Source organism: Pseudomonas sp. LB3P93 (genome assembly GCF_054898025.1).
On record NZ_CM142713.1, the window covers coordinates 6,476,776 to 6,532,752 of the forward strand.

The 55,977-nt window shown below is 59.9% G+C and carries 52 protein-coding genes (1 of these 52 only partly in view); 25 read left to right on the plus strand and 27 right to left on the minus strand.

All coding sequences use genetic code 11. From position 1 onward, the window contains the following. The 3 genes from uvrD to ACYZT8_RS29645 all read left to right on the plus strand — a co-directional run. Positions 1-503, plus strand: the end of a protein-coding gene (gene uvrD, locus ACYZT8_RS29635; protein WP_461977995.1) for a DNA helicase II. 1,681 nt of this gene lie to the left of the window's left edge; the window shows 503 of its 2,184 coding nt (coding positions 1,682-2,184); its start codon lies off the left edge, out of view; it ends in the stop codon at positions 501-503. Positions 504-810: 307 nt separating this feature from the next. Then, on the plus strand, positions 811-1,683 hold the full coding sequence (locus ACYZT8_RS29640) for a Tim44 domain-containing protein (RefSeq protein WP_461977997.1): 873 nt from the start codon (positions 811-813) through the stop codon (positions 1,681-1,683). A 136-nt stretch (positions 1,684-1,819) separates the two neighbouring features. Next, positions 1,820-2,227, plus strand: coding sequence for an SMI1/KNR4 family protein (locus tag ACYZT8_RS29645; RefSeq protein WP_007943369.1), 408 nt, complete (start codon positions 1,820-1,822; stop codon positions 2,225-2,227). A gap of 21 nt (positions 2,228-2,248) precedes the next feature. Here the strand turns inward: ACYZT8_RS29645 and ACYZT8_RS29650 are convergent, their stop codons facing one another. Beyond that, complete coding sequence (locus tag ACYZT8_RS29650; RefSeq protein WP_461977999.1) at positions 2,249-4,012, minus strand: cation:proton antiporter; 1,764 nt, start codon at positions 4,010-4,012, stop codon at positions 2,249-2,251. 204 nt (positions 4,013-4,216) lie between these two features. Here ACYZT8_RS29650 and ACYZT8_RS29655 point away from each other — a divergent pair, with 204 nt between their 5' ends. After that, a complete protein-coding gene (locus ACYZT8_RS29655; RefSeq protein WP_438659653.1) occupies positions 4,217-4,699 on the plus strand; it encodes an acyl-CoA thioesterase in 483 nt (160 codons plus the stop codon). Positions 4,700-4,814: 115 nt separating this feature from the next. Here the strand turns inward: ACYZT8_RS29655 and pdxY are convergent, their stop codons facing one another. Beyond that, positions 4,815-5,687, minus strand: a complete 873-nt coding sequence (pdxY, locus tag ACYZT8_RS29660) for a pyridoxal kinase PdxY (RefSeq protein ID WP_461956386.1) — start codon at positions 5,685-5,687, stop codon at positions 4,815-4,817. A 120-nt stretch (positions 5,688-5,807) separates the two neighbouring features. On the opposite strand from pdxY, the gene ACYZT8_RS29665 reads away from it, so the two are divergent. Next, on the plus strand, positions 5,808-6,221 hold the full coding sequence (locus ACYZT8_RS29665) for a DUF3301 domain-containing protein (protein WP_461956387.1): 414 nt from the start codon (positions 5,808-5,810) through the stop codon (positions 6,219-6,221). Here the strand turns inward: ACYZT8_RS29665 and ACYZT8_RS29670 are convergent. Further along, positions 6,218-7,183, minus strand: coding sequence for a CobW family GTP-binding protein (locus tag ACYZT8_RS29670; protein ID WP_461978001.1), 966 nt, complete (start codon positions 7,181-7,183; stop codon positions 6,218-6,220). The two genes, ACYZT8_RS29665 and ACYZT8_RS29670, sit on opposite strands and share 4 nt — an antisense overlap. A gap of 27 nt (positions 7,184-7,210) precedes the next feature. Between ACYZT8_RS29670 and ACYZT8_RS29675 the strand changes: the two genes are divergently transcribed. Further along, positions 7,211-7,567 carry an NADH:ubiquinone oxidoreductase gene (locus tag ACYZT8_RS29675; protein WP_461978003.1) on the plus strand — a complete coding sequence of 119 codons (357 nt, stop codon included), beginning with the start codon at positions 7,211-7,213 and terminating at the stop codon, positions 7,565-7,567. On the opposite strand, the gene ACYZT8_RS29680 is transcribed toward ACYZT8_RS29675, so the two are convergent. Continuing rightward, positions 7,564-8,214 carry a DUF1826 domain-containing protein gene (locus ACYZT8_RS29680; RefSeq protein ID WP_461978005.1) on the minus strand — a complete coding sequence of 217 codons (651 nt, stop codon included), beginning with the start codon at positions 8,212-8,214 and terminating at the stop codon, positions 7,564-7,566. The genes ACYZT8_RS29675 and ACYZT8_RS29680 overlap by 4 nt on opposite strands. Continuing rightward, positions 8,214-9,422, minus strand: a complete 1,209-nt coding sequence (gene zigA / locus ACYZT8_RS29685; RefSeq protein ID WP_461978007.1) for a zinc metallochaperone GTPase ZigA — start codon at positions 9,420-9,422, stop codon at positions 8,214-8,216. The genes ACYZT8_RS29680 and zigA overlap by 1 nt, the downstream gene beginning before the upstream one ends. A gap of 143 nt (positions 9,423-9,565) precedes the next feature. Here zigA and ACYZT8_RS29690 point away from each other — a divergent pair, with 143 nt between their 5' ends. Continuing rightward, positions 9,566-9,943, plus strand: coding sequence for a glutamine synthetase (locus ACYZT8_RS29690; RefSeq protein ID WP_461978009.1), 378 nt, complete (start codon positions 9,566-9,568; stop codon positions 9,941-9,943). Here ACYZT8_RS29690 and ACYZT8_RS29695 read toward each other — a convergent pair. Beyond that, positions 9,940-11,136, minus strand: coding sequence for an N-acetylmuramoyl-L-alanine amidase (locus tag ACYZT8_RS29695; RefSeq protein ID WP_461978011.1), 1,197 nt, complete (start codon positions 11,134-11,136; stop codon positions 9,940-9,942). The genes ACYZT8_RS29690 and ACYZT8_RS29695 overlap by 4 nt on opposite strands. Before the next feature lie 85 nt (positions 11,137-11,221). Here ACYZT8_RS29695 and folE2 point away from each other — a divergent pair, with 85 nt between their 5' ends. Genes folE2 through ACYZT8_RS29730 form a run of 7 tightly spaced genes read left to right on the plus strand, consistent with a single transcriptional unit; the run spans position 11,222 to position 17,370 of the window. Further along, on the plus strand, positions 11,222-12,118 hold the full coding sequence (folE2, locus tag ACYZT8_RS29700) for a GTP cyclohydrolase FolE2 (RefSeq protein ID WP_461978013.1): 897 nt from the start codon (positions 11,222-11,224) through the stop codon (positions 12,116-12,118). After that, complete coding sequence (locus ACYZT8_RS29705) at positions 12,115-12,783, plus strand: metal ABC transporter ATP-binding protein (RefSeq protein ID WP_461978015.1); 669 nt, start codon at positions 12,115-12,117, stop codon at positions 12,781-12,783. Before folE2 ends, ACYZT8_RS29705 begins: the two co-directional genes overlap by 4 nt. Beyond that, positions 12,783-13,649, plus strand: a complete 867-nt coding sequence (locus ACYZT8_RS29710; RefSeq protein ID WP_461978018.1) for a metal ABC transporter permease — start codon at positions 12,783-12,785, stop codon at positions 13,647-13,649. Before ACYZT8_RS29705 ends, ACYZT8_RS29710 begins: the two co-directional genes overlap by 1 nt. Positions 13,650-13,660: 11 nt before the next feature. Then, the gene (locus ACYZT8_RS29715) at positions 13,661-14,536 is read left to right on the plus strand and encodes a metal ABC transporter substrate-binding protein (protein WP_461978020.1); all 876 of its coding nucleotides are present in this window, start codon (positions 13,661-13,663) and stop codon (positions 14,534-14,536) included. Then, positions 14,533-15,093, plus strand: a complete 561-nt coding sequence (locus ACYZT8_RS29720; protein ID WP_077748526.1) for a gamma carbonic anhydrase family protein — start codon at positions 14,533-14,535, stop codon at positions 15,091-15,093. The genes ACYZT8_RS29715 and ACYZT8_RS29720 overlap by 4 nt, the downstream gene beginning before the upstream one ends. A gap of 2 nt (positions 15,094-15,095) precedes the next feature. Beyond that, on the plus strand, positions 15,096-16,433 hold the full coding sequence (locus ACYZT8_RS29725; protein WP_461978022.1) for a dihydroorotase: 1,338 nt from the start codon (positions 15,096-15,098) through the stop codon (positions 16,431-16,433). 31 nt (positions 16,434-16,464) lie between these two features. After that, positions 16,465-17,370, plus strand: a complete 906-nt coding sequence (locus ACYZT8_RS29730) for a His/Gly/Thr/Pro-type tRNA ligase C-terminal domain-containing protein (RefSeq protein WP_461978024.1) — start codon at positions 16,465-16,467, stop codon at positions 17,368-17,370. A 77-nt stretch (positions 17,371-17,447) separates the two neighbouring features. Here the strand turns inward: ACYZT8_RS29730 and ACYZT8_RS29735 are convergent, their stop codons facing one another. Next, on the minus strand, positions 17,448-17,969 hold the full coding sequence (locus ACYZT8_RS29735) for a DUF3617 domain-containing protein (protein WP_461978026.1): 522 nt from the start codon (positions 17,967-17,969) through the stop codon (positions 17,448-17,450). A gap of 131 nt (positions 17,970-18,100) precedes the next feature. Between ACYZT8_RS29735 and cls the strand changes: the two genes are divergently transcribed. Further along, a complete protein-coding gene (cls, locus tag ACYZT8_RS29740; protein ID WP_461978028.1) occupies positions 18,101-19,540 on the plus strand; it encodes a cardiolipin synthase in 1,440 nt (479 codons plus the stop codon). Here cls and cfaB read toward each other — a convergent pair. The 5 genes from cfaB to hflK (ACYZT8_RS29765) all read right to left on the minus strand — a co-directional run bounded on the left by cfaB (position 19,537) and on the right by hflK (ACYZT8_RS29765) (position 26,882). Beyond that, positions 19,537-20,718, minus strand: coding sequence for a C17 cyclopropane fatty acid synthase CfaB (cfaB, locus tag ACYZT8_RS29745; protein ID WP_461978029.1), 1,182 nt, complete (start codon positions 20,716-20,718; stop codon positions 19,537-19,539). The two genes, cls and cfaB, sit on opposite strands and share 4 nt — an antisense overlap. A gap of 206 nt (positions 20,719-20,924) precedes the next feature. Beyond that, positions 20,925-22,835: a cation-translocating P-type ATPase gene (locus ACYZT8_RS29750; RefSeq protein ID WP_461978031.1), complete on the minus strand. Its 1,911-nt coding sequence runs from the start codon at positions 22,833-22,835 to the stop codon at positions 20,925-20,927. Next, complete coding sequence (gene hflK, locus ACYZT8_RS29755; protein ID WP_461978033.1) at positions 22,832-23,890, minus strand: protease modulator HflK; 1,059 nt, start codon at positions 23,888-23,890, stop codon at positions 22,832-22,834. Before hflK (ACYZT8_RS29755) ends, ACYZT8_RS29750 begins: the two co-directional genes overlap by 4 nt. Beyond that, complete coding sequence (hflC, locus tag ACYZT8_RS29760; RefSeq protein WP_461978035.1) at positions 23,887-24,927, minus strand: protease modulator HflC; 1,041 nt, start codon at positions 24,925-24,927, stop codon at positions 23,887-23,889. Before hflC ends, hflK (ACYZT8_RS29755) begins: the two co-directional genes overlap by 4 nt. Continuing rightward, the gene (hflK, locus tag ACYZT8_RS29765) at positions 24,924-26,882 is read right to left on the minus strand and encodes a protease modulator HflK (protein ID WP_461982649.1); all 1,959 of its coding nucleotides are present in this window, start codon (positions 26,880-26,882) and stop codon (positions 24,924-24,926) included. Before hflK (ACYZT8_RS29765) ends, hflC begins: the two co-directional genes overlap by 4 nt. Before the next feature lie 217 nt (positions 26,883-27,099). On the opposite strand from hflK (ACYZT8_RS29765), the gene lpdA reads away from it, so the two are divergent. Next, positions 27,100-28,500 carry a dihydrolipoyl dehydrogenase gene (gene lpdA / locus ACYZT8_RS29770; RefSeq protein ID WP_461978037.1) on the plus strand — a complete coding sequence of 467 codons (1,401 nt, stop codon included), beginning with the start codon at positions 27,100-27,102 and terminating at the stop codon, positions 28,498-28,500. Between the two features lie 127 nt (positions 28,501-28,627). Here lpdA and ACYZT8_RS29775 read toward each other — a convergent pair whose 3' ends face one another. Further along, positions 28,628-29,101: an Lrp/AsnC family transcriptional regulator gene (locus ACYZT8_RS29775; protein ID WP_461978039.1), complete on the minus strand. Its 474-nt coding sequence runs from the start codon at positions 29,099-29,101 to the stop codon at positions 28,628-28,630. Between the two features lie 145 nt (positions 29,102-29,246). On the opposite strand from ACYZT8_RS29775, the gene ACYZT8_RS29780 reads away from it, so the two are divergent. Continuing rightward, entirely contained in the window at positions 29,247-29,876 is a 630-nt protein-coding gene (locus ACYZT8_RS29780; protein ID WP_461978041.1) for a LysE family translocator, read from the plus strand. A gap of 3 nt (positions 29,877-29,879) precedes the next feature. On the opposite strand, the gene ACYZT8_RS29785 is transcribed toward ACYZT8_RS29780, so the two are convergent. The 6 genes from ACYZT8_RS29785 to ACYZT8_RS29810 form a co-directional block, all read right to left on the minus strand. After that, positions 29,880-32,000 carry a hypothetical protein gene (locus ACYZT8_RS29785; protein WP_461978043.1) on the minus strand — a complete coding sequence of 707 codons (2,121 nt, stop codon included), beginning with the start codon at positions 31,998-32,000 and terminating at the stop codon, positions 29,880-29,882. Next, positions 31,987-33,183, minus strand: coding sequence for a DUF3142 domain-containing protein (locus ACYZT8_RS29790; protein ID WP_461978045.1), 1,197 nt, complete (start codon positions 33,181-33,183; stop codon positions 31,987-31,989). The genes ACYZT8_RS29785 and ACYZT8_RS29790 overlap by 14 nt, the downstream gene beginning before the upstream one ends. 169 nt (positions 33,184-33,352) lie before the next feature. Further along, on the minus strand, positions 33,353-34,180 hold the full coding sequence (locus ACYZT8_RS29795) for a class I SAM-dependent methyltransferase (protein WP_461978047.1): 828 nt from the start codon (positions 34,178-34,180) through the stop codon (positions 33,353-33,355). Next, positions 34,174-35,331 (minus strand): acyltransferase family protein, encoded by a 1,158-nt coding sequence (locus ACYZT8_RS29800; protein ID WP_461978049.1) that lies wholly within the window; start codon positions 35,329-35,331, stop codon positions 34,174-34,176. Before ACYZT8_RS29800 ends, ACYZT8_RS29795 begins: the two co-directional genes overlap by 7 nt. A gap of 52 nt (positions 35,332-35,383) precedes the next feature. Continuing rightward, entirely contained in the window at positions 35,384-36,682 is a 1,299-nt protein-coding gene (locus ACYZT8_RS29805) for a glycosyltransferase (RefSeq protein WP_461978051.1), read from the minus strand. Then, positions 36,676-38,253: a glycosyltransferase gene (locus ACYZT8_RS29810; protein WP_461978053.1), complete on the minus strand. Its 1,578-nt coding sequence runs from the start codon at positions 38,251-38,253 to the stop codon at positions 36,676-36,678. Before ACYZT8_RS29810 ends, ACYZT8_RS29805 begins: the two co-directional genes overlap by 7 nt. A 428-nt stretch (positions 38,254-38,681) precedes the next feature. On the opposite strand from ACYZT8_RS29810, the gene ACYZT8_RS29815 reads away from it, so the two are divergent. Genes ACYZT8_RS29815 through ACYZT8_RS29850 form a run of 8 tightly spaced genes read left to right on the plus strand, consistent with a single transcriptional unit; the run spans position 38,682 to position 47,668 of the window. Then, positions 38,682-39,596: a GDP-mannose 4,6-dehydratase gene (locus ACYZT8_RS29815; protein ID WP_461978055.1), complete on the plus strand. Its 915-nt coding sequence runs from the start codon at positions 38,682-38,684 to the stop codon at positions 39,594-39,596. Next, positions 39,593-40,564: a GDP-mannose 4,6-dehydratase gene (gene gmd / locus ACYZT8_RS29820; protein WP_109626923.1), complete on the plus strand. Its 972-nt coding sequence runs from the start codon at positions 39,593-39,595 to the stop codon at positions 40,562-40,564. Before ACYZT8_RS29815 ends, gmd begins: the two co-directional genes overlap by 4 nt. Positions 40,565-40,567: 3 nt before the next feature. Continuing rightward, positions 40,568-42,010 (plus strand): mannose-1-phosphate guanylyltransferase/mannose-6-phosphate isomerase, encoded by a 1,443-nt coding sequence (locus ACYZT8_RS29825; protein WP_461978058.1) that lies wholly within the window; start codon positions 40,568-40,570, stop codon positions 42,008-42,010. Next, on the plus strand, positions 42,011-42,808 hold the full coding sequence (locus ACYZT8_RS29830; protein ID WP_461978060.1) for an ABC transporter permease: 798 nt from the start codon (positions 42,011-42,013) through the stop codon (positions 42,806-42,808). Beyond that, positions 42,808-44,058, plus strand: a complete 1,251-nt coding sequence (locus ACYZT8_RS29835; RefSeq protein ID WP_461978062.1) for an ABC transporter ATP-binding protein — start codon at positions 42,808-42,810, stop codon at positions 44,056-44,058. The genes ACYZT8_RS29830 and ACYZT8_RS29835 overlap by 1 nt, the downstream gene beginning before the upstream one ends. Continuing rightward, a complete protein-coding gene (locus ACYZT8_RS29840; RefSeq protein ID WP_461978064.1) occupies positions 44,055-45,422 on the plus strand; it encodes a glycosyltransferase family 4 protein in 1,368 nt (455 codons plus the stop codon). Before ACYZT8_RS29835 ends, ACYZT8_RS29840 begins: the two co-directional genes overlap by 4 nt. Next, positions 45,406-46,536: a glycosyltransferase family 4 protein gene (locus tag ACYZT8_RS29845; protein ID WP_461978066.1), complete on the plus strand. Its 1,131-nt coding sequence runs from the start codon at positions 45,406-45,408 to the stop codon at positions 46,534-46,536. Before ACYZT8_RS29840 ends, ACYZT8_RS29845 begins: the two co-directional genes overlap by 17 nt. A gap of 1 nt (position 46,537) precedes the next feature. Continuing rightward, the gene (locus ACYZT8_RS29850; protein ID WP_461978068.1) at positions 46,538-47,668 is read left to right on the plus strand and encodes a glycosyltransferase family 4 protein; all 1,131 of its coding nucleotides are present in this window, start codon (positions 46,538-46,540) and stop codon (positions 47,666-47,668) included. Positions 47,669-47,771: 103 nt separating this feature from the next. On the opposite strand, the gene ACYZT8_RS29855 is transcribed toward ACYZT8_RS29850, so the two are convergent. From ACYZT8_RS29855 to ACYZT8_RS29890, 8 genes are all read right to left on the minus strand, one after another. Then, a complete protein-coding gene (locus ACYZT8_RS29855) occupies positions 47,772-48,149 on the minus strand; it encodes a DUF6124 family protein (protein WP_461978070.1) in 378 nt (125 codons plus the stop codon). A gap of 472 nt (positions 48,150-48,621) precedes the next feature. Then, entirely contained in the window at positions 48,622-50,652 is a 2,031-nt protein-coding gene (locus ACYZT8_RS29860) for an FAD-binding oxidoreductase (RefSeq protein ID WP_461978072.1), read from the minus strand. Positions 50,653-50,716: 64 nt separating this feature from the next. After that, a complete protein-coding gene (locus tag ACYZT8_RS29865; RefSeq protein ID WP_461978074.1) occupies positions 50,717-51,343 on the minus strand; it encodes a glutathione S-transferase family protein in 627 nt (208 codons plus the stop codon). A gap of 129 nt (positions 51,344-51,472) precedes the next feature. Next, complete coding sequence (locus tag ACYZT8_RS29870; protein ID WP_461978076.1) at positions 51,473-52,375, minus strand: LysR family transcriptional regulator; 903 nt, start codon at positions 52,373-52,375, stop codon at positions 51,473-51,475. Between the two features lie 98 nt (positions 52,376-52,473). Beyond that, a complete protein-coding gene (locus tag ACYZT8_RS29875) occupies positions 52,474-52,809 on the minus strand; it encodes a YceK/YidQ family lipoprotein (protein ID WP_461978078.1) in 336 nt (111 codons plus the stop codon). Positions 52,810-52,880: 71 nt separating this feature from the next. Further along, the gene (locus tag ACYZT8_RS29880; RefSeq protein WP_461978080.1) at positions 52,881-53,585 is read right to left on the minus strand and encodes a glycosyltransferase family 25 protein; all 705 of its coding nucleotides are present in this window, start codon (positions 53,583-53,585) and stop codon (positions 52,881-52,883) included. Between the two features lie 479 nt (positions 53,586-54,064). Next, on the minus strand, positions 54,065-55,129 hold the full coding sequence (locus ACYZT8_RS29885; protein ID WP_461978082.1) for an ATP-binding protein: 1,065 nt from the start codon (positions 55,127-55,129) through the stop codon (positions 54,065-54,067). Continuing rightward, positions 55,126-55,872, minus strand: a complete 747-nt coding sequence (locus tag ACYZT8_RS29890) for a response regulator (protein WP_461978085.1) — start codon at positions 55,870-55,872, stop codon at positions 55,126-55,128. Before ACYZT8_RS29890 ends, ACYZT8_RS29885 begins: the two co-directional genes overlap by 4 nt. Between the last annotated feature and the right edge of the window lie 105 nt (positions 55,873-55,977).

The following is a 55,977-nucleotide window of genomic DNA, read 5'->3' on the forward strand; positions in this document are numbered from 1 at the left end:
TGCACAGCGCCAAAGGCCTGGAATTCCCTTACGTGTTCCTCGTGGGCATGGAAGAAGGCCTGTTCCCGCACAAGATGAGTCTCGAAGAGCCAGGGCGTCTTGAAGAAGAGCGCCGCTTGGCCTATGTCGGCATCACCCGGGCCATGCAGAATCTGGTGATGACCTACGCGGAAACCCGACGCCTGTACGGCAGCGAGACCTACAACAAGGTTTCGCGTTTCGTACGTGAAGTGCCGAAAGGCCTGATCCAGGAAGTGCGGCTGTCCAACAGCGTCAGCCGTCCGTTCGGTGGTGGTCAGCAGCAAAGTTCCAGCAGCCTGTTTGGCGGCAGCGAAATTCCGGACACCGGGTTCAGTCTCGGTCAGGCCGTGCGGCATTCGGTGTTTGGCGACGGCGTGATCCTGAACTTCGAAGGCGCCGGTGCTCAGGCTCGGGTGCAGGTGAATTTCGGCGAAGGCAGCAAGTGGCTGATGCTCGGTTACGCCAAGCTGGAAGCTATTTAGTTCTGATCGTTCCCACGCTCTGCGTGGGAATGCATCCCGTGACGCTCTGCGTCACAGTGGACGCAGAGCGTCCATGACGGCGTTACCACGCAGAGCGTGGGAACGATCTATCTGCGCTGCGCCTGCAGCGGGCATTCCTACAGAACTTATCCACTCGTCTTACAGACCAAAGTTAACAGGCCTTATTGCGCTGACTGAAGCTGAACGCAACCTGTCAGGCAAAAGCCCGAAACACTCTGCCGCTAGCCAGTAACACTTCAGCTGTGCAACATGGCGCGCGTGCCATCCACAAATGGGAATTCCCTTTATGAAACGTTTTCTTAGCATCGCCATGGCGTTGTGCATCGGCCTGACGATGAGCCTCGACGCCAACGCCAAGCGCTTTGGTGGCGGCAAGAGCTCCGGCGCTGCGCCGACTCACCAGACCAGCCAAATGGCTCCTTCTTCTGCCGCGGGTGGTGCTGCTGCCACTGCGGGCGCGGCCGGTGCCGCTGGCGCTGCTGCCAAGGCCGGCGGTGCTTCACGCTGGCTCGGCCCTCTGGCCGGTATCGCTGCCGGCGGCCTGCTGGCTTCCATGTTCATGGGCGACGGCTTCCAGGGCATGCAGATCTTCGACATCCTGATCATGGCGGTCATTGCCTTCCTGGTCTTCCGCTTCATCGCCGCTCGTCGTCGCAAGCAGCAGGAGCACCTCGCTCCGGCTGGCCACGCGCCGATGCAGCGTGAAGTGTTCGAGAACAAGCCTGCTGGCGGTTCGATCTTCGGTGGTTCGGCAGCACCTGTTGCCGCTCGTCCGGTGATCAACGCTCCGGCCTGGTTCAATGAGCAGAACTTCGTTGAAGCGGCCCGCAATCACTTCCAGTCCCTGCAGCAACACTGGGACGCCAACGAAATGGACAAGATCGCCGAGTTCGTGACCCCGCAACTGCTGGAGTTCCTCAAGCGCGAACGTGCCGACCTGGGTGAAGCTTTCCAGTCCACCTACATTGATAACCTCAATGTTCAACTGGACGGCGTGGATGATCGTGCCGACAAGACCATCGCCACCCTGACCTTCAGCGGCGTGTCGAAGACTTCGCGTTTCGATCAGGGCGAAGTGTTCAGCGAAAGCTGGAACATGGAACGTCCGCAGGGCGAAAACCAGCCTTGGCTGGTGGCCGGTATCCGCCAGAACGGCTGATCCCCTCTGCGTTACGCATACTGTAATGAAAACCCCGGCCTAGCCGGGGTTTTTCTATTTCGCGGTTGCATCTATAGCGAGCTACTGTATAAACCGCCCCAACTAAACCGCGCCATCAAGCAAGAGGATCCCGGACGTGGAAGAAATCATCGAACAACTGCGTGAAGCCAACGAACCGGTACCGGTCCCCTTGGAGTTGCCTGACGAAGACCAGATCGTGGAAATCGAGGAACAACTGTTCATCGACATTCCCTTCGTCTTCAGAGAGTTTTTGCTGACCGTCAGCGACGTCGTCTACGGCAGCCTGGAGCCGGTGACCGTCACCGACCCGCAATCTCACACCTACTTGCCGGACGTTGCTGCCAACGCCTGGGACGCGGGCGTCGACCGCAGCATGATCCCGATCTGCCAGGACGGGGACGATTACTACCTCGTCGAAGAAGACGGCACCGTGGTGCTGTGGCAGGCCGAAGAAGAACTGATTGCCGAAGAAACCTGGGAATCGGTGTGGCACTGGGCGCGGGACGTCTGGCTGGAAAGCTGAGTCGTCTGACGCGCCCCGTGGTCAATGCCCGGACGATTCCTTGTGGTTATCCAGCGTTTCGAGCAAGGCCACTTGCATCCGCGTATGCACGCGGATGAACCAACGCCAGAGCAACGCCGCCACAGCGGCCGCTACCACAGCGATCAGTACCAGCAACTTGTTGGTCGGCAAAATACTGGCCGACAAGGCTGCCAGCAGCAGGAAGATCACCAGCAGCGAGAGGATCGGGATCACTTCGGCGATCACCCGGCGCACCCGCTGCGTGTGGCGCCCCGCCATCTCCGGCTTTACGCCCATCTCCGCCAACAGCATCGATAACGCCTTGAGCTTGCGATAGGCGGCGATCAGGAACGGCAGCGACAAAAGCAACGCCCCACCCCAGATCAACGCTTTCTGCCAGCTCGGATCGCTGATCCAGTCTTGCAGGTAAACGGACATGCGTTTGGCGAAGTACGCGCCAGAAAAGAAGATCGCAATCACCAACGCCAGATTGACCCCGACCTGCAACAGAATCCGCCGGATCATCGACGCCAGTAACGCGCCTTCGCCCTGAGGCTGGATGCTGCGCAGCCACTCGCCGTACATCCCCAACACTCGACCCAGCCGCTGCGGCATCACGGCGGCAAGTTTGATCGACAGCGGATCAGCCGCGCGGATCAGATACGGCGTCAGCAACGTGGTAATCACCGAGACCGCCACGGCGACCGGGTAGAGGAAGTTGCTGGTGACCTGCAGCGTCATGCCCAGCGCAGCGATGATGAAGGAGAATTCGCCGATCTGCGAAAGCCCCATCCCCACGCGCAGTGAGGTGCGTCCGTCATTGCCGGCGATAAAGGCGCCAAGGCCGCAGGAGAACATTTTTCCGAGCACAACGGCCACGGTGATCACCGCGATCGGCCAAGCGTACTGCAGCAGGATCATTGGATCGAGCATCAAGCCGATGGCCACAAAGAAAATTGCACTGAACAGGTCGCGAACCGGCTCGATCAAGCGCTCGATCTTCAGCAACTGCCGCGACTCGGCCATGATCGCCCCGATCAGGAACGCGCCCAGGACCATGCTGTATTCGAGCTTGACCACCAGCAGGCAGAAGCCGAAACACAGGCCCAGCACGGTAATCAGCAACATTTCGTTGCTCTCGAACTTCGCCACGTAGGCCAGTAATCGCGGCACCAGCAAGATGCCGATGACCAGCGCGACGATCATGAACAGCGAGAGCTTGCCCACCGTGGAAAACACTTCGCCGGAACTGACCGTGCCGCTGACCGCGATGCTCGACAGCAAGGCAATGATGCCGATACCGAGGATGTCCTCGACGATCAAAACGCCAAAGATCAGTTGGGCAAAGCGCTCGTTCTTCATCTTCAGGTCGTTGAGCGCCTTGACGATGATAGTGGTCGAGGAAATCGCCAGGATCGCGCCGAGGAACAATGAATCCATGGTGTTCCAGTCGAACCATTGGCCGATTTCGTAGCCGATCCAGATCATCAGCACGATTTCCAGGAACGCCGCGATAAACGCTGTGGCGCCGACCTTGAACAGCTTGCGCAGGCTGAACTCGAGGCCCAGGCAGAACATCAGGAAAATCACCCCCAGTTCCGCGAGCGTCTTGATGGTTTCTTCGTCGTGAATCAGGCTGAACGGCGGCGTGTGCGGGCCGATGATGAAGCCGGCGACGATGTAACCCAGCACCACCGGCTGTTTGAAGCGGTGGAACAGCACCGTCACCACACCTGCGACCAGCATGATCACCGCCAGGTCCTGAATAAAACTGATGGCATGCATGGCGTGGGGCTCCTTGGGGTGGACTTTCGGAGGTTAACACCGCGACTTCCGCCAGAAAGGCGGTGCAATATATGGAAACAGATCGATCCGGCGTGACGGCGACCACCCGCCCGGCGTCCCGATAACTGTGGTTTGTAAAAAACCGACCAGGCACCCGCAGAGTTGCCGCCCTTCCGACATTCTGCCTTGACCCGTGAGAACGCTATGGAACCCGGAAACGCCCAGCTGTCGATGACGGTATTGATGACCCCCGACATGGCCAACTTCTCTGGCAATGTTCACGGCGGTACCTTGCTCAAATACCTCGACGAAGTGGCCTACGCCTGCGCCAGCCGTTACGCTGGCCGCTACGTGGTGACCCTGTCGGTGGACCAGGTGATTTTCCGCGAGCCGATTCATGTCGGCGAACTGGTGACCTTCCTGGCCTCGGTCAACTACACCGGCAACACCTCCATGGAGGTGGGCATCAAGGTGGTGACCGAAAACATCCGTGAGCGCTCGGTGCGCCACACCAACAGCTGCTTCTTCACCATGGTGGCGGTGGATGACGCCCGTAAGCCGGCTGTCGTACCGCCATTGCAACCGCAGAACAGCGAAGACAAGCGCCGCTTTATCCAGGCCCAGCAACGTCGGCAGATTCGTCAGGAGCTGGAAAAGCGGTATCAGGAAATCAAGGGTGATGCCTGACGTGCTCGGGCTTTAGATCGCTTTCGCGGGCAAGCCTCGCTCCTACAGTTCCGAGTCGTCCGCACATTTTGTGTACGACTCGGTACTGTAGGAGCGAGGCTTGCCCGCGAAGCTTTTAAAGGCTGATCGCAGTCGCTTCGAACTTCACCCGCGGATGCGCAATCCGGTCCTGAGCCCGCACCAGCTCTAGCTCATAGCTGGCACACGCCTGGGTTTCCAGCAGCACTTCATGCACCGCCGCCGCCGTGAACTCGAAGGCCGCCAGCAGGCTGTCGCCCAACAGCACGCGCGCCAGAAACAGCCCCGACGTCAGGTCGCCAACGCCCACCGGCTGACGCGGAAACGCCAGCAGCGGCCGACGCAGGTGCCAGCTGCCTTCAGCCGTCACCAGCAACATCTCGAAGCCATCCGCCGGTTTGCCGGGATAGGCCAGATGCTTGACCAACACCGCCTTCGGCCCGCGAGCCAGCAGCGCCCGCGCCATCGCCAGGCAATCGAACAGTGATTGCGGCTTGCGCCCCGAGAAGCTGTCCAGCTCCAACTGGTTCGGGCACATGAAGTCCGCCACCGAAGCCGCCTCTTCCAGCAGGAAATCGCTGACTTCGGCCGGCACGCTGCAACCCTTCTCCGGATGGCCCATCACCGGGTCGCACAAATACAACGCCTTGGGGTTCATCGACTTGATCCGCGCCACGCCGGTCAGGATCGCCCGGCCCTGCGCCGCACTGCCGAGGTAACCGGACAGCACTGCATCGCAGTTGCCCAACTCGCCAATCGCCGCGATCCCTTCGACCAACTCGGGAATCTGGTGCGGCGCCAGCACTTCACCGGTCCACTGGCCGTACTGCGTATGGTTGGAGAACTGCACGGTGTTGAGCGGCCAGACATTCACCCCGACCCGCTGCATCGGGAAAACCGCGGCGCTGTTGCCAGCGTGGCCGAACACCACGTGGGACTGAATGGCGAGCAGATGGGGCGTACGTTTCATGCGGTGTGTTTTCCGTCAAACGATTGAAATTCGAGCCGCGCAGTATGCGACTAAACACGGCCTGTACGACAGACCGGCGACACAGTTAAGCTGGCACTATCTTGTTGGAGCAACCTGTTGATGCTGACCCTCGGAAATATCTTCGTGCTGATGCTGCTCGCCACGGGCGGCGCGTGGCTGTGGCACAACCACGGCTTGCGCGAGCGCGCTCTGGAACGGGTCAAGCTGCATTGCACCAAGCTCGGGATCGAGTTGCTGGATGGCAACGTGGCGTTGAAAAAGATCGCGTTCATCAAAGACGCCAACGACCGGCGGCGCTTGGCCCGTGTGTATAACTTCGAGTTCACCGTGACTGGCGAAACCCGGCATAACGGCACCATTACCCAGTTCGGCGCCCACAGCGCGCAGATCGAACTGGCGCCCTACCCGATGCCGTTCGACGACGAGCCGGTGGTGGTCGATGTCGCGAAACCCCGTGCAGAGGTGATCGAGCTGAGTCAGTGGCGGCAGGAACACACCAAGTGGCGTCCTTAACCCGACCGACAGTCGGCCAACGCTCTTTGTAGGGAATCAACATCCTGCGGTTCACTGAAAATCAGCTCGATCCGCGAATCCTGGCGCCACTCGCTGGGCCGCCATTCCAGTTCCGAGTTATCCAGTGCATTCGCCGACACCCAACCGTCGATGTTGTGGATAACCAGCTTCGCTCGCCGCCAGGCAATGCTTTCAAGCCACTGACCAACGCGTACCACATCGAAGGTCTGAGTCGGATGCCAACGCCAGCCGATGCTCCAGCCCCCCTCCTGTGCCTGGCTCAAGCAAATCGGCAGCGAAGGATCGGTCCAGACAGCCGGCATCTGCGCCAATCCCTTGGGCACGATGAAGTTATCCACACCCGCCACTGCCTGAGCGCCAAGCCCCGGTAATTTGCTCAGCGGCAGGAGCGCCTGCTGCGTCCAGTAAAGAGGACGAGAAGGCAGTTGCGCGGCGATTCGCTGGCGATCATTGACGTCGAAGCCTTCCGCCTTGTTCAGCACCAACAAACCTGCGCTGCTCAACGCCTCCTGTTGCGCTTCCGGGAGTGGTTTGCCAGCGGCAAGCGCCAGGGCATCCAAAACCAACACACAAGGCTGTACCGCCAGTACACCTTGCCACGGTGCCTCACTCAATTGCCTGAGCAATTGCGCCGGGTGACCCAATCCTGAGGGTTCGATGAACAGCCGATCCGGCCGCGCCTTGCGCAGCAACCGCCCGAGGCCGATCTGAAACGGCGCACCGTTCACGCAACACAAACAGCCCCCGGCCACTTCCCCCAGTGCGATACCATCGGCGTCCTGGGTCAGCAGCGCGGCATCGAGGCCGATCTGGCCGAACTCGTTGATCAGCACTGCCCAGCGTTCGTTCGCTGGCCGTTGAGCCAGCAGGTGCTTGATCAAACTGGTCTTGCCCGCGCCCAATGGGCCGGCAATGACGTGAGTGGGAATGTTCTGCAACATGGTCGATGTTTTCTGAGGAGGTAAAGGATGCGGTTGATTGGCTGGACGTTGCTCTTGGCGCTCGTTTCTGGCGAGGCGCTGGCTCAGGCTTGCGTGGTACATAGCACGGCTGAGCGACTCGACGTGAAAGTCTGCCAGCAGAACCGCAACATCCCGGAAAAGCTCTTCGCCGACGGATTCTGCCAACCGAACCTTCCCGGGCAGAAAGTCGAGGTGCAATACGTCGACCAATGCCCCACCGGGGCGTTCGGCGTGTGCAACAACGCCCAAGTCGCCAATATGCCTTACCGGCAGGATATTCACTATTACGGCGTGGCGACCGATGCAGCGTATCTGAAGCCGTTTTGCGAAGGCCAGAGTCAAGGCAACTGGTTCAAGCCTTAACCCAGCCAATCCAGGGTAAGAATCAAACGGCGTTCGCCCGGCGCGGGTTGTGGCGAACGGTGGATCAGGCCGAAACCTTCGTTGCCGTGCCATTTTTCGCCTTTGAGCAGAGCCACTTCGCCGCTGGCGATATCCTCGATCAGCGCCTCTTCTGTGGGTTCGGCCTCAGGCTTGCCCAATTGCCGGCGATCCATCACCCCTTCTTTCAACCACTGACTGCCAATGCCGGAATACGTAGTAATCAAACGTACCGGCACATGATCAACGTGAAAGCGTGGGCACATGGCCTTGTCCAGAACCCGCACACGCAGGCCGATGCGCTTGGCGCCCAACAGACAGGCGAAGGCGCTGACCAGCCAGGACACGTCTGCAATGAAACCTGCATACCCTTCGAGATCGCTGAATCCCGAGGCCAATCCCTGCAGATCGGGTTCGGCTTCATCGCTGGACAACTCCAGGACCAGAGACTCGGCCAGCGGCTCGTTCAGGGACAGCAGCAAGCGCCCAAAATCGTCAATGTGCGCCGGGAGTTGGCGCTGCCAGACGGCGAGGTTCACCCCGTCATCAAGAATTCGGGTCAGAGTTTGCGGCGTTTCACCTAGAACCTGATGAACGATCGGCTGGCGCTTCAGACGGGGCGCCAACATCAGGCGGCTACCTCTTCGTGCCAAGGGCCGAACGGGTCTGACAGCAAGCGCCAGCCCTCGGCACCCAACGCCATTTCATCATCGGTCAGCAGGCAATTGTCGAGTTCGGCGGTGAGTTGCGCGAAGTCGATGTTCTGCCCGATGAACACCAGTTCCTGGCGGCAATCTCCGGTAGCAGCGGTCCAGTTTTCCATGATTCCGGCCGTGCTTTCTTCGTCCTGTGGCCACTGGTTTTTCGGCACGAAACGCCACCAGCGCCCGGCGAAACCGTGGCGCATCAGGCCGCCGGCCTGGGACCAACTGCCGGCGTCCATGTGCTTGCTGGCCAGCCAGAAGAAACCTTTGGAGCGCAGCAGCTTGCCGTTCACCCACGGCCGATCGATGAAGCTGAAAAAGCGTTGTGGATGAAACGGTCGGCGGGCTCGGTAGGCCGTCGAGGCGATGCCGTACTCCTCGGTTTCCGGCACGTGTTCTCCGCGTAATTCCTGCAACCAGCCTGGCGCCTGGGCAGCTTTCTCAAAGTCGAAGCGGCCGGTATTGAGGATTTTCGCCAAGGGGATTTCGCCCATGACCATCGGGATGATTTCCGCCTGTGCGTTGAGCCGTTCAAGGATCGCGATCAGTTCCTGGCGCTCGCGGCTGCTGATCAAATCGATCTTGCTTATGAGGATCACGTCGGCAAACTCGATCTGCTCGATCAACAGGTCGGTGATCGAGCGTTCGTCTTCTTCGCCCAATGTTTCACCGCGGGAAGCGAGGCTTTCGGCGGCCTGATAGTCGAGCAGGAAGTTCATGCCGTCGACCACCGTGACCATGGTATCGAGCCGCGCGATGTCGGCCAGGCTCTGCCCTTCTTCATCACGGAAGGTGAAGGTTTCCGCCACCGGCAATGGCTCGGAGATCCCGGTGGATTCGATCAACAGGTAATCGAAACGCCCGTCCCTGGCGAGTTTGCTGACTTCTTCGAGCAAGTCTTCACGTAAGGTGCAGCAAATGCAGCCATTGCTCATCTCCACGAGTTTTTCTTCGGCGCGGTTCAGGCTGACATCGCGCTGGACTTCGCTGCCATCGATGTTGATCTCGCTCATATCGTTGACGATTACGGCGACACGCAGGTTCTCGCGGTTACGCAGCACGTAGTTGAGCAACGTGCTTTTACCGGCGCCGAGAAAGCCCGACAGGACGGTCACGGGGAGACGATTGGGCATCAGGATTTCCTCACAGAGATGCCCGATCGCGATGCCGGGCTGATTTCAATGTTATAGCATAACGATGCAATCAAGCCAGCCCGCTCTTGCCCACAACAGCAAAGGGCACGATGCTGAAACCCGTCCGGCCCGAGAGAAATCCCATGCGTATTGCCCTGAAATCAGCGCTGATAAGCTTTTCGCTGTTGCTCGCCGTAAACGCCTGGGCGCAAATCCCGAGCCTGGCCAAATGCACCCGAAGCGCCAATCTGCTTGCCTGCGTGGATGCCGACGGCAATACCTATAGCGTCAACACCGCCGGCAGCACGATCTATTTGCGCGGTTTCGAAATGGCAGACAAACGCTATTGGGCGCAGACCAACAGCCGCTACGGACAACTCACCTTCTTCACCGGTATCGCCTCCGACGGCGAAGCCTGGGTCGGTTACAACCGTCGGGTTGGCTGGACCACCATCAACCGCTTCTCCAGTTCCGGCGGCAGCAGCGCTAAATTCACCTGCAGTCGGATTGCCGGCTGCTAGGCCTGCGCTTTTTCCTGCTGCTGTTGCCAGGCGATATAGCTGTTGAGCGGCGGATTCTTCTGAAAATAGCGCTGCAATCCTTCGAATAATCCGTCAGCCACAGCTTGCTGATGGCGCGCGGTCACGAGGCGCTGGCTGTCGCGGGCGTTGGAAATGAAGCCGGTTTCTACCAGGATCGACGGCACGTCCGGCGACTTCAGTACTGCGAATCCCGCTTGTTCCACGCGTTTTTGATGCAGCGTTGTGATGCTCGCCAAACTGCCGAGGACGGTGCTGCCCAACTGCAAGCTCGCGGCGATGGTGGCGTTCATCGACATGTCGAGAATCACCCCGGCGAGCATCGGATCCTTGTCCTTGAGGTTGAGCAAACTGGTGGCGCCCAACAGGTCCGCGCCGTTTTCACGTTGCGCCATGAAACGCGCCGTGGCCGAGGTGGCGCCGCCTTCAGACAAGCAATACACCGACGCGCCTGAAGCGGTGAGACGCGGCGCCGCGTCCGCATGCACCGAGATGAACATATCGGCGTTGTGCTTGCGGGCAATCTCGACACGTTTGCGCAGCGGAACGAAGAAGTCGTCGTTGCGCACCAGTTTCACGTCGTAGCCTTTCTCGCGTTTCAGCCGCTTGGCCAATAACTGAGCAATGGCCAGGACGACGTCTTTCTCTCGCTCCCCTTTGGCGCCCACCGCGCCGGGGTCTTTGCCGCCGTGCCCCGGGTCGACCACCACGATGATGTCGCGCTTGGGGTGAGGCTTGTCGACACTCGCCTGGGGCGCCACTGCGATGTGCAAGGGCGCCGCCGATTTCAGATCGAGCACCAGCCGATCGCCTTGGCCATCCTGCGGCGGCAGGAGAAAGCTGTTGAGCTGCACCGCGGCATTGAGGTCGAGGACTATCCGCGTATCGCCCTGACCAAAATGCCCGGAGCGGATCGAACGGATGACCGTATCGCCAAGCGCCAGCTGACTGAAGTCACCGCTGAGGCTGGCACCACTCAGATCGATGATCAGTCGATCGGGCGCGCTCAGTGAAAAGGTCTTGTACTGCACCGGCCCGCTCAAATCGAACACCAGACGCAGCTTGTCATCCGAACGCCAGAGCCGTGCGTTGCGAATCTGCGTGGCCGAAACACCGAAGGGTAAAGCGAAGGCTGCGCTGGCCAGAATCCAGTTGAGCAAGTGACGTCTGTGCATTTTGAAAGCCGCTCGTGAAAAAGGCGTAGTCGATTTTAATGTAATAACATAACATGCGATACCAACTCCCACGATGGACCTGCTCATGAATGCGCTGACTCTGCCGGATATCGCCGCGCAGGCTTCACGCCAAGCCCTGCCACTCGAATGGGTGGGCATGTGCGGCATTGCTCTTCCTGTTTTATTCGATGGTCAACGGTTGAGCGCAAAGGCTGACGCAGGCGTGAGCCTCGATGATGGAGAGGCTCGCGGCATTCACATGTCCCGGCTGTATTTGGTGCTGGAAATGCTGGAGCGGGAAAACCTGACACCTGCCCTGCTGCGGCGAGTCTTGCAAAGTTTTCTCGACAGTCATGAAGGACTGTCCCGCAGCGCTTATTTAAAAATCAGTGCTGATCTACTGCTCAAAAGGCCGGCGCTGATCAGCCCATTGGCGGGCTGGAAAACCTATCCAGTGAGCATCGAAGCGCGTTTGAAAAACGCGATGTTCCACGTGGAACTAAAAATCGACATTCCTTATTCCTCAACCTGCCCCTGTTCAGCAGCGCTTTCCCGGCAGTTGATTCAGCAACAATTCGTCGACGACTTCGCCAACAAGTCACTGCAACACGCCGATGTATTGGCGTGGCTAGGCTCTCCAAAAGGCATCGTTGCGACACCTCACAGCCAACGAAGCAACGCACTTTTACAGCTGCGACTTGACGATTATCTGGATGACCTGCCGCTGATTGCGTTCATCAATGACGCCGAAGCCGCACTGGGGACCGCCGTGCAAACCGCGGTAAAGCGCGCCGATGAGCAAGCCTTCGCTCTGGCCAATGGTCAAAATTTGATGTTCTGCGAGGACGCCGCCCGCCGCTTGAATCTGGCCCTGAAACGCTCCCCCGGTATCAACGCCTTCCACATACGCGTCGTCCACGCCGAAAGCCTCCATGCCCACGATGCCGTCGCCGAAAGCCGATGGAATTGGGTGGCCGCATGATCCGTTGCCACGCTTTGCGCTGGGGCGCGCCTGGGCAACCGCTCACACCGCCCTTGGATTTCGCATTACCCAAAGGCAGTCTGACTGCCGTAATCGGGGCCAATGGCTCGGGTAAAAGCAGCCTGCTGAAAGTCATCGCAGGGCTACAAAAACCACTGACTGGAAAAATCATCCTCGATGTTCCACGCACGGGTTCGGTTTCGTTTCTCCCCCAGCAACAACACCTGGACCGGCAATTCCCCATCAGCCTCCAGGAATTGGTAGCCGCTGGTTTCTGGGGCAGCAAACTATCCCCTGAGGTACGCAGCCAACGCCTCAAAGCCGTGCTGGAAAACTGGTGCCTCACGGGTCTGGAACAGCGCCCATTGATGGCTCTTTCTGGCGGCGAATTGCAGCGCGCCCTGCTCGCCCGCCTGAGTCTCGCCGAAGCGCCGTTGCTGTTGCTCGACGAACCCCACGCTGCGCTCGATGAACTCGGTCAGGCACTACTGTGGAAACACCTCCATGCCTGGCACGCAGATGGTCGAACCCTGGTGGTCGTGTGTCACGACCTGGCCGCGGTCCGCCAACACATTCCTCAAAGCTTGCTGATCAAAAGCAGCGGCTGCGTCCTCGGACCCAGTACCGAACTGATCCACCAACAACCGCAAACGCAGGTGGCTTGATGCTCGCAGCCGCTCATCTTTGGCAACCCTTCCACGAGTTCGTGTTCATGCGCCGGGCACTCATTGGCGGATTGGTCCTGGCTTGCAGCACGGCTCCGCTGGGCGTGTTTCTGATCCTTCGGCGCATGAGCCTGATCGGCGACGCGGTGGCTCACGGCATCCTGCCTGGCGCTGCGCTTGGTTTCTGGTTCGCCGGTTTAAGTCTGCCGGCACTGACCCTCGGCGGCCTCGGCGCAGGCCTGAGCATGGCCGGACTCGCGGCCTGGATCACCCGCCGGACGGGGTTGCGCGAAGACGCGAGCCTCGCCGCGATCTACCCGATTTCCCTCGCCAGCGGCGTGCTGATCCTCGGCATCGCCGGCAAACGTCTCGACCTGCTTCACCTGTTGTTCGGTTCGGCACTGGCAGTCGATGGGCCGACGCTATCGGGCATGCTGTGGGTCTCCGGTTTCAGCCTGATCGCCATGGCGCTCATCTACAAACCGTTATTGCTGGACACCCTCGACCCGCTCTTTCTGCAAACCGTCAGCCGCCTCGGTCCATTGGCACACGGCGTATTTCTGACCTTGGTGGTGCTGAACCTGGTGATCGGCTTCCAGGCTATCGGTGCGTTGATGGTGGTTGGCCTGATGATGTTGCCCGCCGCCGCGTCGCGCTTCTGGAGTCGCCGTTTGCCGACGTTGATCGCGATCGCCGCCCTGCTCGGCTGCCTCTCGGTGTGGCTCGGTTTGTTGCTGTCGTTCTACTACTCACTGCCCAGCGGCCCGGCGATCGTGTTGGTGGCGGGTGGTTTGTATGTGCTGTCCGTGGTGTTCGGTCCGGTGCACGGCTTGCTGCGCCGCCCGCCTTTGCTCACATCCCAATGAGGTACTTTCCGATGCGCGCTTTACTCGTGCTGTTCAGTTTGATGCTGTCGATGTCGCTGTCCGCTGCGGAAAAACTTCAGGTGGTCACCAGTTTCAGCATCCTCGCCGACATGACCCATCAGGTCGGCGGCGACCATATCCAGATCACCAACATGGTCGGTCCCGACGCCGATGCCCACACGTACGAGCCAACCCCGGACGATGCCAAAGCCTTGCTCAAGGCCAGACTCATCATCAAAAACGGTTTGGGTTTCGAACCCTGGCTGGACCGTCTGGTGACCAGCACCGAGACCAAAGCCCCTGTCATCAGCGCGAGCCACGGAGTCATCCCCCGCTCCCTGGATGAAGACGGCGAGACCGTACCCGACCCTCACGCCTGGCACAACCTGGCCAACACCGAGCTGTACATCAGCAACATCACCAAGGCGTTGATCGCCGCTGACCCAGCGAACAAAGCCGACTACGAACGCAACAGTCAGGCCTACCTGAAACAGATCTACGCCCTGCTCGCCGAAGCCAAGGCCAAGCTCGGTTCGCTGCCACCGGGCAACCGCAAGATCGTCACCTCTCATGATGCGTTCGGTTATCTGGGCCAGGCCTACGGCATCGACTTCATGGCACCGCAAGGACTGTCCACTGAACGCGAACCTTCAGCCGCAGAAGTCGCTGCGTTGATTACCCAGATTCGCCAGGCCAAGGTCAAAGCGGTGTTCATGGAAAACATCAAGGATGCGCGTCTGCTCAAGCAGATTGCCGACGAAAGCGGCGCGCACATCGGTGGCACGTTGTACTCCGATGCGCTCGCCGCGACCGGTCCGGCGAGTACCTTTGCCGGACTGTTCGAATACAACCTGAACACCCTCTACGACGCGTTGAGCAAGCCATGATCCGCAAGAATCCATCAGGTGATTTGCCACTGATTGCCGAGTCCGCGTACGTGGATAAAACCGCAATCATCTGCGGCAAAGTGGTGATCGGCGAAAACGTATTCGTCGGTCCCTACGCAGTCATTCGGGCCGACGAAGTGGACGCATCAGGCGAGATGGAGCCGATCACCATCGGCGCCAATTCGAACATCCAGGATGGCGTGGTGATCCACTCCAAGTCCGGCGCGGCGGTGACCATTGGCGAATTCAGTTCGATCGCTCACCGCTCCATCGTTCATGGCCCATGCACGGTTGGCGACCGGGTGTTCATCGGTTTCAACAGCGTGCTGTTCAACTGCGCGGTCGGCGATGGCTGCGTGGTGCGGCACAACTCGGTGGTCGACGGTCGTGATTTGCCCGAGGACTTCTACGTGCCCTCCACCACCCGCATCGGCCCCAACACCGACCTCTCGCAGTTCCCACCGGTGAGCGTCAGTGCCTCGGAGTTTTCCGAGGACGTGGCGCGCACCAATGTCGATCTGGTGCGCGGCTACAAAGCCCTGCAGAACGAGTTTTGACCATGAGCAGCGTGCTGATTCGCAATGCCAGACTAGTGAATGAAGGTCAGGAATTCGATGGCGATCTGCTGGTGAGCAACGGCCGGATCGTGAAGATAGCCAGCAGCATCCACGGAGAAAATGCCGACGTCGAAATCGATGCACAAGGGCAGTGGTTAGTGCCCGGCATGATCGACGACCAAGTGCATTTCCGAGATCCCGGGGCGCCGGATAAGGGCAGCTTTTACACCGAGTCGCGGGCAGCCGTGGCCGGCGGCATCACCAGTTTCATGGACATGCCCAATACAAATCCGGCAACCCTGACCCTCGCGGCACTCGCTGACAAAAAGCGTCGAGCGGCGATCAACTCTGTCGCCAACTACGGCTTTCACTTCGGCGTGAGCAACGACAACCTCGACACCGTCGCGGCGCTCAATCCCTGCGAAGTGGCCGGCGTGAAAGTATTCATGGGCGCCTCGACCGGCAACATGCTGGTGGACGATCCGCAGACACTTGAACGACTGTTCGCCGAGGTGCCGACCCTTCTGCTGGCCCATTGCGAACACACGCCGAGCATCGAAGCTAATACCGCGAAGGGGCTTGAGCGTTTTGGGGAACACATTCCCGCCGCCGTGCACCCGCAGATTCGCAACGCCGAAGCGTGCTTTCGCTCCTCATCAATGGCCGTGGACCTGGCCAAGCGACACGGCACCCGACTGCATGTTTTGCATTTGACCACTGCGCGGGAACTGGCGCTGTTCGAAGACAAACCGCTGGCCCAGAAACGCATTACTGCTGAAGTCTGCCTGCATCATTTGCTGTTCGATGATCGCGACTACCCGATCCTCGGAAACTTGATCAAGTGCAATCCGGCGATCAAGAGCCAGGCTGATCGTGACGCTTTGCGTCATGCGTTGCTGAGTAATCGCCTGGACGTTATCGGCAGCGATCACGCGCCGCACACCTGGGCGGAAAAACAACGGCCCTACCAACAGGCACCTTCCGGTTTGCCATTGGTGCAACACGCACTGCCCGCGCTGCTGGAACTGGTGATTGATGAAGTGCTGCCGATAACTACCCTCGTGGCCAAGACCAGTCACCGCGTGGCTGATCTGTTTGCTATTCCCGACCGCGGTTATCTGCGTGAGGGTTACTGGGCTGACCTTGTTCTTATCAAACCCGAGCCCGGCGGCGTTGCCGTATCCAGGGAGCCGGTCCTGTCGCAATGCGGCTGGACGCCTTTTGCCCGACAGCTTTTTCGCCACAGCGTCAGCACCACGATCGTATCGGGGCAAATTGCCTGGCACGCCAAACGTCTTAATGACAACTGCCAAGGTTTACCCCTACGGTTCATGCGCTAACGCGCGTTTATATGCACTCGAGAGCACCGACATGATTCACATCACCCTGAGCGATGGTTCATTGCGTGAATACGACCAACCGTTGTCGGTGTATGAGTTCGCCGCGAGCATCGGCGCCGGGCTGGCCAAAGCGGCCGTGGCCGGTCGGGTGGACGGCGTTTTGGTGGACTGTGAATTCATGATCGAGGCCGACGCCCGAGTCAGCATTGTCACCCCTCAGGAGCCCGATGGTCTGGAGATCTTGCGGCGCTCCTGCGCATTGATGCTGGCGGTGGCTATTAAACAACTCTATCCAAAAGCGCAATTGCAGACCGGATCGGCACTGGGTGACGGCTTCTTTTATGAGTTCGCGTTTGAGCGTCTTTTAAACCTGATCGACCTTGCTGGCATCGAAGCGCGCATGAAGACCCTGGCGGCAACCAATCATTCGATCCGGCGCCGCAAACCGGTATCCGCATCGACGCCCCCGGAGAAGTCATTGCCCTACGTCCTTGGGGGCTTCGAGTGTGTGACAGCAGGCCCGCATGTTCCCGCAACCCGAGTGTTGCAGGCGTTCGCGCTCGATCACATCAGCGGCACCGCGCCACAGCGGATCAATGGCACGTGCTGGTCCTGCCAACAGGAACTGGAAGACTGGCGGGCGCCGCCGCACGTGATCATCGTCAGCATGGACGATCGTCAGGCGGATTACGCACAGTCGGTAACCGAGGCGTTGCGCCGAAGTGGCGTGCGCGCACGCGCGGATCTGCGCAACGAGAAAGTCCGCCACAAGATCCGCGAGCACAGTCAGCAAGTGCCGTATCTGGTGGTGATCGGGGAGAAAGAAAAAGCGGGTGGGTTTGTCAGTGTGCGGAGCCGAACGGGGGAAGATTTCGGTCGGATGGCGGTTGAGGCGGTGTGTGACTGGCTTAGGTCGACTGGCATTTCGGGTGTCTGAAGCGACGCCATCGCTAGCAGGCTAGCTCCCACAGGATAAACACCATCCCTGTGGGAGCTAGCCTGCTAGCGAAGTTTTTAGGCCCGTGGCTTAACAGTCCCGCAATCCTGCCCCAACCAAACGGCGCGGGTATCAAGGCTACCCTTCTGCTGAAGGCCGGTAGCATTGAACGTGCCGTTGACCTTGGTGGTGAACTCACGATCACTGAGGAAGGTGGCGACACCCGCACCCTGCGCTTTCGGACAGCTGAAACGGAATTTCCACTGATTACCGCTGCGCTCAGTGATCTCCTGTTTGCAGCCCGATTGCGGATCCGTCAGCGGAATATTGTCTGACTTCACTTGCTCCGGCGTCAGACATGCCCGAATCCCCTTTCCGCCCATGGTGATGCCCTGCTTCTCCAGCTGCGCGCGCTGTTGCGGGGTCATCTGGCCCTGCAACTGACCGAGGATCAACTGCAAGTCCGGGAGGTTCTGGTCATCGACCTTCATGTTGCTGGTGGTCAATTCCCACAAACCCGGCTGCAGCATCTGTGCCTGAGCGGCCACAGGAAGTGCTAAACCAAAAGCCACGGCCAAACCCAGCAGACGAACGTTCATCGAGTAACTCCTGATCAGTAGTGGCCGTTAGACGTCAGCCATTGGCTTCAGTTCATGGGCCAATTAAATAGCGACATTCTGCACGGAACATGGTCTGTTAAGCATTGAATCTTCAGGAGCAAGGCTGCCCCATGGATTACTTTGGACCGCACATTTTCGGCTACACGATCGCACTGCTACATACGCTGGGCCTGATCGCAGCCATCCACGCCGTTCTTACCGTCAGGACCGCGCAGGGATCTATCGCCTGGGCCCTCTCGTTGATCTTCATGCCTTACCTCACGCTCATTCCATACCTGGTCTTCGGCCGCAGCACTTTCGATGGTTACATCAAGGCGCGGCGCCAGGCCAACGAAGAGATGCGCAAGGCAATCTCCGAGCTCAACTGGCGCCCTTGGGTGGAAGAAGCGTTAACCGCACGCGCCTCCAACGCTTACGCGTCCCTGAGGGCGATGCCGAAACTGGGGCGCATGCCGTGCCTGGCAAACAATGAAGTACGCTTGCTGATCAACGGCCAAGCCACCTTCGACGCGATTTTCGAAGCCATCGACAACGCGAAGGAAGCGGTGCTGATTCAATTCTTCATCATCCACGATGACCGCCTCGGCCAACGCCTGCAAAGCCTGCTGCTGAAGAAAGCCGCCGAAGGCGTGGCGGTTTACTTGCTGTACGACCGCATCGGCAGCCATTCCCTGCCCCACAGTTACGTGCAACCGTTGCGCGATGCCGGCGTCGAGGTGAAAGCCTTCGCCACCCGCAGCGGCTGGCTCAACCGCTTCCAGGTCAACTTCCGCAATCACCGCAAGATCGTCGTGGTCGACGGTATTCTGGGCTTCGTCGGCGGGCATAACGTCGGCGACGAATACATGGGCGAGAAACCACCGTTGGCGCCCTGGCGCGACACCCACGTCCGTGTGCGCGGGCCGGTGGTCGCCTGCATGCAGGAATCGTTTGCCGAAGACTGGTTCTGGGCCGCGCGATCATTGCCACCGCTGATCCTGCCGGACGAGTATCCGGACGACGGTGTGCTCTGCCAATTACTCGCCAGCGGCCCGGCCGATTCCTACGAAACCTGTTCGTTGTTCTTCGTCGAATCCATCCATGCGGCGACAGAACGGGTATGGATCACCAGCCCCTACTTCATCCCCGACGAAGCCGTGTTCGCAGCGTTGAGACTGGCGGTTCTGCGCGGCGTGGATGTGCGGTTGCTGCTTCCTTCACGACCGGACCACCGAATCGTCTACGCCGCCTCGAGCCTCTATGCGTTCGAAGCGGTGCGCGCAGGCGTGCGAGTGTTCCGCTACCAGCCGGGGTTCCTGCATCAGAAGGTGGTGTTGATCGACAGCGAAATCAGCGCCATCGGCAGCGCCAATATGGATAACCGCTCGTTCCGGCTCAATTTCGAAGTCATGTTGCTAACCGTCGACAGCACGTTTGCCGCCGAGGTGGAAGAGATGCTCAACGAGGACTTCGCCCAGGCCCACGAGATCGCCAAAGAAGAAAGCCGGGAGACCCGCCGCCTGCAACAGGTCGGCATGCGGATCGCCCGGCTTATTTCACCGATTCTCTAAAGGTAGATGTCGTCTCGCGTCCATGGCAGTTCATGGCTGCCATCGACGTGGGTTTTTACCGCGAGGATCTGGTGCAGATTGATCCAGCCTCTGGCGAACGCATAAGCGCATCCGGCCAGGTACAACCGCCAGATTCGCAGCGCCTGTTCCGGAACCAGTCTGGAAGCCGCTTCCAGATTGTCCTCCAGGCGTTCGCTCCAATGATCGAGGGTACGCGCGTAGTGCATGCGCAAACTCTCGACGTCGACGATCTCCAGCCCCGCTTCGCTGATCTCGGCGGAGATCATCGACAAGTGCGGCAACTCGCCGTTGGGGAACACATACTTCTCGATGAAATCTCCGACACCGCGTCCCACTGGACGGCCATCAGTGTGCTTGGCGGTAATGCCGTGGTTCATCACCAGGCCGCCCTCTTTCACCGCGCCGAACAACGTTTTGCAGTACTCGGCCAGATTGGCGTGGCCAACGTGTTCGAACATGCCGACGCTGACCACTTTGTCGAAGCGCCCGTCCTGAGGCAGATCGCGGTAGTCGAGCAGTTGCAACTCGACCAGATCGTCCAGACCTTCGGCGCTCACCCTTTCGCGGGCCAAATCCAGTTGCGCTTTACTCAGGGTAATTCCGAATACTTTCGCGCCGAACTCACGCGCCGCAAAGCGCGCCAGCCCGCCCCAACCGCAACCGACATCCAGCAGGTATTCACCTGGTTGCAGCCGCAGCTTGCGACACAAGTGACGGAATTTGGCTTGTTGGGCTTGCTCCAGCGTTTCGCTGCCGGTCTCGAAATACGCGCAGGAATACGCCATGTCACTGTCGAGCCACAGCTGATAAAACGCATTGGAAAGGTCGTAGTGGTAGGAAATCGCCTTCGCGTCGGTTTCCTTGTCATGGGCGGTGCGCACTGGCTGACTGTCTTGGTCACCGAGCAATTTCTGGCTCCACTCATCACAGATACGTATCACGTCGCTGATGGAACCTTCGAGCTCAAGTTTACCTTCGACGAACGCCGCGCCAAGCGCGTCCAAGCTTGGATGGGTGAACTGGGAAACCATTTGTGGGTCCTTGACCACAATCGTGACGCTGGGCGTCGGCCCCAGATTGAATTCATGGCCGTCCCAGAGTCGCAGGCGTAACGGTAACTGCAGATTCTGTAAGGCCGGTGGAAGTTGCGCGAGCATAGAGAATCACCCCTTGTTTCAGACGTCTGATTTGAGGGTAGACCATCCTTGAAAAATAGCTGGCTATCGATTTAATAGCGTTTTTGTATAACTCGCGGCGCCGTAACCAGCCGTCGGGGGCGATGGTCCTTACCCTAGATGACTACGAACTTGAAGTGCAGTTCTAAAAAGTTAGTGTTGCCTTCATCTCCTTGGTTTAGAGCCTTTCAAGCCTCGTCTTTGATTTTCAATAAAGGCTCCTGAAAACGCAGCAGACGCCCCGCGTTTCCGAGCACCAGCAACGTACTGAGGTTATGCAGCAACGCCGCAATCATTGCCCCCGCAGCGCCGAGCCAGCCGAATGCGGCGAAGGCAACAATCGCGAGGGTCCAGCCCAGGCCGATGATCACGTTGACCTGCAAGGTCTGCCGGCATTGGCGACTCAACCGTACACAGGTTCCAAGACGACGCAGGTCGCTGCCGATCAACACAATGTCCGCCGACGCCAGTGCGATGTCCGCGCCACCCGCGCCCATGGCCACACCCACGACGCCCGCCTTGAGTGCCAGCGAATCGTTGATGCCATCCCCCACCACCATCGGCCGGAAGCCGTTGCCGATTTCTGTTAGCACGCGATTGAGTTTGTCCTCAGGCAAGGCCTGCGCTTCAACATCGCTGATGCCGACATCGCGCGCCAGCGTGTGCGCCACGCTGTGCCGATCGCCGGTGAGCAACAACTGGCGACCCAAACCCAATTCACGTAATTCGCTCAAGGCAAAACGCGCCTCAGGTTTGACGCTGTCAGCCAGCAGCAGCCAGGCAAGGAATTCACCGTTGAGTGCAAGCCCGGCAATCGGGCCATCGTGTTCGGGAACGACCGAAGTGGCGATGCCCAGTTGCGCGAACAACTCCGGACGACCGAGCGCTGCCTCGCCCTGCTCCGTCATCGCCACCACGCCCAGGCCCTGGCGCTCACGAATGTCCGAGAGCAGCAGAAAATGTTCCTGCGTGACCAACCCGGCGAGCGCACGGCTGACCGGATGACTGCTGGCCGAGCCGAGACTGGCGGCGAGTTTCAGCACGTGGCTGCGGTCCTCCAGCGGGCTGTCGATGGACTGCAACCGCAAGGTGCCAAACGTCAGGGTCCCGGTCTTGTCGACCACCAGCGAAGTCAGGTCCGCCAGCTCTTCAAGAAACGCCGAACTGCGGATCAGAATCCCGTGCCGCGCCGCCACCGCCACGCCGGCAATCGCCGTGGCCGGAGCCGATAACACCAACGCGCAAGGACACGCCGCCACCAACACCGCGAGCATTGCCTGAGCATCGTTGGTGACAAACCAGGTCACCGCGGCCAACAGCAACACCAGCACCATGTAACTGCCGGCGTAACGTTCGAGTAAACGCGTGATCGGCGGCTTCGAACGCTCGGCGCTTTGCATCAGGGCGATGACTTTACCGAGGGTCGATTCGTTGCCAGTGCGCGTCACTTCGATGCGCAGCAGACCGTCGAGGTTTATTGCCCCGCCAAAGACCTGCATGCCGACGCCCGCCTCGATAGGCACCGACTCACCGGTAATCAATGCCGTGTCGAGGCTCGCCTGACCGGACAACACTCGACCATCGGCCGGCACTCGATCACCCGCGCGCACTTCCACAATGTCGCCGGGCTTGAGTGTGCCGTTGTCGACTTCGACGATGGCTCCGTCAGCCTGAACCTTGCGCGCGTGACTGCGGGTCAGTTTGCCGAGGGCACGAATCGCTTCCTGGGAACCGATCACACTGCGCTCTTCCAATACGTGGCCGAAGATCATGATGATCGGCAGCAGCGCGGCGGTCAGCAGGTCTCCCGTGGCCCAGGCGCCGAGCATGGCGAGGGCGATCAGCTGATCGGTGATCCCGTGCAGGCTCGGATAACGCAGGCTGTACCATGCCGAACGCATCACCGGCACGGCCACCAGTAACGAAGCAAAACCCAACAGCAATTGACTGACGCCGGTCTGCTCCGGCGACAGCCAACGCCAGATCAACCCGAGACTGAGCAAGCCCAGTGCGAGCATGGCCAGGGTCAATTGGCGCGCAGCGCTGCGTTGTTCGGCCGAGGACAACATGCTCGGTGCGGCGGTGGTTTGGGCGGTCATTGTGCTGCTCCCTGAATGATCAGGCGGGAATCGTCTTTCGGGTTGACCGTCGTCACCGAGCCGGCCTGGCCGAGAATCTTCGGCATCCGTTCGCGGTAAATGCGCAGCAATATTTGCGGGTCGGTGCCCTGTTGTTGCGCCTTGGCCAGACTCAACACCGTGGCCGTATCGGCCGAGGCTTTGGCCAGCCGTTCACTTGCCTGGGCGTGAGCGACTTGCAGCGTTCGGTCGCCTTGCTCATTCGCAGCCTGGGTCAGTTTCTCGGCCTCGGTACGCGCATTGGCGACGGCTTTGTCCGCTTGTTGGCTGGCGGTCAGCACCGCATTGAACGCATTCACCGCTGGGCCGGGCAGGCTCGATTGCACGTCGACTCGCGACACTTCGATACCCAGTCCCTGCCCCGTCGCGGTCAGCTCTGCCAGGCGCTGATTGATGCCCTGCACCAAATCGCCGCGCAGTCGTTCGCGGCGTTCGGCCGCCTGATTGTCGGTGCCGATGAGTTCGGGGCGCGCAACCAGAATGGTGTCCAGGTCTCGCGCAGCAGTCAGGGCAACAGCGCTGCGAGTGACCAACCGATCAAGTGCTGGCAGCACATGTTCACCTTGAAGCACGAAGGCGTAAGGCTCGGTGACCTTGTAAAAAACCCGCACATCCAACTGCACCACGCCTGCATCACCGGTCAGCAAATAGCCCGAGCCCGCAAGCGCATCGCTCAACGGTGTCGCGAAAGAGGCCAACCGATCTGCCTGCGATGCGGCGTCGCTGCGAAGCAGATTCTCCACCCGACGCTCGATCACCCGGTCGGCTGCCGGCAACAAAATCACTTGTTCAAAAGGACGCGGCCAAGCCAGCAGCAACCCGGCATTCTGAATGCGATCCAGTGCGCCGAAGTGCAAAACCACCGCGCGATTCTGTGGATCAATCTGCCGCACATTGGAGAATGCCCAGGCCAACGCGGCGAGAACTGTCACCGCATACAGCGCCAGAAAAGCCAATCGGCCAGCCTGAATCCAGGGGCTACTTAACTCATGTGTTCCACGTGGAACTAAATTCATGGCTGTGACCCGGGCTTGTTATCGAGGGTCGGCGGACCGTCAACCAACACCCGGAAAGGCGCGGCATCGGTGCGCAATATCAGCTTGGTGCCCGGGGTGACGATCGTGCCCAAGGTATCGAGGGAGCGCAGCAAGTTATAAAGCTGCGGCGAACCGGCGTAGGCGCGACCATAAATCTGCGCGGCCTCGACGCGGGATTGAGCTTCGATATCAGCGGCTTTCACCGTCGCATCGGCTTGCACGATGCGCGCATCACGCTCGGCGGCAGAACGAATTTGCGCAGCTTCTCGTTTGCCGATGGCGGTGCGCTCGGTCGCGATTGTTTCACGCTCGGCGCGCATGCGATCGACGGTGGCGGTGAGTGTCACCGACGGCAGGGTCAGACGCTCGATGCCCACTTGCAGCACCCGAACGCCATACGTGGTCAGCAACTGCTGATCGATCTGCTGACGCAGCTGCGCCTCGAAATCTGCGATGTGAACCTTATTGGCGTCGGTGTTCACCAGGTTTGCCAGATCGAAGCTGCTCGCGGTGGTTTCCAGTGCAGAGCCCACAAACGTACGAATCTGCCGCGCCGCTTCGTCCGGCTGATTCTGCACCGCTCGCATAAAGCGCTGCACGTTGTCCGGATCGCCCTGCACCTGCCACGCCACGTACGCCTGAACAATGATGCGCAAACCGTCCCGCGTACCCACATCCTGCAAACCGCTGGAGGTGGTGCGCAGCCGCAAATCGACAGGAATGGCCGCTTCAAACGGTGCCGGCCAACGCCAGCCAAGGCCCGGCTCCAGCAACACCCGCGACGGATTGCCGAAGCGAGTGATCACCGTGGCCTCCCCCGAGCGCACTTGCACCAGACTCGCTGCCGCGATGGCGAATGCCACCAGCAACGCCGCCCAGCCCATGCGCCGCCACGGGAATGGCCCGGCTTCTTGTGGATCACCGTGGTGATGGTGGTGATGACCGTGGTGATGTCCGCCATGGCCGTGATCGTGGCCAGCGTGGTCATCGTGATCGTGAGTATGCGACTGGCTCAATTGGCAGCTCCTGGCTGAGCGCTATTGCGCGGCGACGCAGGATCGGCCGGCAGCGTGAAAGTACGTAGGTCGATGGTCGGCGCATTGTTGCTGCCGCCCAGTCGATGATCGAGGACCAGCAGTTTGGCGTTGGCCAGGCCTTGGGTCAGTTGGCTGAAATACTGTTCCAGCACGAACGCCTGGCCGGCACTGGCATAGGCTTTTTGTTCGGCGGTAAATTTCAGATCCGCCGCCTGAGCGGTGGAATTGATTTCATGCGCACTGGCAGTCGCTTGATCGCGAGCGATGCTGGCCTGCAACTGCGCCTGATTGGTCGCCTCCGCTGCCGCACCGCGCTCGCGGGAGATCAATGCCTGGGCACCAATCTGCGCCGCCTGAACACCGTGATAAGCATTGGCCGCACCGGCCGGCGGGTGAATCGCCTCAACCACCGTGGCGAGAATCTCAACGCCGCTGTCGAGTTTGTGCAAATCAGCCTGCACGGCGTGGCCGATCTCTTCGGCCAGCCCTACCCTGTCCTCGCCGAGCAAACCATCGAGGGTCCGCGAAGCAAAGTCGTGAACCAGAATCCGGCTGGCGGTGCTGCGAATCAGCGTCGGTACATCGGCGCTGTTGTACGTCGCGGCCAACGCCGCTTGATCAGTCAGGCCGATGCGGTAGACAAAACGCACGTCCATGTTGACGATCTGAAAACTCTGCTTGTCGGCACGGCTGCTGGCGATGACCTGGGATTTATCGTTGACATGGCTGGCGTCCCACAGGCGATTGGCAATCGCCGGTGCCGGGCCTTCCGCAGGCTCCAGGACGACCGGCGCCGATGTTTCGCCAACGCTCGTTGCCAACTCGTGAACCACGCCGTTTTCAACGCTCAGCACCCGGCCCAAAGGCCACGGTAAACCGGCGTGTAACCCTGGGCCGAACACTTCCACCGGTTTGCCGAAACGCTCGTAAATACCCCGCCCTTGCAGCGGTATTTCGTGAATGCCGGTGAGCGACCACCCGACGATCGCCACCACCGCCATCACCGGTAAAAACGCCCGGCGCATGTAGGTGAAGGCCCAGATCTGCCGCAAGTCGATGCCGAAGCGGTTATGCAGTTCATGCTGCAATGCCAGCAACGGTTGTGGCGGCCAGCGCAGCATGTCGGCGACGAAGCTGCGTGCCAGCAATGTCGGTTCAAGTTGTTCACGGCGAGGGCTGAACAGCGACAGCACGGCGCGCAGCATCAGCTCGACCGCGACCAGCCCTGGCAGCAAGCCGATCAACACGGCGAGGCGTACCGGCCACACCGAAGTTTCGTTGCTGAACAACAAACACAACGCGCTTAACACCAGGCAAATGATCGCGACCCGGCTCATCTGCGCCAACTGCCCAGCCTCTGGCCATTGAGCGACGTTTTCCTGGGCGAGCTGACGCTCAAACACCAGCAAACCGAAGGCCAGCAATAACGACAACGCGGCGCCGACGCTTGCCGATAAGCCCAACGCAGTGGGCGGTAACGTGAGGTTCCAGAACTGGCTGATGCTGAAGAGCGTCAACAGCGTCCAACCGGCGAGCCAGAGGGTCGGCGCGCCGATCTGCCCAAGCATGCGCACCCAACGCTGACTGAGTCGCTCCAGCAGCCGCTCATACCAGCCTTCAGGAGCAACGGTGTCTTCCGTTACCACCACCGGCTGCGTCGGGCTCATCGCTTGTGCGCGCCACTGCGTCACCCACCACGCCGATTGCAGACCGGCAATCAGCACCAGCAAACCGGCACTCTGACTGACCAGCAATGGTGCCCACAGCGACAGCGGTGCAAACAGCCCGACAAAAAACGCCAATAACAGACCGACCGCCGCCAAGGCGCCCAGGCCGATGGCGAGCTGACGCAATCGCCGCCCTTGAAAGACCGCCTGCTGAAAGCGCGGCAGCCCTGCTACCTGTGTTCCATCGACTTCGAGATCGACTTGCATACCACCCCAGTGCTTATCATTGGCCACATCGCAATTCGTTACGATATAACGAAAGTGGTGAAATTTTTGTACTAATTCGCTCTATCTGAAGACGCCCAACCTGTCGCCTTGCTGAAGCCTTGACCGAAACAGCCAGAAACGCACATATTACGCCCGTAATTTTCATCAGCGGCTACGGTTATCCAGCCCATTTCCCTTTCAGTCCAGGAGTACATCCATGAGCACTTATGACGTCGTGATTCTGGGCGGCGGCCCCGGCGGTTACAACGCAGCGATCCGCGCAGGTCAGCTGGGCTTGAAAGCGGCGTGCGTGGAAGGTCGGGCGACGCTCGGCGGGACCTGCCTTAACGTCGGTTGCATGCCCTCCAAGGCGCTTCTGCATGCCTCGGAACTCTACGACGCGGCCATGGGCTCAGAATTCGCCAACCTGGGGATCGAGGTCAAACCCACCCTCAACCTCGCCCAGATGATGAAGCAGAAAGATGAAAGCGTGACCGGGCTGACCAAGGGCATCGAATTTCTGTTTCGCAAAAACAAAGTCGACTGGATTAAAGGCTGGGGCCACATCGACGGGCCGGGCAAAGTGACGGTGACCGACAGCCAGGGCAGCAAGACTGAACTGAGCGCCAAGGACATCATTATCGCCACTGGCTCCGAGCCCACTCCCCTGCCCGGCGTCGAGATCGACAACAAGCGCATCCTCGACTCCACCGGCGCGCTGTCACTGGCCGAAGTGCCGAAGCACCTGGTGGTGATCGGTGCCGGCGTAATCGGACTGGAACTGGGCTCGGTTTGGCGGCGACTGGGCGCTCAAGTGACGGTGGTCGAATTTCTCGACCGGATCTGCCCCGGTGTGGACGGTGAAGCCGGCAAAACCCTGCAGCGCTCGTTGAGTAAACAGGGCATCAGCTTCAAGTTGAGCTCGAAAGTGACAAGCGCCACCACCTCGGCGAACGGCGTTCAGCTCAGCGTGGAGCCGGCGGCGGGCGGCACCGCCGAGATGCTCGAAGCCGATTACGTGCTGGTATCCATCGGACGCCGGCCTTACACCGAGGGGCTGGGTCTGGAAAACGTCGGCCTTAGCACCGACAAACGCGGCATGCTCGCCAACAAGGGCCACCGCACTGAAGCGGCTGGCGTATGGGTGATCGGCGACGTCACCTCCGGGCCGATGCTCGCCCACAAGGCCGAAGATGAAGCCATGGCCTGCATCGAGCAGATCGTCGGCAAGGCGGGCGAGGTCAACTACGACCTGATCCCCAACGTCATTTACACCAAGCCCGAGCTGGCCAGCGTCGGCAAGACCGAAGAGCAACTCAAGGCTGAAGGTCGCGCGTACAAAGTCGGCAAGTTTCCATTCACCGCCAACAGCCGGGCGAAGATCAACCACGAGACCGAAGGCTTCGCCAAAGTGCTGGCCGATGAACGCACCGACGAGATTCTCGGCGTGCACCTTGTGGGGCCGAGTGTCAGTGAAATGATTGGCGAGTATTGCGTGGCGATGGAGTTCAGCGCTTCGGCGGAAGACATTGCGCTGACATGCCACCCGCATCCGACGCGGTCCGAGGCGTTGCGTCAGGCGGCGATGAATGTGGAGGGGATGGCGACGCAGATGTAAGTCATCCTGATGGATTGATGTCGTCAGTCAGGCCGCCATCGCGAGCAAGCTCGCTCCCACATTGGTTTTGTGAACGCCACAAGTCCCCTGTGGGAGCGAGCTTGCTCGCGATTGGGACCGACTCGGTCTAAATCGGCAAATGTCCTAAAGGCAACGCCCCAGGCGTCTTCACCGTGTGAATTGCAAAGTTGCTGCGGATGTCGCTCACGCCCGGCAATTTCAGCAGCCGCTCCGTGAGAAAGCGGTCATACCCGCGCAAATCCGGCACCACCACTTGCAGCAGAAAATCCGATTCCCCTGACACCAGAAACGCCGAAATCACCTCGGGCAGTGCCGTCACGGCCTGGCGAAACGCTTCGGCCTGTTCATCATTGTGGCGCTCCACCTTGACCCCGACAAACACCGTCAGCCCAAGCCCCACTTCATCCCGATCAAGATTGGCCTGATAGCCGCGAATCACCCCGGCCTCTTCCAGCATTCGCACCCGGCGCAAACACGGCGAAGCGGACAAACCGATCTCATCGGCCAGTTGCACGTTACTCAGGCGACCGTCCCGTTGCAGGGCTGCGAGGATCTTGCGGTCGTAGGCGTCCAGTTTCATGGTTTGGCAGATCCTGATAGTTTGATCGTCACGAAGTGGCAGATTATGCCAATTATCGATCCGTTAGAAGCTGACTACGCAAGCACCTGCCCCACCCTTCGGTCCTAGACTGGCGCTACCGAATCGACAACGAATGGGGTGCAACGTGGAAGGACTCTGGCTGTTTTTCATGGCGCTGGCGGTGGTGTATCTGTTGCCCGGCCCGGACATGATTCTGCTGCTGCAGACCGGCGCCCGTCAGGGTAAAGGCGCGGCATTGGCAACGGCGGTAGGTCTGGGCATTGCGCGTGGTTGTCATGTGGCGTTGGCCGCGTTGGGGCTGGCGGCGCTGTTCAAGGCTGCGCCGTGGACTTTTGACGTGGTGCGCCTGGCGGGGGCCGCGTACCTGCTGTGGATCGGCATTCAGTGCCTGCGAACCACGATGTTGCCGAACCTGAATGGCAGCGACGCCGCCCTCGAAAAACCTCGCTGGCAGGACGCGATCCAGCGCGGGCTGCTGACCAACCTGCTCAACCCCAAGGCATTGCTGTTCTGCTCGGTGTTGCTGCCGCAGTTCATCAACCCTCACGCCGGACCGGTGCTCGCGCAATTTGCGGTATTGGGCGTGCTGCTGGTCGGCGTCGGTTTGCTCTTCGACAGCGCCTACGCATTGACCGGCGCCGCACTGGGCCGCTGGCTGCAACGCAGTCCCTCGGCCCAGCGCCTGCAACAGTGGTTGTTCGGTAGCCTGTTGATCGGCTTCGCCGTGCGGCTGACCTTTGTTCAACAGGCCTGAACCTTACTGCGCCTTACGACGGCGGCGCCGGTTGATCAATAACAGCGCTGCTGCCGTCACCGCGATGACGCCTCCGATCTGTAACGGCCACTTGTACGGCCGCAGCACCGAACGGGTGGCGTCAGTCACCTGGGTTACATAACGTTTGCTGGCATTCTCGAAGTCGGGATACGGGCACTGGTGGCCGAAATCCACCGCCCAATCCACGTAGGGCCCCTCTTTGACGTAACGCTGGTAAAGCGCACTTTGGTCTTCAAGGCTGCTGTTCCACCCCGCCGCCGAACACAGCACCGCCGCAAAGGCCTGGCTGGTGTGAGGCAGGTTATCGGCGGCGCGATTGGCCAAGGCCGTGGCGACGAATCGATAGTGGTAGCGCTCGTCGGGCTTTGCGGCGCTGGCTTGCTGGCGCTGGACTTCACCTTCGGCCACCAAGGGACCGACCTTGAGTTCAGCTGTCTCCAGGCTGTAATTGCCGCCAAACGTGGCGTAGTCCGGGGCCATTTCATAACCGAGAATATCCATGCCCCACTCACGCGCCGTCCAGGCGGCATTGAACAGCGCGGCGGCGCGCTTGGTCGGCCACCAAGCAGCATCAGCGAGCTGCCGCTGTTGCGCATACAGCCGGGCCTTTTTCTGTAGATCGGGATTGTCGAAATACGCCAGCGCTTCGTCGTAACGCTCTTCGCGCAGCAACCGACGCCCGAGCAGATTGCGCAGCTGCGCCGCCACCGGCAACGGCACATAGTTGTCGCGATCCTGCTGGCTCAGCGCTGGCGGCGCCGGCACCTGGGTGTCGACGTAATGCTTGAGTTCATCGACGGTCAGCACCCGCTCGGCAACGGTCGCGGCATCGAACCAATAAATGCTTTGGCTGCGATAAAGCTGATCGAACGCTTGCAGGTAATCGCCGCGTTGCAGCGCCAGAATCGCGCTCTCACCCTCGACCCGGCACTTGGGCTGGAGGCTTTCGAAATCGTAGTCGGGCGTGCGCCGCTCGCCCCATGACTCGTTCTGCGGGAAGGCCTGGGCAGCCTTGGCATACGCCGCAGTCGCTGCGCTTTTATCGCCATCACGCAGCGCCAGTTTCGCCCGCAGCCACCACGCCAGACCACCGTCCCCGGCGTGTTCAAGGAACGCTTTGGCGCTGGTGTAATCGCCCTGTTGATAATTCATCGCCGCCAAGCGGTCAGCGTTGTCCAGACTGCCGCGCGTGCTGCTTTGCAGCAGTTTGATCAGCTTCAGTTCGTTCGGCGGTTGATCACCGAATGACCAGCCCAAGCGACTGATCAGCGATGCCGTCACCAGTTGTTGCACGGGTTTGCCCTTGAGCAACTCGACCAACTGATCCTCAGGCATCGCCAGCAGATCCGCCATCAACAGCTTCAGCGAGGTGTAACCCACCGCCGAGCCGTGGCGATTTTGCGTGGCGTACAGGTTGATGGCGTTGTTCCAGTCGCCAGCGGTGCGTGCCACGCGGGCTTCTTCGCCGAGGCTGGCGACACCCAGTTCCAGCGGGTCGCTGAAGCCGTCGATGCTCAGCTGACGGGTCTGCTCGAAGGCCTTTCGCGACTGCGCCAACAGGTCGGGCGCTGCGTCTGCTTCGGCGCTCATGGCAAACAGCGTTCGGCCCAACGAGTAAGCCGCCCAGGTGCTGCGCAACGCGCGTTGATCCGCCGGCAGCGCCAACACTTTCTGGAAATACCCGGCGGCCAGTCCGTGATCACCGGCGCTGAATGCCACCGCACCCGCCAGATATAACCGGAGCTCGGCCGGCAGGCTCGCGCCCTCGGTGTCGACTTGATGGGCGCCGGTCAGCGTGCGCAGTTGTTTGACCAGCGCTTGCTGCTCCACCGTCAAACCGGCCTGCTCGGCCTTGTCCCGCTGCTCTGCGTAATCGGTCGCCTCCATGCTGTAAGGGGACGCCTCAACGTTCTTGAGCCCTGCGATCACATGCCCGAGGCGATTGATCTCGAACTGGAAGTTGCCTTCCGGCAGCTCCGCCAGCGATTGGGCCCGATTGTCCAGCAAGCGCATCGGGAAGTCCGGCCCGCAGGCCAGCGCCGAACCCAGCGGCAGGCTGAGGCTCAGGCAAAGCAAATGGCGGGGCCAGTTACGGGTGAACATTCGAACCTCCTTGATCAATGTGTGCGCAGCGTGCCCAACCGATGGCGCGCTGCTCGCCGGCCGGGATCCGGCCGTCGCGCAAGCGGGTGAAGGTAAGCAGATCCGGGCTTTGTTGCAACGCATAACCGGCCAGTGCATCGGCGCCATCGCAGCCCCGGACCGCCAGCGTTACGCGTTCGGGCCAGGCGCTGTCGAGGTTGCCTTGATTGCTGACGCTGATGTCATAGAGGTCGTCTTGGGCGATGAGTTTCAAACTCAAACGACTGTCGAGCGAATCTCCGCGAGCGACGGCACTCAGCGTGTTCAGGCTCCAGGCCCGACGATCACCCGCCAGCGGCAGGCGAAACCAGATCAGGCCGGCCAGATGCGCAGGTGGGTCGGCGCGAAGTTCGGCGGCGAGCGTGCTCAGCTGCAAGGGGTCCGCCAGCAATTCCCGACGTTGACCGGTGCGCTCGACCGGCACTTCGCTTTCAACGACGGGCGCATCACTGGCGCCCGGCAACAGGGCCACGCCATAGGCGGGCAGCGCCAAGTAAAAGGGTTTCGAGGTGATGCGGCTCCAGGCCTTGGCCCATTGCCTGGCTTGGTCCGGATCAAACAAACCACGACGCGGATCGCTGACCGCATGCACCTGCAATACGCTGCTGTCGACAGTCGCCAAGAGTGCCGGCAACTCAGGGCTGTCGAGCCAGGCCGGCAATGCGGTGATGCTTAACGGCAACGAGGCCGGCAGCGTACCGCGCAGGTGCATCAGAAATTCCCGATAAGCCGGTAGCCGAGCGCTGCCCGCGTCGTGGTCGATTTCCACGCCGGAGAACGTCAGCCCCTGCCCTTGCCAATCGCTGAGCACTTGCTGGATGTGCGCCGTGACGTCGTCCTGATCCAGCGCCTTGAGCTGGCCATCAAGCCGAATCACCGCAATCAGCGGCCGGCCATCATGTTTGAGCAGCGCCGGATCGATCCGCGCCCGGCTCCAGCCTGCTTGAGGGAACGCCTGCAAGGCCAGCACCCGCAAAGTCGAGAAGTCAGCGCGACTGTCCCGCAGTGCGGCGTCATGCGCCGACGTCCATTGCCGTTGCCAGACGTAGAGCTGCTGATCGAGCGGTGGCGCGTCCTTTTGCTCACAACCGCTGAGCAGCACCAACGCGGCAAGCAACGTCGCCAGTCGAACAAAAAAATACATGAATCCCCTTTCTCTGTAGCAGCTGTCGAGCCTGCGAGGCTGCGTTCGGCTGCGCAGCAGTCGTAAATCCTGAGTGCACGGTTTGCCTGAAAAACCGCGTCGCCTGATTTTACGACTGCTTCGCAGCCGAACGCAGCCTCGCAGGCTCGGCAGCTGCTACAGAGAGTGCCTACACCAATGGCTTGCGGGCGATGATCACCTGACTTTTCGCCACGACCGCGTCCAGCGCCTGCTTGATCTGCGCGCCACGGGGCGACGCCAGGATGGCCTGCCACGTGTCGGCCCAGTGGTTGAGCAACGGGTGATCGGGATTGCTGAAGTCGACTTTGGCTTCCCAGAACAACAGCATCCACATCGACCAGTAAAACCCGTACTGGCTGTGGCTGAGTACTTCCAGGCCAGCGTCGCTGACCATCGCCTTGAACTGCTCTTCGCTGATGATGCGAATGTGGTTGGGCTTCTCGAAATACTCGGGCGCCGCGATGTCTTTCTGCAGGTCTTCGGAACTAGGGTGCGGGACGCTGAGCAAGTACAACGCGCCCGGTTTGCCGACACGAACCAATTCAGCGAGGAACTGCGCCGGATCGTCCACGTGTTCGATGACTTCGGTGGACACCACGCGGGTGGCCGTTGCATCGGCAATCGGCAGCGGGTTGCAGTCGGTGACGTGGCATTCGACGTCACGCGCCGGCGTGTCGCTCAGGCGCTGGCGGGTGGCTTCGACCTTGGCCGCGTCGATGTCGGCGATGATGATCTTCGCCCCGCGCATCCCGCAGAAATGCACGTTGCCGCCGTCACCGCAGCCTACGTCCAGCAACGTGTCCTCGGCAGTGACCGGGAACCCGGTGAACAGCTCGCCGGTTTGCTGATTGAACCAGCCACTGAGCATCGCGTCGTGCAGGCCGAGCATGTACGGATCGACCTTCTCGACCTTGTCCGCAACCGGCTGCGCGGGAGCGGGCGTACCCGCCGTGAGTTTCTTCAAAAGGCTCAGCATGAGGTAGCTCCAGAGGTTTGAGCGGCTGTTCGGGACGTGCCCAGGCGTTTGACCAGCGAGGCACCGCGGTTACGCATGGGCATTTCGATAAAGCGGTAGTTGAGTTCGCTCAACAAGGCGATCAGCCCGCCAGCAATCATCAGCGTCAGGATGGGATGACCGCCGGGACTTGGCAGCCCGGCAGCCTGCAAACGGAAGGTGAATTCGCGCACCAGCAAATAGGCCGGAATGTGGATCAGGTAGATCCCGTAGGAGCGGCTGCCGACCCACGTCATCAGGTTCTTGAACACGCCCCGTGGCATCAGGTAATCGCGATTGTAGGAAGCGATCCACACCAGCACTGCGCTCAACACGGCAATCGCGCCGATGCGATAGTTGGTGAAGGTGAAGCGATCCGTCGCCATGAAACTGAGCACCAGCGACAGCGCGATCAGCGCCGTCACACCGGCCCATGGACGGCGCAAAAACGTCGGCTCCCAGCGCAGATATGAGGGTTGCACACTCCACATCGCCAACAGGATGCCGAGGGCCAGCGCATCGGTGCGAACCATCATCAGGATCGGCGTGCGCCACGTGAACAACTGCACTGCGACCAGCGCCAGCAAGGCCCAGACCAAGTGCTTGCGACAGATCAGAATCAACAGCGGAAACAGCAGGTAGAACTGCTCCTCCAGCGACAGGCTCCAGTAAACGAAACTGGTGCCGTACTCGTAGTTATAGAAGCTGTCGGCGAAGCGGAAGTTAGCGTACTGGGCGACCCCGGCCAGGGTCGCTTGCAGGTTGGCATGCAGCGTCCCGAACGCCCCGGAGCGATTCAGGAAGATGCAGCCCAGCAACATCAGCGCCAGCCACAACCACGCCGACGGCAGCAAGCGAAAGGCTCGGCGCAGCCAGAAGTTGCGCGTCTGCTGCCAGTACTCCTGACGCGTGCTGCAACCTTGCAACGCCGGGATCAGGCTGCGCGCGATGACGAATCCGGAGATCGCAAAAAACAGATCCACACCCCACCACGGCTGACCCCACGCGGTGATGGCTTGCAACAGTGGCACCGGGGCAGCAAACAGGCTGTCTTGCAGGTGATGGAACAACACGCCGAGCACCGCAATGCCGCGCAACAACTCGATGTCCATGATCCGTCGGTCGTTACTCATGTCGTCCTCCTGGACGCTGCTCCTTTATCCACCCGATTCCACCCTGCGCGGATCATGCTTCAGGGGTCTCCAAAGCGACGCGGGTTTCAAGGAGCTGCGCGAAGAAGACTTTCAATCGTTGCTCGGCGGTGGCCTGGCTGCAGAATTTTTCGAGGCTGGCCACCGAGTGGGCGGACATCTGCGCGTAACGCTCGGCGTCGTTTTTGGCGACGTCATAGCTGGCCTGATAAGCGCGGCACAACGACGCCCAGTTCGTGACGTAACGCAGGGTTCGGAACGCCCTGCGCGGGTCGTGAGGCCAGGCCGTCAGCTCATCGGTTGAGTCGATCAGGAACGCGTTATCGGCATCCAGGTAATCGATCATTGCCGTAGTGCGTGGCGCCACCGCCGGTTTGCCGCAGGACATGAACTCCATCAGCGGCAGGCACTGGCCTTCGCCGTAGGAGGTGTTGACCACGTAACTGGTCGCCTGCACGAGCTGCTCGTAGTCTGCATCCGCGAGGTAGCCGTAAATCAGCACGATGCGGCAGCGATAAGACTGGTTTTTGTACAAATGGTGAAGGATGTCAGTCAGCGCTTCTTCGGCGTCGTGGTGGGTCAGCTTCAGCACCAGCGTTGCGTCATCCACCTCGCGGAACGTTACACAGAAGGCACTGAGCATGTCTTCCCAATTCTTGCGCCCGTCACCCGGATTGAACACCGAGGTGTAGATCACGCCGTCGAGCACCAACTCGTGTTCACGGGGCGGTGCCGCAAAATCGATACCCCCACCCTCTCGCAACTGCGCCGGCCCAAAGGCCCGCAAATCGAGCGTGCGGCTGTCTGCCACCAGGCCTTTGATCTTCAGTCGCACCTGACTGGCCAGTGGCTGGCGTTGCAACTGCGCGCCACGCGCCGAGAATCGGTCCCACACCGGGGCCGGCACAGCGACGATCGGATAGTCGGCGCCCATCGCCTCGCGCACGGCGTTAACGGTGTAGCCGGAATGGGTAATCGCCGCACCTGAGGCGCGCAAAACCGTGCGCCAGTCATTGCGCGGCTCTCCGGCAAAGGGTTCGTTGGGAATGGTGCTGAATTCCCACGCGAACACCGGCAAGGTCGGACACGCGAAGTTGACCGGTGTGCGATGCGGCGGCGAGAACGACAGGAACACGCAGTCTTCACCACGGGACAGCGCGTCGAGGTACAAGGCGTCGACTTCGGTCTGTGGGTCGCTGACTTCCACCACACGCCCCAGACGTTCGAGCACCGGCCGGTATTCCTTGAGCACGAAGTAATAGCTGTACTCCGAACGGCCGAGGTTCTGGGCAATGGTGTGCTGGTTGGTTTCCGAATGAATGATGATCAGCATGAGGCGTTATCCGTCACGGCCGCTGCCGGCAAAGCCTGCGGCGTCAGCCCGAAAAAATCCGCCAGGCGCTTCTGCACCGGGGCGAAGGCGCAGTAGTCGTGCATGCGCTCGACCGCGTCACGAGACATGCGCTGGTACTCCAGCGGTTGCTCCTTGGCCATCCGGTAGCTGCTTTCGTAAGCGATTTTCAGCGAACCCCAGTCCGGTCGATAACGCAGGGTCCGGTAGATGATCCGGGTGTCCTGCGGCCAGATGGTCAGCTCTTCGCTGGACTTGACCACAAACGCCACACGCTCATCGATGTAATCCTCCATGGCGGTGTGGTCCGGGGCGATCACCGGTTTGCCGCTGGCCATGAACTCCATCAACGGCAAGCACAGACCCTCGCAACGCGACGCGTTGACGTAATAACTGGCCGCTTCGTACAGCCGGGCGTATTGCGGATCGTCCAGGTAACCGTGCATCACCACCACCCGACAGGCGAACGGTGAGAGTTGCGCGAGTAAGGTCATCAGCTCGTCGTAGTAGGACGAAAGATCGCTTTGGGTAATCTTCAGCACCAGCGTGGCGTCATCCGTTTCGCGGAAGGCCCAGCAGAATGCGGTGATCAATTGATGCCAGTTCTTGCGACCGTCTCGGGGGTTGAACACCGTGACGTAAACCACGCCGTCGACCTGAGTCTCGACCTGGGCGGTGGTGTCCGGCCATTTGCGCGGTTCAGGCTCATGCAGTGCCATCGTCTGCGGACCGGCGATGGCCGGCAGATACTTGGCAAGCCGTTCATGAGCGGCGTCCGACAACAAGTCACGAACGCCTTCCCAATACCACTGGCTCAGAAAGTGAGTGCGATGCACCGGGACGGGCAGCGTTTTGCCCATGTCCCGGCGCCACATATGCAGGTAATGGCGAGCAATGACGAAGCGGCGTTTCAAGGTCAGCGGCGGTGGCTTCGCCGCTTCCGCTTCAGCCTCTCGCGCGGCGATTTCTTCAGCCGTGGGCACCACAGGAATCAATGCGTCGGCGCTGAGCCCAAGGGTACGGGTATCAAAAATGCAGCCCTTGATCTCCAGTGTCGAACCGGCATTGACCGGGACGCTGGTGTGGCTGCTGCGGATGGCGGCGAAGTTTTCCCACAACGGTGTGGGTAAAACCAGCACCGGGAAATCGTCACCCATGGCCCGTCGAATCGCCCGGGCCGTGTGGCTGGAAAGCGTGATGACCCGGCCCTGACGCGCCAGCATCTGCGTCCAGTCCTGGCGCGGGTCGTTGTCCCACTGCTCATCAGGAATAGAGTCGAACTCCCAGGCCACCACGCAGATCGTCGGGCATTCAAGGTCATTCGGGGTTTTCTGCGGCGGCGTAAAGGACAGGAACAGGCTGTCTTCGCCGGCGGCCAGCAGTTGTCGATAGAGAGGATCGACCTCGGCGGTGGAGGACACCACATGCACTCGCCCGAGGCTTTCGAGCACCGGGCGATAAGCCTTGAGCACGAAGTAATAACTGTATTCAGGGCGACCGAGGCTCTGGCTGATGGAGCTGTCGTTGACGTCCGAGTAAAGAATGAAATTCATGGCATCCCACGATGAAACCGCCATCCCGGCAGCCTCACTCTATGACGGCAAAGCCACGGATCGACCCAGCGTTTGCCGGTCGTCGTCCATCGTCTTCTTGCCCGTCTACGTTCTTGTTTTAATGGTCAGCTTCGCGGGGTGTAAATACCACCCGACCGAACCCTGGGTAATCGTGACGAGGGGCATTCTAAACACATCCGCTGAGGATTCGTGAACCGCCCGGCGAGAATAAATCGGGCTACGCTAACGAGAACTGACCGGTCACGGTGGGACCTGTTGAAATTGCCGCGCAATTGGCACAGATTGGCTACCAAACAACTACAACAAACGTTTCGCCTGTCTTTCGACCAAGGAATCCACCCGGTCTGTCAGACATCTCCATATAGCCTGTGGGGGATGGACGAAATGCATGACCAAGGGGCCGCTGTTTGAAAAAGCGTCTGTTCGTTACGGGTCTCAGTGGATTCGTAGGACAACACATCCAATCTCGCCTGAAGGCTGATGCCTCGGAATGGGAGCTTCTGCCTGTCGCCTCCCGCTACGATCTCAGTGAACCCGACACCCTCGACGACCTCTGGCCCGAGATGCCCGACGCGGTCATTCACCTTGCCGGCCAGACCTTCGTTCCCGAAGCCTTCCGCGATCCGGCACGCACGCTGAATATCAACCTGCTCGGCACCTTGAACCTGCTTCAGGCACTCAAGGCGCGGGGGTTCAAAGGCACCTTCCTGTACGTCAGCTCCGGCGACGTCTACGGGCAGGTGATCGAATCACACCTGCCGATTACCGAGCTTCAGCCACCCTGCCCGCGCAATCCCTATGCCGTGAGCAAACTGTCAGCCGAATTCCTGAGCCTGCAATGGGGCCTGAGCGAAGGCTGGCCAGTGCTCGTGGCGCGTCCGTTCAACCACATCGGCACCGGTCAGAAAGACAGCTTCGTCATCGCCAGCGCCGCGCGGCAAATCAACCGTATCAAACAAGGCCTGCAGGCCCCACAACTGGAAGTCGGTGACATCGACGTCACGCGCGATTTCCTTGATGTGGGTGATGTGGTGTCGGCCTATCTGGCGCTGCTGGAAAAGGGCACGCCGGGGCAGGTCTACAACATTTGCTCGGGGCGCGAGCAGAGCATTCGCAGTCTGATCGAACAACTGGGGGACCTCGCCCAGGTCGACATGCAATTGATTCAGGATCCGGCGCGTCTTCGCCGCGCGGATCAGCGTCGCGTTTGTGGCAGCCATGCCAAGCTTGCCCAGACCACAGGATGGACGCCTGAAATCACAACACAACAATCCCTGCGGGCGATCCTGTCCGACTGGGAGAAGCGAGTAAAAGAAGAATGACAAAAAGTGCATTGATCACGGGGATCACCGGTCAGGACGGCGCGTATCTGGCCAAACTGCTGCTCGACAAGGGCTACAAGGTCCACGGTCTGGTGGCGCGGCGCAGCAGCGATGCGCGCTGGCGCCTGCGTGAGATGGGGGTCGAGGGCGACATCGTTTACCTGGACGGCGACATGGCCGATGCCTGCTCGGTGCAGCGCGCGGTGATCAAGTCCGCCCCGGATGAAATCTACAACCTGGCGGCACAAAGCTTTGTCGCGGCCTCCTGGGATCAACCGGTCACCACCGGCATCGTCGACGGGCTGGGCGTGACTCACCTGCTCGAAGCGATCCGCCAGTTCAGTCCGCACACACGTTTTTATCAGGCGTCGACCAGCGAAATGTTTGGCCTGATCCAGGCCGAGCAACAGGACGAGAACACGCCGTTCTATCCGCGCAGCCCATACGGCGTGGCCAAGCTTTACGGACACTGGATCACCGTGAACTACCGCGAAAGCTTCAACCTGCACGCCAGCAGCGGGATCCTGTTCAACCACGAATCGCCCCTGCGTGGCATTGAGTTCGTGACCCGCAAAGTGACCGACGCTGCCGCCCGCATCAAGCAGGGCAAACAGCAGGAACTGAGCCTGGGCAACATCGACGCCAAACGCGACTGGGGGTTTGCCGGCGACTACGTCGAAGCCATGTGGCTGATGCTGCAACAGGACAAGCCTGACGATTTTGTGGTCGCCACCGGCGTGACCACCACCGTGCGCGAGATGTGCCGGATCGCCTTCGACCACGTGGGCCTCAACTACCGCGACTTCGTGAAGATCGACCCGGCGTTCTTCCGCCCGGCCGAGGTCGAAGTGCTGCTCGGCAACCCGGCCAAAGCCCAGCGTGTATTGGGCTGGAAGCCAAAAACCGACCTGGATACCTTGATCCGCATGATGATGGATGCGGACATGAAACGCGTCGCCAAGGAGTAGGCCATGCTGATTCCTGTGATTCTCTCCGGCGGTGCCGGTACTCGCTTGTGGCCGGTGTCCCGCGAGGGCCATCCCAAGCCGTTCATGACCCTGCCCGACGGTCAGTCGCTGCTGGGCAAGACCTATCGGCGTGCGGCCGGCCTGCTTGATGGCTGGGGCGATATCGTCACGGTGACCAACCGCGACTACTACTTCCAGAGCAAGGATCACTATCAGGAGGCGCAGCTAAGTCGCCATCGCGGGCACTTTCTGCTTGAGCCGACCGGCCGCAACACAGCTCCCGCCATCGCGGCCGCGGCCCTGTCGCTGCAAGCCTTGCACGGCGATGAAGCGATCATGGTGGTGATGCCCGCCGACCATTTGATCCTCAACGAAGACGCCTTGAAAGCGGCGGTCGAACACGCCGTTGCGCTGGCCAAAGATGGATTCCTGGTGACATTCGGCGTGGTGCCGACCGCCCCGGAAACCGGTTTCGGCTACATCGAAACCGGCGCGGCGCTGGATGGAAAAGGCGCCACGAAAGTGCAGCGCTTCGTTGAAAAACCGGATCTGCAAACCGCCACGCATTACCTGGAAAGCGGCAAATTCCTGTGGAACTCGGGGATGTTCTGCTTCTCGGTCGCGACCCTGCTGGCCGAATTGCAGGTTCATGCCCCCGAGCTGCTGGCGCAGACGCAAACCTGCATGGCGCAAAGCGCCCCCGTGGAAACGGCCGGGTGCCTGCAACAGGAACTGTCCCCAGTGTTGTTTGCCGAGATCACTGACATTTCCATCGACTACGCCTTGATGGAACGTTCCGACAAAGTGGTCGTGGTGCCCGCCGGTTTCGACTGGAGCGACATCGGCTCCTGGAGCGCGGTGGCTGCACTGGTGCCGGCGGATGCGCAAAACAACCGTGCCAGCGGTGACGCGGTGTTCATCGACAGCCACAACAACTTTGTCCAGAGCGAAGACCGGCTGGTGGCGGCGGTGGGTGTGGATAACTTGATCATCATCGACACCGCCGACGCGGTGCTGGTGGCCCATGCCGATCGCGCGCAGGATGTGCGCCGGGTGGCCAAGCAGCTCAAGGACAAAAAGCACGAGGCCTATCGCCTGCACCGTACGGTCAGTCGGCCATGGGGCACTTACACCGTGCTCGAGGAAGGCCCGCGCTTCAAGATCAAGCGCATCGTGGTCAAACCCGGCGCCAAGCTGTCACTGCAGATGCACCACCACCGCAATGAACACTGGGTGGTTGTCGAAGGCATGGCCAAGGTGACCAACAACGGTAGCGGCACCCACCTGGTGGCCAAGAACGAATCGACCTTCATTGCCGCCGGTCACAAGCATCGCCTGGAAAACCCGGGCGTGATCGACCTGGTAATCATTGAAGTGCAAAGCGGCGAATACCTGGGAGAGGACGACATCGTTCGCTTCGAAGACCAATACGGCAGGACGGTTTGAATGCTGCTTTCCCTATACCGCTCACTGTGCAGCCATCGAGGGTTCATCCTCGGTAGCGTCCAGCGAGAGTTTCAGGCGCGTTATCGCAATTCGCTGTTCGGTGCCCTGTGGCCCGTGCTCAATCCACTGTCGATGATCATCGTCTACACCGTGGTTTTTTCGCAGATCATGCGCGCACGCCTGCCGGGTGTGGATGACAACATGGCCTACAGCGTGTACCTGTGTGCCGGTTTGCTCGCCTGGGGACTGTTTGCGGAAATCACCCTGCGCAGCCAGAACATGTTTCTGGAAAACGCCAACCTGCTGAAGAAAATCAGCTTCCCGCGGGTCTGCCTGCCGATCATTGTATTGATCAACGCCGGCATCAACTTCGCGATCATCATCGGCCTTTTCCTGGTTTTCCTGCTGTTCACTGGACGTTGGCCGGGCATGGCGTTGCTGGCGTTGATACCGCTGATGGCGTTGCAAATGATGTTCTGTGCCGGGTTGGGGATGATCCTCGGCGTGTTGAATGTCTTCTTCCGTGATGTCGGGCAACTCTTCGGCATCTGCCTGCAATTCTGGTTCTGGCTGACGCCGATTGTGTACCCGATGAGCATCCTCCCGGACTGGGTTCAGCGCCTGCTGCAACTCAACCCCCTGACCAACCTGATCGTCAGCTATCAAAACATGTTTCTTTACGGCCAATGGCCGGTCTGGAGTTCGCTGCTGCCGATTTTTGTCACCGGCGTGGTGTTCTGTCTGATCGGGCTGCGGCTGTTTCGCCAGCGCGTCGGCGAAATGGTGGATGAACTCTGATGGGGCATATTCGCGTCACCGGCCTGGGCAAGGCCTACAAGCAATACCCGACCCGCTGGAGCCGACTGGCCGAGTGGCTGATCCCGTTTTCGCCCCGGCGCCATCACCAGCACTGGGTGCTGCAAGACGTCGCGTTCGAGATTGCGCCCGGTGAAGCGGTGGGCATCGTCGGGGTCAACGGCGCCGGCAAAAGCACCTTGCTGAAGATGATCACCGGCACCACCCAGGCTACGTGCGGCAACATCGAGCTCGAAGGCCGGGTAGCGGCGCTGCTGGAACTGGGCATGGGGTTTCACCCGGACTTTACCGGCCGGCAGAATGCAGTCATGGCCGGGCAATTGCTGGGCATGCAGGTCGATGAAATTGAAGCGCTGATGCCCGAGATCGAACATTTCGCGGAAATCGGCGAAGCCATCGACCACCCGGTGCGTACCTACTCCAGCGGCATGCAGATGCGCCTGGCGTTCAGCGTGGCCACCGCACGGCGTCCGGACATCCTGATCGTCGACGAAGCCCTGTCCGTGGGCGATGCCTACTTCCAGCACAAGAGCTTCGAACGCATCCGCAGCTTCCGCAAGGCCGGCACCACCCTGCTGATCGTGTCCCACGATCGCTCGGCCATCCAGGCGATTTGCGATTCAGCCATCCTGCTCAAGGACGGCCGCATGGCGATGCACGGCAAACCCGAAGCGGTCCTGGACTATTACAACGCCATGATGGCCGAACGTGAAGGCCAGATCGTGCGTCAGGAAATGCTCGCGGACGGAGAAGTGCAAACGGTTTCCGGTACCGGTGAAGCGAGCATCCTCAGTGTGCGGTTGCTGGACGAAAATGAACGTTCCATCGACGCCGCCGAGGTCGGTCAGCCCGTGGTGTTGGAAGTCCAGGTCGAAGTCCGTCAGGACATCGAGCGATTGGTGCTCGGCTTCATCCTCAAGGACCGTCTGGGTCAGATGATGTATGGCATCAACACCCATCGCCAGGACAAGGCCCTGACCGATCTGCACGCCGGAGAACGCTACACGTACCGTTTTGCCTTCGTCATGGGCCTGGGCAAGGGCAACTACTCCGTGTCCCTGAGCCTGTCGCGACTGGATTCGCACCTGGATCGCAACTACGAATGGCGCGATTACGGGCTGGTGTTCCACGTGATCAACAACCGGCAGGAAGACTTCGTCGGCTGTTCGTGGCTGGCGGCGAAAACCACCATTTCCCGCTCCGGGTCGATTGTTTCGGAGCGCACGCCGTGACGCGTCTTCTGGTGGAATGCACCCATGTGTTCCAGCACCCCAAGGTCAATTCGGGCATTCAGCGGGTGGTGCGTAACGTCATCAATCAGCTGCCGGACAGTGTCGATGGTGTCGAGTGCATCCCGGTGGTGATGCTCAACGGCAAACTCTATCGGGTGCTGAAACTCGGCGCGTTGAACATACCGTTTTTCGATGGCTTGATGACCTTTGGCGGGCGCCTGGGGCGGCTGGCTCATCGTTTTTGGCAACTGCACCAACGCTTGCACAACCGCAGCAACTCGCGAGTGGTCAAGCGCCTGCTGCACGTGGCCTACCGCGTCACGGCGATCAGTTGCTTCAGCATTCCGTTGCGCCTGATCGAGGGCATCAACCAGTATCAGTTGCCCAAACGTTGCTCGCCGTTGCAGCACCAACCGGGGGATCAATTGGTGCTGCTGGACTCGTCCTGGCATGCCGATCTGTTCCCGGTGGTCGAACAGCTCAAGCGTGAAGGCGTGGGCATTGTTTCGGTGATCTACGACCTCATCCCGCTGACGCACCCGCAGTTCTACGACACGCGGCTGGTGCAGATTTTCAATGAGTGGTTCAACTGGGTCACCCAAACTGCCGATGGCTACGTGGCGATATCCGCCACGGTGCGCGATCAGGTGCGTGAGGAATTGCAGCGTCGGCTGGGTCCGGCCAAAGCCAATACGCTGTGGTTCGACTATTTTCACCTCGGCTCCGAACTGGACCTGAGCGAAGCCACCGCCGCCATCGAGCCGCGCTTGACCCGTGTGTTCAAAACCCCGGAACCGGTGTTTTTGATGGTCAGCACCATCGAGCCGCGTAAAAACCACGATTACTTGCTCGACGCGTTTGAACGCGCCTGGGCCTCGGGCTCGCAAGCCCGGCTGTGCATCGCCGGCCGAATCGGCTGGAAATGCGACGCCCTGCTCGCCCGCGTGCGCAATCACCCGCAACTGAACCAACGGTTGTTCATGTTCAACGACCTGAGTGACACCAGCCTCGAACACGCCTATTCCCACGCCAGCGCGCTGGTGTTTCCGTCCTGGGTCGAAGGCTTCGGCCTGCCCTTGGTCGAGGCGATGCAGCGCGGTTTGCCGGCAATGGGCAGCGACATCCCGGTCTTCCGTGAAATCGGCGGCGAGTTCATGGCGTACTTTGACCTGGCCGAGCCGCAAAGCCTGGCCGACCTGGTCACCGGTTTCGAACGCTCCGGGCAATTCCCGGCCGCTCGCAATGTGGTGGACTGGCAGTGGATCGGCTGGCAGGAAGCCAGTGCGCAACTGGCCGAACGAACCCTGCGCAATCTGATAGAAGCGCCGGCCGTGCAAGAGAGGCAACATGCGAATTGCCCTTAACGCCCGGATCCTTCAAGCCCCGCGCACCGGTATCGGCCATTACGTTGCCGAACTGGCGAACGCCCTTGCGGGTGAGCCCGATGTCGAACTGGCGCTGTTCCACGGATGGGGCTGGAGTTCGAACTTGCCGGAAGCCGCCATGCCCGGTTACTCGCGACTGACGCCCTTACTGCGACAGATTCCCGGGGCTTATCAGGCCCGGCGCTGGCTGGAGCAGAAACGCTTCGATCAGGGTCGCTCGCCGACCATCGACCTCTATCACGAACCGAGCCTGTGGCCGCTGTCGTTCGACGGCCCGACGGTCATCACCTTGCATGACCTGACGCACCTGCACTACCCCGAGACGCAACCACCCTCGCGCTTGCGAGAAATCGAGCGACGGTTGGCCGATGGCGTGCAGCGGGCAAGTCTGATTCTCACCGACTCGCAGTACATCGCCGACGAGGCCCAGGCGCATTTCGCGCTGCCGGCCGAGCGCTTTGTTGTCGCACCGCTGGGCGTGGCCGCACGTTTCCACCCACGGGAACCTGAAGCCATCGATGCGGTGCTCAAGGCCCACGGCGTAGAGGCACGAGAATACTTTCTGTGCGTCGGCACCCTGGAGCCGCGCAAGAACCTGACGCTCGCCCTGCGCGCCCATGCCCGATTGCCCGAAGCCGTGCGCCAGCGTTTTCCGCTGCTGATCGCCGGCATGGCCGGTTGGCAAGGCGAACAGTTCAGTGACGAGTTGCGCGCAGCCTTGGCTACCGGCGATGTGTGCCTGCTCGGGTATCTGCCCGATGAGGCTCTGGCACAACTGCTCGCCGGAGCCCGCGCATTGATTTTTCCTTCGTTGTACGAAGGGTTCGGCCTGCCCGTTCTGGAAGCCATGGCCAGCGGCACCCCGGTGATTCTGACCCGGCATTCGGCCATGCCGGAAGTCGCGGGCGCCGCAGGCAACTACATAGCAGCGGACGATCCAGACAACTTGCGCGATGCCATGAGCCAGCTCATTGACGACCCGCTGCATTGGCAGTCGTGCCGCGAAGCCGGTTTGCAACAAGCGAAGCTTTTTTCCTGGGAGCGTTGCGCGAAGGTCACGGCCCGCGCTTACCGCCAGGCTATGGGAGACTGATATGCGCGTACTGCACTTTTACAAGACCTACCTGCCGGACTCTATGGGTGGCATCGAACAGGTCATTTTTCAGCTGTGCGAGAGCGGTGCGCGGCACGCGATCGACAGCACGGTGCTGACCTTGAGCAACAACCCGGCGCCTGGCGCATTGCAGATCCATCAGCACCAGGTTCATCAGGCCCGGATGGATTTTCAACTGGCCTCCACCGGTTTTTCCTACAGCGTCTTCAAGCAGTTTCGTGAGCTGGCGGCTGAGGCCGACGTGGTGAACTACCACTTCCCCTGGCCTTTCATGGACCTGGTGCATTTTTTCAGCGCCACCAAAAAGCCCTGCGTGGTGAGTTACCACTCGGACATCATTCGCCAGCGCCATTTGCTCAAACTCTACCGTCCATTGATGGGTCGTTTCCTGGACAGCGCCGATCGAATCGTCGCGGCCTCCCCCAACTACTTTCACACCAGTGATGTGCTCCAGGACTACCGTGAGAAAACCCGGGTCATCACCTATGGGCTGGACAAGTCAGGTTATCCACAGCCCGACGCGGCACGTACCGAACGCTGGCGTAAAAAGGTGGGAGACCGGTTCTTCCTGTTCGTCGGCGTCATGCGCTACTACAAGGGCCTGCATATTCTGCTCGATGCGATGCAAGGGCTGAATTATCCGGTGGTGATCGTCGGCGCCGGACCGCTGGAAGCCGAACTGCATGCACAGGCCAAGGCATTGGGATTGCAGAATCTGCACTTCCTGGGGCGTTTGGGCGACGAGGACAAGGTTGCCTTGCTGGAGTTGAGTTACGCGGTCGTGTTTCCGTCGCACCTGCGCTCGGAAGCGTTCGGCATCTCGCTGCTCGAAGGCGCGATGTACGGCAAACCGATGATCTCCAGCGAAATCGGCACTGGCACCAGCTACATCAACATCCACAACGAGACCGGGCTGGTGGTGCCGCCGAGTAATCCACAGGCATTCCGTGAAGCGATGCGAACGTTGTGGGAAAACCCGGTGCGTGCAGCGCAAATGGGCGTGAAGGCTGAGGCGCGTTATCGGCAGTTATTCACAGCCGATGAAATGGGCCGCAAGTGGTCGGCGCTGTACGAAGAACTGCTGGAAGAAAAATCCCTGTCCTACGCCTGATCGCTGTTCTGTGGGAGCGAGCTTGCTCGCGATAGCGGTGTATCAGTCGACATCGATGTGAATGTCAGGCCGCCATCGCGAGCAAGCTCGCTCCCACAAGGGACTAGCTGTGTGGCGAAGGTTTGGGTACGGCGACGTTATCCAGCATCCGATTCACCGCCAGCTCGGCCAGCATGACAATCTGCTGTATCGCCATCGCCTTGTGCCGGTGCGGTCCTTCCAGATAATCCGCGAAATCACTCGCCATCACACTGGCCTGAGCCAATGACTCGCAGGTGTGGGCCAACAGGTCTTCGTCTTTGATGTCCGGTGCGATCATGAACATCGTGCTTGGCTTGCGGGTATCGGGGGATTTGAGGGCGGACGGGTTGAGGTAGTGATCCAACGCGCGCTCGGCGGCCTCGTTGAGTTTTTTGGAGTCGATGGATTCGTAGGGGGAAACGTCGTCGGTTTCCGGGGGATTTGGTGTTTCTTTGAACATGGTGACACTCCGAATGAAAGGTTTGGCTGCCACTGATCGCTGCGACGCGATGTGAAGGAGGCAGCTGTACGCGGGGTCGCAGACCGAGCCATTCGGAAACTCGGCATACCCGAAGGTATCCCGCGCACAGCCACCATCAAGCAAACGACTAGCACCGAAGCGCTGCGGTTTGGGCCGGCGATTATGCACCAAATGAACTGAACGGACTGCGACGCCCGGTCGCTGATGAGCAGCGACGTCCAAAGCCTATCCCCCCGGCTTCCGACACAACAACCGCTAGAACGTGTCGGAATCGTCCCTAGGAACGCTCATGTCCGTAGGACCTTCGCTGAATTTCTCAGGCCAAACTTGGCCAAATGTGGGAGCGAGCTTGCTCGCGATGGCTGTTTAACATTCAACGTTGAAGTTGCCTGACACACCGCTATCGCGAGCAAGCTCGCTCCCACAGGGATTTGTAGTGTTTATGGGTTTGTCACAGGTCCAGCACCAACGGCTGCGAACCCTGCGCCGGTACCGCGCAACAAATCAGCACCTCTCCAGCATCGGGCACCTCCGCCGGGGGCTGTGGATAATTCACCTCCCCGCTGATCAAGCGAGTCTTGCAGGTCCCGCAGGAACCACCGCGGCAACTGAATTCCGGGCGCAATCCGCGGCTTTCCGCCAGCTCCAGCAAACTGCCACCATCCGGCTGCCAGCGCGCCTCTTTGGCTGAGCGCTGGAACACCACGGGCACCGAAACGGTGGCGGCCGGTGGTTGCTGGATGACCACGGCGTCCGGGTCCGGCGTGCGCCGCAGCGTTGACGGGCCAAAGGTTTCGGCGTGAATCCTTGCGTCGCGAATGCCCAGATCCCGCAGAGTGTCATACAGCCCTTGGGTAAAACCGCCCGGGCCGCAGAGGACAAAATCCACTTGGTCGTAGTCTTCCACTTCAAGAATCGTCTTGAGCAGGTCGGCGTCAATGCGCCCGGTCAGGTCGAAATCTTCACCCTCAAGGGCGTCGGGCTCCGGCTGACTGAGCAACCGCAGCACGCGCACCGCGTCACCGAGGCCGTGAAGCAAGCGGTCCAGCTCCGGACGAAACGGTTGATCGGCCAAGGTTCGCGAACTCTGGAAAAACCAGGTTGGCCGTATGCTCCGCGTGCGCAGGCCTTGATAAACCACCTCACGCACCATAGACAGCAGCGGCGTAATGCCGACGCCAGCGGCCAGCAGCACCAGCGGCCGACGCTCATTGGCTGCCACAGTGAAATGCCCCTGAGGCGCCCGGGCTTCCAGCACATCGCCGACCCGGATCTGCTCATGCAAATGCGAAGACACCAACCCGTCCCGCTTCACACTGATACGGAAAAAGCCATCGGACGGCGCGCTCGACAGGCTGTAGGTGCGGATATGCACATCACCCGCAATGTTGAATCGCAGGGGCAAATGCTGCCCGGCCTGAAACACCGGCAACCCGGCGTCATCGGCAGGCTCCAGATAGATCGAACGGATGTTGTGGCTTTCCCGTTCGATGCGCGCCACCCGTAGCGGCCGCCAGTGATCGCCCAGGGCCTTGGCTTGCAGGCGTGCATTCGCCTGCGCCCAGGTGCCAGTCATCAAACTGGTGGGTGACACGCCATCAAAGCGCCAGCGCAAGGCCAGTGCCGCAGGCCGGCGCACCACGCGCTCCACGTCGAAGGTCCACAAGCGCTCCGCCCCCTGAAAGGCTTCGACTTGCGGGCCTTCGAGGATGACTTGCGTGCGGCCGCTGAGGTGCAGCAGGTCGCCCGAATTGAAATCGATGAACAGTAAACCGGCACGAGGATTGATCAGCAAGTTGCCCAAGGTGTTGAAGAACAGGTTACCGGCGAAGTCCGGGATGGTCAGGCGATTGCCTTCCACCTGGACGAAACCGGCCTGGCCTCCCCGATGGGAAACGTCCACCGAGCGTTGGCCCTCGACGTCCACATAACTGGCGACAAAGAAGGTATCGGCGCCGGCGATCATGGCTTGGGCCGCCTCATCCAGCCCATCGAGTTGCTGCGCCACACGGGTCGCCGGATCCGCCAAGGGCACCGAGCGAAACTGGCGCAGTTGAATGTATTGCGGACAATTGCCGAAAGATTGCTCAACCGTCACCCCGAAGCCATTCGCCGTCACAGCGCCGACTCGGCCATTCATACGGTTGCGACGCCGGGTGTGCAGCTCAATACCGAGCAGCCCGATCGCCGCGCCTTCTTGCAATTGCGCAGGGTCGTCGCTGCCGGGCAGGCTGGCGAACTGCAACAGCGCAGGCGCTGGAGAATGAGCAAAACCCGGCGGCCCTTCCAGAATACTGGCCCAAGGGTTGCCGTCAGCATCCACCGCGCCGTACAGCATGAACGGCAGTTGCTGATAGAACAGGCGGTGCTGATCCGGCATCTCGCCGCGAATCACCCTACGACCTAATGTGTCCATGCGCTCGGCCACACCCACGTGAGCCTGCAACTGTTTCTCGCCTGCGTGCCAAGGTGAACGGTCCATAACGGCTTCTCCCCCTGCGCTCATCGCGCAACCAAAACGGCCCGACTGAGTCGGGCCGTGAGCTTCAGGCAGTTTTTTGCAAACCGGCGACGGTGCGCGGCATGCCGACAAACCCTGGCAAGGCTTCGATGCGCGCCAGCCAGGCGCGGATGTTGGCGTAGTCATCCAGCGACACGTTGCCTTCCGGCGCATGGGCGATGTAGCTGTAGGCCGAGACATCGGCAATGGTCGGCTCGTTGCCGACGAGGTATTGGGTTGCGGCCAGTTCCTGATCGATCATTTTCAGCCAGGTGTGGGCGTAAGCGATCGTCTCTTCAGCGTTGTAAGACGCACCAAACACCGTGATCAACCTTGCTCTTGCCGGGCCAAAGGCAATCGGCCCTGCGGCGATCGACAACCAGCGCTGAACCCTGGCCGCACCGACCGGATCGGCTGGCAGCCAGCGACCGTTGCCGTATTTCTGCGCCAGATAAACCAGAATCGCGTTGGAATCGGCCAGCACCACGCCTGAATCATCAATCGCCGGCACCTGACCTAACGGATTGAGTGCCAGGTAATCAGCTTGCTTGTGCGCGCCCTTGGCCAGATCAACGAAGATCAGCTCGGTTGGCAGTTGCAGCAGGGACAGCATCAGCTCCACACGGTGAGCGTGGCCAGAGCGAGGGAAGTTGTAGAGTTTGATGGCTTGCATGGTCGACTCCGCTGGGTAGTGGCGCCTTCAGGGAAGATCAGCGCCGATGGGAGCTATCTTCCCCTCTCAACCAAAACAACAGAATAACCAGCAAACGCAATCCATTATTTCAAACAGCGCAATAAACCGTCAGCCGTGCAGGGCCGGGTGCTCACGCAACGCCCTCACCGCAAAGTCCACAAAACTGCGAACCCGTACCGGAGCCTTGCGACCTCCCTGGTAAACCACATGAATGGGCAATGGCGGCAGTTCATAGTCAGCCAGAACGATTTCCAGCTCACCGGAAGCCACCTTGCCCGCCACTTGATACGACAGGACTCGGGTCAGGCCCAGCCCCATGGCGGCGGCAGTGATAGCCGCCTGGTTGGCGGTAACCACGAGACGCGGTTCCGGACGAACGCTGATCGGCTCCCCCGCCTCAAGGAACGGCCAGGTTCTCAGTTGGCCAATGGATGAGGTGGCGATAATCGGCGCCCCGTTCAAATCATTAGGGTGCCGAGGTTTGCCGCGGCTCGCCAGAAACGCTGGAGATGCGCAAATCACCCGCCGCACCTCGCCTACCCGGATTGCATGCTGATTGCTGTCAGGCAACTCACCGATGCGCACGGCCACATCGATGCCCTCCTCGACCATGCTCACCACCCGGTCGACGAGCAGCGCATTGATGGTGACTTCAGGAAACTGATTGAGGTAACCGACCGTGAGCGGCGTGACGAACAACTCACCGAACAACACCGGTGCGGTGATCGTCAGTTGCCCACGGGGCTGGGCGTGGCTTCCGGCTGCCGAATCTTCCGCTTCCTGCACCTCGGCGAGAATCCTCCGACAATCTTCCAGAAAGCGCTGCCCCGCCTCGCTCAAATGCACACTGCGGGTGGTACGGGTGAGCAACTGCGTGCCAATGCGCTTCTCCAGCGCCGCTACCGCCCGGGTGACACTGGCGGCCGACATCCCCAAACGCCGGGCTGCCGCAGAGAAGCCTTGGTCCTGGGCGACGGCGGCGAAGACCTGCATTTCCTGGAATCGGTCCATGGCAAAGTCCTAGTGGGAGGGAGTTGATTCCCTGGCATCCGGAATCGCGGATTATTTCGGATGGCGCTTATTCCAGATTCACCTCTAATTAGGAATTTCTATATTGCCATCATATTTTGACGATAGATCGTATAAGGCAGGACAAGCGTATCAAGAACTGCAGACGGTATGAAATCTATAATCTCCACCGGAATAAGACCAAGCGTGACGGAAAACTTCTTACCCACATCAGGGGGGGCATGCAGAATACACAAGTCGTAAAAAACCCCACTGTAAACACGCGGAATTGAGTCACAATTTGTTCCCCTCTCTTTGAGATTGTGCCCAGCCACCTCATCCGAACGAAAAACCGTATTAATCGTACCGCACCCCGAAAGTAACAAACCTAGAGCTACGAGTAAGATGCTACGTGTATTTATCATGCACAGCTCCATCTATTAGCAACAACCCATCGTTCGACTACTTCGCCTGCCTATACGGTAACGACAACCACGTCCATGTCCGTTCAAAGTTTGTGGAACAATATCGTCTTCCCGATATTTTTGAATGCCTGTGTGTACTGCTTCCGCCAGTTCTCCCGCCAGTACGCCGCAGAGGGAGACCTCCCATCTGCGTGTTGGGTTTGTACGTCGCTTGAAACAACTTCCCCAGGCTGCTGCTGGCTCAGCATCGGGAACGCCATATAGGCTTTAAAATTTTTGGAATAAACGTTGTCGATCGCGATACCAGTGTAGGGGGCGTGTCCTAACAAGTGTCGGCATCCCCTATTGGACAGAATGTAGGCATGTGTTCCCTTTGCCCGGACTCGTGCAATTCCTCCTTTCCAGGTCAGCCAAACTTTCCCAAGATTCGCGCCCAAGTAGAGCAACTCGGGCTCGCGCAGGTTCATAAACGCGTTCATCTGCTTTACTTGACTCTGGTTAAACGAAACCAGCGTTGCATCATCCTCGAGAATCAGTACGCGCTGGTAGTTTCGCTGCAGGGCTAACGTCGCGCATTTGATGTGAGATTCAAAACAGCCTCGTTCTGGATTTTCGTCATCACGGTCCACAACCAAAAACTCAATGTCCAGTCCACTTCCTTCGAACTGGAGACTCAACAGCACACGGCGATCAGCCCGCTTGCGAAGACTGATGCAGAAAACGCCATCAATTTGCAGTTGACTCAAATCCTTTTTTTTCGGTAATCCGTTGTCAATCACTGCGTTCATGAGAAAGCTCCAGTTTTAAAAGACATAGCAATTCCTGATCGTGCCGTTCAGCTAAAAGCCGGGATTTGGTTGTGTAAGTGGAGCGGCTGTCGCATCACCTGTGTCCGCCATTTATTTGCGGAGGGTCAATAACCGACGTGGATACCTGACGTAATGGTCGGTGATAGACATGTTGATTGTGCGTAAGGAAGATGGAGTTTTGTGGGAGAGTGTGTGGAGATACGATGGAGATGAAATATTAATGTTGACGCGCGGCAACCATTGCTCGACGTCCCGCAATTCCTACACTATCGGGAAGTTACTGGGGAGAGGTCGGCCCAACCAAGTTAGATTGACGCCTTTGACTTCTACCCAGTACCCATTTGCTGGTTTAGTGCCACAGCTCATTAATGCAATACAAACTCCATCGGGGTCCAGCAAGACAAAGTGTCGATAGTTGATTCTTCTCTTGAATCTCAAAATAAAAATGCACTTTTTCATTATCTGGCATGCCAGCTAAGTTCGAACAAAGTTCCCCCGTTTTCCACGTTTCGGCAGGTAACGGTTCCTCCGTGTGCGAGGGCGATGGCGCGCACTACCGCCAGACCCAATCCACTGCCACACTGAGCCCGGGAGCGCGAGTTGTCACCGCGCTTGAACGCTTCAAAAATGTGCATGGCACAGCGCTCATCAATGCCGGGGCCGTCATCTCTGACTCTCAGGTAATTGATCTGATTTCGGGTGGACAGATGAACGACGACGTTCCCTGGTGTCGCGTGCCGTCGAATATTGTCCAGCAGTGCCAATAGCGCTTGGCGGATCCTCGCCGGGTCGCAGCGGACGGGGCGTCTTTGCAGGTACAGTTGCAGGACAAAACCAGCTGCCTGCAGGCTGGGCTCGAACAACCGGATATCGTCTTCTATCTCGGTCGCCAGGTTGGCTTCGCGCAGGTTCAGCTCGAGATAACCGCTGTCCGCCAAGCCGACCACCCGAAGGTCTTCAACCAACCGGGTCAACCCCTCCACCTGATTCAACAGGCTGCAGAACTGCACAGTGTCCGGTTCGAATACCCCTTCAGCCAACCCCTGCAGACGGCCGCGTAAAATAGTGAGGGGGGTGCGCAGTTCGTGTGCAATAGCCGCATTCCAAAAAGCCTGTTCTTCCGCCATGCGCTTCAATCGTTTGGCCATGCTATTAAAGTCATCGACTAACAAGGCCGCTTCGCCTATTGATTGGTCACCGGCAACGGCCTGTACTTCAAGATCGCCGTTTGCCAACTTTCGAAGGCTCGCCGCGACAGAGTTCAACGGCATGAGAATTCGTCGAGATAACTTCACGGCAACGATACATCCCACGGCCAGGCTGACAAAGGTAGTCAGGCCCATCCATACCCATTCAATATTTGAAGGCATCCATTGATCCAGCTCCTCGTTGGAGAGCGGCCAGAATGTCCATAACAATGCATAAAATACATACGAGCCGATCACCACCAGGGTGATAACGCACAACACCACGGCTGACATGGACAAAATGATCTGGCCGCTCAAACCATTGAGCATTTTCACGCGATACTCCCGAACCGGTAGCCGACGCCTCGGATACTGGCTGGCACACCCTGTAAACCCAAATCTTCAATCTTTCTGCGCAACTTGCTGATGTGACTGTCGACGGTACGTTCAAGACTGTCACTCTCAGGAGAACTGGTGGCTAAAAGCTCTGCCCGACTGAGCACTTTTTTCGGGGCCTTTGCCAACTGAACCAGCAACTTGAATTCCGTTGCCGTCAAGACAAGCGGCACCTTGTTACCGTCGATGCACACGGTAACTTCATGGCTTTCGATGTCGATTTCAAATGCATCCACCCGCAGCACGCTCGTGCCGCTGCCATGCTTGTAATCGATGGAGCGCCGTAATACCGCCTGGGTCCGGGCGACCACTTCTGCCGGGTTGAACGGTTTGACGATGTAGTCGTCGGCACCGATACGCAGCCCCATCAGTTTGTCCACGTCCTGATCCTGCGCCGTAAGCATGATCACCGGTGTGTTGCCTCGATGGCGAACCTCCGCCAGCACCATCCAGCCGTCCAGGTTCGGCATCAGCACATCCAGCAGCATCAGGTCGGGCTTGAGGGTCTGATGCATCTGCAGGGCTCGTTTCCCGTCGAGCGCATGGGCCGTGCGAAAGCCACTGCGTTTCAAATAGGCGATCAGAATGTCCGCTATATCAGGGTCGTCCTCCGCGATCAAAATGAGTGCGTGCGTTTCTCTGGCATTTCTCGTCAGGTGGGATAGAGCAGAGAAGTCATTCATATTTTGCTCGATGAATTTAAAGTCGTCTGTCGCGCACCTGATCCCACGGTGGCTGCCATCAGAATTCGCGCACGTTGATCAACCACAGATTTTCCGGCGACTGGG

What these genes read in the sequence shown, in the direction of transcription:
- ACYZT8_RS29640 (WP_461977997.1), top strand. Translation starts at nt 811, where the DNA reads ATGAAACGTTTTCTTAGCATCGCCATGGCGTTGTGCATCGGCCTGACG.
- ACYZT8_RS29650 (WP_461977999.1), bottom strand. Translation starts at nt 4,012, where the DNA reads ATGCATGCCATCAGTTTTATTCAGGACCTGGCGGTGATCATGCTGGTC.
- ACYZT8_RS29655 (WP_438659653.1), top strand. Translation starts at nt 4,217, where the DNA reads ATGGAACCCGGAAACGCCCAGCTGTCGATGACGGTATTGATGACCCCC.
- pdxY (WP_461956386.1), bottom strand. Translation starts at nt 5,687, where the DNA reads ATGAAACGTACGCCCCATCTGCTCGCCATTCAGTCCCACGTGGTGTTC.
- ACYZT8_RS29665 (WP_461956387.1), top strand. Translation starts at nt 5,808, where the DNA reads ATGCTGACCCTCGGAAATATCTTCGTGCTGATGCTGCTCGCCACGGGC.
- ACYZT8_RS29670 (WP_461978001.1), bottom strand. Translation starts at nt 7,183, where the DNA reads ATGTTGCAGAACATTCCCACTCACGTCATTGCCGGCCCATTGGGCGCG.
- ACYZT8_RS29675 (WP_461978003.1), top strand. Translation starts at nt 7,211, where the DNA reads ATGCGGTTGATTGGCTGGACGTTGCTCTTGGCGCTCGTTTCTGGCGAG.
- ACYZT8_RS29680 (WP_461978005.1), bottom strand. Translation starts at nt 8,214, where the DNA reads ATGTTGGCGCCCCGTCTGAAGCGCCAGCCGATCGTTCATCAGGTTCTA.
- zigA (WP_461978007.1), bottom strand. Translation starts at nt 9,422, where the DNA reads ATGCCCAATCGTCTCCCCGTGACCGTCCTGTCGGGCTTTCTCGGCGCC.
- ACYZT8_RS29690 (WP_461978009.1), top strand. Translation starts at nt 9,566, where the DNA reads ATGCGTATTGCCCTGAAATCAGCGCTGATAAGCTTTTCGCTGTTGCTC.
- ACYZT8_RS29695 (WP_461978011.1), bottom strand. Translation starts at nt 11,136, where the DNA reads ATGCACAGACGTCACTTGCTCAACTGGATTCTGGCCAGCGCAGCCTTC.
- folE2 (WP_461978013.1), top strand. Translation starts at nt 11,222, where the DNA reads ATGAATGCGCTGACTCTGCCGGATATCGCCGCGCAGGCTTCACGCCAA.
- ACYZT8_RS29705 (WP_461978015.1), top strand. Translation starts at nt 12,115, where the DNA reads ATGATCCGTTGCCACGCTTTGCGCTGGGGCGCGCCTGGGCAACCGCTC.
- ACYZT8_RS29710 (WP_461978018.1), top strand. Translation starts at nt 12,783, where the DNA reads ATGCTCGCAGCCGCTCATCTTTGGCAACCCTTCCACGAGTTCGTGTTC.
- ACYZT8_RS29715 (WP_461978020.1), top strand. Translation starts at nt 13,661, where the DNA reads ATGCGCGCTTTACTCGTGCTGTTCAGTTTGATGCTGTCGATGTCGCTG.
- ACYZT8_RS29720 (WP_077748526.1), top strand. Translation starts at nt 14,533, where the DNA reads ATGATCCGCAAGAATCCATCAGGTGATTTGCCACTGATTGCCGAGTCC.
- ACYZT8_RS29725 (WP_461978022.1), top strand. Translation starts at nt 15,096, where the DNA reads ATGAGCAGCGTGCTGATTCGCAATGCCAGACTAGTGAATGAAGGTCAG.
- ACYZT8_RS29730 (WP_461978024.1), top strand. Translation starts at nt 16,465, where the DNA reads ATGATTCACATCACCCTGAGCGATGGTTCATTGCGTGAATACGACCAA.
- ACYZT8_RS29735 (WP_461978026.1), bottom strand. Translation starts at nt 17,969, where the DNA reads ATGAACGTTCGTCTGCTGGGTTTGGCCGTGGCTTTTGGTTTAGCACTT.
- cls (WP_461978028.1), top strand. Translation starts at nt 18,101, where the DNA reads ATGGATTACTTTGGACCGCACATTTTCGGCTACACGATCGCACTGCTA.
- cfaB (WP_461978029.1), bottom strand. Translation starts at nt 20,718, where the DNA reads ATGCTCGCGCAACTTCCACCGGCCTTACAGAATCTGCAGTTACCGTTA.
- ACYZT8_RS29750 (WP_461978031.1), bottom strand. Translation starts at nt 22,835, where the DNA reads ATGACCGCCCAAACCACCGCCGCACCGAGCATGTTGTCCTCGGCCGAA.
- hflK (WP_461978033.1), bottom strand. Translation starts at nt 23,890, where the DNA reads ATGAATTTAGTTCCACGTGGAACACATGAGTTAAGTAGCCCCTGGATT.
- hflK (WP_461982649.1), bottom strand. Translation starts at nt 26,882, where the DNA reads ATGCAAGTCGATCTCGAAGTCGATGGAACACAGGTAGCAGGGCTGCCG.
- lpdA (WP_461978037.1), top strand. Translation starts at nt 27,100, where the DNA reads ATGAGCACTTATGACGTCGTGATTCTGGGCGGCGGCCCCGGCGGTTAC.
- ACYZT8_RS29775 (WP_461978039.1), bottom strand. Translation starts at nt 29,101, where the DNA reads ATGAAACTGGACGCCTACGACCGCAAGATCCTCGCAGCCCTGCAACGG.
- ACYZT8_RS29785 (WP_461978043.1), bottom strand. Translation starts at nt 32,000, where the DNA reads ATGTTCACCCGTAACTGGCCCCGCCATTTGCTTTGCCTGAGCCTCAGC.
- ACYZT8_RS29790 (WP_461978045.1), bottom strand. Translation starts at nt 33,183, where the DNA reads ATGTATTTTTTTGTTCGACTGGCGACGTTGCTTGCCGCGTTGGTGCTG.
- ACYZT8_RS29795 (WP_461978047.1), bottom strand. Translation starts at nt 34,180, where the DNA reads ATGCTGAGCCTTTTGAAGAAACTCACGGCGGGTACGCCCGCTCCCGCG.
- ACYZT8_RS29800 (WP_461978049.1), bottom strand. Translation starts at nt 35,331, where the DNA reads ATGAGTAACGACCGACGGATCATGGACATCGAGTTGTTGCGCGGCATT.
- ACYZT8_RS29805 (WP_461978051.1), bottom strand. Translation starts at nt 36,682, where the DNA reads ATGCTGATCATCATTCATTCGGAAACCAACCAGCACACCATTGCCCAG.
- ACYZT8_RS29810 (WP_461978053.1), bottom strand. Translation starts at nt 38,253, where the DNA reads ATGAATTTCATTCTTTACTCGGACGTCAACGACAGCTCCATCAGCCAG.
- gmd (WP_109626923.1), top strand. Translation starts at nt 39,593, where the DNA reads ATGACAAAAAGTGCATTGATCACGGGGATCACCGGTCAGGACGGCGCG.
- ACYZT8_RS29825 (WP_461978058.1), top strand. Translation starts at nt 40,568, where the DNA reads ATGCTGATTCCTGTGATTCTCTCCGGCGGTGCCGGTACTCGCTTGTGG.
- ACYZT8_RS29830 (WP_461978060.1), top strand. Translation starts at nt 42,011, where the DNA reads ATGCTGCTTTCCCTATACCGCTCACTGTGCAGCCATCGAGGGTTCATC.
- ACYZT8_RS29835 (WP_461978062.1), top strand. Translation starts at nt 42,808, where the DNA reads ATGGGGCATATTCGCGTCACCGGCCTGGGCAAGGCCTACAAGCAATAC.
- ACYZT8_RS29845 (WP_461978066.1), top strand. Translation starts at nt 45,406, where the DNA reads ATGCGAATTGCCCTTAACGCCCGGATCCTTCAAGCCCCGCGCACCGGT.
- ACYZT8_RS29850 (WP_461978068.1), top strand. Translation starts at nt 46,538, where the DNA reads ATGCGCGTACTGCACTTTTACAAGACCTACCTGCCGGACTCTATGGGT.
- ACYZT8_RS29855 (WP_461978070.1), bottom strand. Translation starts at nt 48,149, where the DNA reads ATGTTCAAAGAAACACCAAATCCCCCGGAAACCGACGACGTTTCCCCC.
- ACYZT8_RS29860 (WP_461978072.1), bottom strand. Translation starts at nt 50,652, where the DNA reads ATGGACCGTTCACCTTGGCACGCAGGCGAGAAACAGTTGCAGGCTCAC.
- ACYZT8_RS29865 (WP_461978074.1), bottom strand. Translation starts at nt 51,343, where the DNA reads ATGCAAGCCATCAAACTCTACAACTTCCCTCGCTCTGGCCACGCTCAC.
- ACYZT8_RS29870 (WP_461978076.1), bottom strand. Translation starts at nt 52,375, where the DNA reads ATGGACCGATTCCAGGAAATGCAGGTCTTCGCCGCCGTCGCCCAGGAC.
- ACYZT8_RS29875 (WP_461978078.1), bottom strand. Translation starts at nt 52,809, where the DNA reads ATGGAGCTGTGCATGATAAATACACGTAGCATCTTACTCGTAGCTCTA.
- ACYZT8_RS29880 (WP_461978080.1), bottom strand. Translation starts at nt 53,585, where the DNA reads ATGAACGCAGTGATTGACAACGGATTACCGAAAAAAAAGGATTTGAGT.
- ACYZT8_RS29890 (WP_461978085.1), bottom strand. Translation starts at nt 55,872, where the DNA reads ATGAATGACTTCTCTGCTCTATCCCACCTGACGAGAAATGCCAGAGAA.